General features: G+C 71.6%; 53 protein-coding genes (2 of these 53 running past the window's edge). 29 read left to right on the top strand and 24 right to left on the bottom strand.

Annotation, left to right across the window (positions count from 1 at the left end):
* The 5 genes in view from ABD332_RS40660 to ABD332_RS40640 are tightly spaced (at most 14 nt apart) and all read left to right on the top strand, a layout consistent with a single transcriptional unit that may run on beyond the window.
* Window positions 1–537, top strand: the 3' portion of a protein-coding gene (locus ABD332_RS40660; protein WP_344508924.1) for a carbohydrate ABC transporter permease. 414 nt of this gene lie to the left of the window's left edge; 537 of the gene's 951 nt are visible here — the last part of the coding sequence; its start codon lies off the left edge, out of view; the stop codon is at window positions 535–537.
* On the top strand, window positions 538–1,434 hold the full coding sequence (locus ABD332_RS40655) for a carbohydrate ABC transporter permease (RefSeq protein WP_344508923.1): 897 nt from the start codon (window positions 538–540) through the stop codon (window positions 1,432–1,434).
* Window positions 1,431–2,366: an N-acetylglucosamine kinase gene (locus ABD332_RS40650; RefSeq protein ID WP_344508921.1), complete on the top strand. Its 936-nt coding sequence runs from the start codon at window positions 1,431–1,433 to the stop codon at window positions 2,364–2,366. The genes ABD332_RS40655 and ABD332_RS40650 overlap by 4 nt, the downstream gene beginning before the upstream one ends.
* Window positions 2,367–2,380: 14 nt before the next feature.
* Entirely contained in the window at window positions 2,381–3,604 is a 1,224-nt protein-coding gene (locus ABD332_RS40645) for a hypothetical protein (RefSeq protein WP_344508919.1), read from the top strand.
* The gene (locus tag ABD332_RS40640) at window positions 3,597–4,346 is read left to right on the top strand and encodes a sugar isomerase domain-containing protein (protein ID WP_344508917.1); all 750 of its coding nucleotides are present in this window, start codon (window positions 3,597–3,599) and stop codon (window positions 4,344–4,346) included. Before ABD332_RS40645 ends, ABD332_RS40640 begins: the two co-directional genes overlap by 8 nt.
* A gap of 158 nt (window positions 4,347–4,504) precedes the next feature.
* Here the strand turns inward: ABD332_RS40640 and ABD332_RS40635 are convergent, their stop codons facing one another.
* Together ABD332_RS40635 and shbA are read right to left on the bottom strand one after the other, a co-directional pair.
* Window positions 4,505–5,266, bottom strand: coding sequence for an anti-sigma-D factor RsdA (locus tag ABD332_RS40635; protein WP_344508915.1), 762 nt, complete (start codon window positions 5,264–5,266; stop codon window positions 4,505–4,507).
* A gap of 46 nt (window positions 5,267–5,312) precedes the next feature.
* On the bottom strand, window positions 5,313–5,891 hold the full coding sequence (shbA, locus tag ABD332_RS40630) for an RNA polymerase sigma factor ShbA (protein ID WP_344508913.1): 579 nt from the start codon (window positions 5,889–5,891) through the stop codon (window positions 5,313–5,315).
* A 165-nt stretch (window positions 5,892–6,056) separates the two neighbouring features.
* Here shbA and ABD332_RS40625 point away from each other — a divergent pair, with 165 nt between their 5' ends.
* The 17 genes from ABD332_RS40625 to ABD332_RS40545 all read left to right on the top strand — a co-directional run bounded on the left by ABD332_RS40625 (window position 6,057) and on the right by ABD332_RS40545 (window position 25,048).
* Window positions 6,057–7,010 (top strand): ABC transporter ATP-binding protein, encoded by a 954-nt coding sequence (locus tag ABD332_RS40625; RefSeq protein ID WP_344508911.1) that lies wholly within the window; start codon window positions 6,057–6,059, stop codon window positions 7,008–7,010.
* On the top strand, window positions 7,007–7,768 hold the full coding sequence (locus tag ABD332_RS40620; protein WP_344508909.1) for an MlaE family ABC transporter permease: 762 nt from the start codon (window positions 7,007–7,009) through the stop codon (window positions 7,766–7,768). Before ABD332_RS40625 ends, ABD332_RS40620 begins: the two co-directional genes overlap by 4 nt.
* 1 nt (window position 7,769) lies before the next feature.
* Window positions 7,770–8,573, top strand: coding sequence for an MlaE family ABC transporter permease (locus ABD332_RS40615; RefSeq protein ID WP_344508907.1), 804 nt, complete (start codon window positions 7,770–7,772; stop codon window positions 8,571–8,573).
* A complete protein-coding gene (locus tag ABD332_RS40610; protein ID WP_344508905.1) occupies window positions 8,570–9,862 on the top strand; it encodes an MCE family protein in 1,293 nt (430 codons plus the stop codon). The genes ABD332_RS40615 and ABD332_RS40610 overlap by 4 nt, the downstream gene beginning before the upstream one ends.
* Before the next feature lie 80 nt (window positions 9,863–9,942).
* Complete coding sequence (locus tag ABD332_RS40605) at window positions 9,943–10,980, top strand: MCE family protein (protein ID WP_344508904.1); 1,038 nt, start codon at window positions 9,943–9,945, stop codon at window positions 10,978–10,980.
* Entirely contained in the window at window positions 10,977–11,966 is a 990-nt protein-coding gene (locus ABD332_RS40600; RefSeq protein WP_344508903.1) for an MCE family protein, read from the top strand. Before ABD332_RS40605 ends, ABD332_RS40600 begins: the two co-directional genes overlap by 4 nt.
* Window position 11,967: 1 nt before the next feature.
* On the top strand, window positions 11,968–13,200 hold the full coding sequence (locus ABD332_RS40595; RefSeq protein ID WP_344508902.1) for an MCE family protein: 1,233 nt from the start codon (window positions 11,968–11,970) through the stop codon (window positions 13,198–13,200).
* Entirely contained in the window at window positions 13,197–14,609 is a 1,413-nt protein-coding gene (locus ABD332_RS40590) for an MCE family protein (protein WP_344508901.1), read from the top strand. The genes ABD332_RS40595 and ABD332_RS40590 overlap by 4 nt, the downstream gene beginning before the upstream one ends.
* Window positions 14,606–15,835: an MCE family protein gene (locus ABD332_RS40585; protein WP_344508900.1), complete on the top strand. Its 1,230-nt coding sequence runs from the start codon at window positions 14,606–14,608 to the stop codon at window positions 15,833–15,835. The genes ABD332_RS40590 and ABD332_RS40585 overlap by 4 nt, the downstream gene beginning before the upstream one ends.
* Window positions 15,836–15,858: 23 nt before the next feature.
* Entirely contained in the window at window positions 15,859–16,668 is an 810-nt protein-coding gene (locus ABD332_RS40580; protein ID WP_344508898.1) for a hypothetical protein, read from the top strand.
* A 15-nt stretch (window positions 16,669–16,683) separates the two neighbouring features.
* Window positions 16,684–17,175, top strand: a complete 492-nt coding sequence (locus tag ABD332_RS40575; protein ID WP_344508896.1) for a hypothetical protein — start codon at window positions 16,684–16,686, stop codon at window positions 17,173–17,175.
* A gap of 215 nt (window positions 17,176–17,390) precedes the next feature.
* Window positions 17,391–18,908, top strand: coding sequence for a hypothetical protein (locus ABD332_RS40570; RefSeq protein WP_344508894.1), 1,518 nt, complete (start codon window positions 17,391–17,393; stop codon window positions 18,906–18,908).
* 18 nt (window positions 18,909–18,926) lie between these two features.
* A complete protein-coding gene (locus ABD332_RS40565) occupies window positions 18,927–19,364 on the top strand; it encodes a hypothetical protein (protein ID WP_344508892.1) in 438 nt (145 codons plus the stop codon).
* Window positions 19,365–19,384: 20 nt separating this feature from the next.
* Complete coding sequence (locus ABD332_RS40560) at window positions 19,385–20,389, top strand: FHA domain-containing protein (RefSeq protein WP_344508890.1); 1,005 nt, start codon at window positions 19,385–19,387, stop codon at window positions 20,387–20,389.
* A 14-nt stretch (window positions 20,390–20,403) separates the two neighbouring features.
* A complete protein-coding gene (locus ABD332_RS40555; RefSeq protein WP_344508889.1) occupies window positions 20,404–21,225 on the top strand; it encodes a protein kinase domain-containing protein in 822 nt (273 codons plus the stop codon).
* A complete protein-coding gene (locus ABD332_RS40550; RefSeq protein WP_344508888.1) occupies window positions 21,222–23,222 on the top strand; it encodes a cation:proton antiporter in 2,001 nt (666 codons plus the stop codon). Before ABD332_RS40555 ends, ABD332_RS40550 begins: the two co-directional genes overlap by 4 nt.
* A gap of 98 nt (window positions 23,223–23,320) precedes the next feature.
* Window positions 23,321–25,048, top strand: coding sequence for a serine/threonine protein kinase (locus tag ABD332_RS40545; protein ID WP_425552372.1), 1,728 nt, complete (start codon window positions 23,321–23,323; stop codon window positions 25,046–25,048).
* 143 nt (window positions 25,049–25,191) lie between these two features.
* Here ABD332_RS40545 and ABD332_RS40540 read toward each other — a convergent pair whose 3' ends face one another.
* The 11 genes from ABD332_RS40540 to ABD332_RS40490 all read right to left on the bottom strand — a co-directional run bounded on the left by ABD332_RS40540 (window position 25,192) and on the right by ABD332_RS40490 (window position 38,800).
* Window positions 25,192–27,741, bottom strand: coding sequence for an ATP-binding protein (locus ABD332_RS40540; protein WP_344508884.1), 2,550 nt, complete (start codon window positions 27,739–27,741; stop codon window positions 25,192–25,194).
* A 400-nt stretch (window positions 27,742–28,141) separates the two neighbouring features.
* A complete protein-coding gene (locus ABD332_RS40535; protein ID WP_344508882.1) occupies window positions 28,142–28,870 on the bottom strand; it encodes a GntR family transcriptional regulator in 729 nt (242 codons plus the stop codon).
* A 44-nt stretch (window positions 28,871–28,914) separates the two neighbouring features.
* The gene (locus tag ABD332_RS40530) at window positions 28,915–30,117 is read right to left on the bottom strand and encodes a dipeptidase (RefSeq protein ID WP_344508880.1); all 1,203 of its coding nucleotides are present in this window, start codon (window positions 30,115–30,117) and stop codon (window positions 28,915–28,917) included.
* 12 nt (window positions 30,118–30,129) lie between these two features.
* Window positions 30,130–31,122, bottom strand: coding sequence for an ABC transporter ATP-binding protein (locus ABD332_RS40525; protein ID WP_344508878.1), 993 nt, complete (start codon window positions 31,120–31,122; stop codon window positions 30,130–30,132).
* A complete protein-coding gene (locus ABD332_RS40520) occupies window positions 31,106–32,092 on the bottom strand; it encodes an ABC transporter ATP-binding protein (protein ID WP_344508876.1) in 987 nt (328 codons plus the stop codon). The genes ABD332_RS40525 and ABD332_RS40520 overlap by 17 nt, the downstream gene beginning before the upstream one ends.
* The gene (locus ABD332_RS40515) at window positions 32,092–32,943 is read right to left on the bottom strand and encodes an alpha/beta fold hydrolase (RefSeq protein WP_344508875.1); all 852 of its coding nucleotides are present in this window, start codon (window positions 32,941–32,943) and stop codon (window positions 32,092–32,094) included. Before ABD332_RS40515 ends, ABD332_RS40520 begins: the two co-directional genes overlap by 1 nt.
* Window positions 32,940–34,118, bottom strand: coding sequence for a M24 family metallopeptidase (locus ABD332_RS40510; RefSeq protein ID WP_344508873.1), 1,179 nt, complete (start codon window positions 34,116–34,118; stop codon window positions 32,940–32,942). Before ABD332_RS40510 ends, ABD332_RS40515 begins: the two co-directional genes overlap by 4 nt.
* 3 nt (window positions 34,119–34,121) lie before the next feature.
* Entirely contained in the window at window positions 34,122–34,997 is an 876-nt protein-coding gene (locus ABD332_RS40505; protein ID WP_344508871.1) for an ABC transporter permease, read from the bottom strand.
* Entirely contained in the window at window positions 34,994–35,947 is a 954-nt protein-coding gene (locus ABD332_RS40500; RefSeq protein ID WP_344508870.1) for an ABC transporter permease, read from the bottom strand. The genes ABD332_RS40505 and ABD332_RS40500 overlap by 4 nt, the downstream gene beginning before the upstream one ends.
* A 37-nt stretch (window positions 35,948–35,984) precedes the next feature.
* Window positions 35,985–37,601 (bottom strand): ABC transporter substrate-binding protein, encoded by a 1,617-nt coding sequence (locus tag ABD332_RS40495; protein WP_344508868.1) that lies wholly within the window; start codon window positions 37,599–37,601, stop codon window positions 35,985–35,987.
* A complete protein-coding gene (locus ABD332_RS40490; protein ID WP_344508866.1) occupies window positions 37,598–38,800 on the bottom strand; it encodes a dipeptidase in 1,203 nt (400 codons plus the stop codon). The genes ABD332_RS40495 and ABD332_RS40490 overlap by 4 nt, the downstream gene beginning before the upstream one ends.
* A 258-nt stretch (window positions 38,801–39,058) precedes the next feature.
* Here ABD332_RS40490 and ABD332_RS40485 point away from each other — a divergent pair, with 258 nt between their 5' ends.
* The 3 genes from ABD332_RS40485 to ABD332_RS40475 all read left to right on the top strand — a co-directional run bounded on the left by ABD332_RS40485 (window position 39,059) and on the right by ABD332_RS40475 (window position 42,901).
* A complete protein-coding gene (locus tag ABD332_RS40485; protein ID WP_344508865.1) occupies window positions 39,059–41,020 on the top strand; it encodes an ATP-binding protein in 1,962 nt (653 codons plus the stop codon).
* 83 nt (window positions 41,021–41,103) lie between these two features.
* Complete coding sequence (locus tag ABD332_RS40480; RefSeq protein WP_344508863.1) at window positions 41,104–41,760, top strand: peroxiredoxin; 657 nt, start codon at window positions 41,104–41,106, stop codon at window positions 41,758–41,760.
* 4 nt (window positions 41,761–41,764) lie between these two features.
* Window positions 41,765–42,901 carry an NAD(P)/FAD-dependent oxidoreductase gene (locus ABD332_RS40475; protein WP_344508862.1) on the top strand — a complete coding sequence of 379 codons (1,137 nt, stop codon included), beginning with the start codon at window positions 41,765–41,767 and terminating at the stop codon, window positions 42,899–42,901.
* Between the two features lie 673 nt (window positions 42,902–43,574).
* Here ABD332_RS40475 and ABD332_RS40470 read toward each other — a convergent pair.
* Window positions 43,575–43,925, bottom strand: coding sequence for an SMI1/KNR4 family protein (locus ABD332_RS40470; protein WP_344508953.1), 351 nt, complete (start codon window positions 43,923–43,925; stop codon window positions 43,575–43,577).
* Between ABD332_RS40470 and ABD332_RS40465 the strand changes: the two genes are divergently transcribed.
* Together ABD332_RS40465 and ABD332_RS40460 are read left to right on the top strand one after the other, a co-directional pair.
* Complete coding sequence (locus ABD332_RS40465; protein ID WP_344508860.1) at window positions 43,806–44,306, top strand: RNA polymerase sigma factor; 501 nt, start codon at window positions 43,806–43,808, stop codon at window positions 44,304–44,306. The two genes, ABD332_RS40470 and ABD332_RS40465, sit on opposite strands and share 120 nt — an antisense overlap.
* Before the next feature lie 16 nt (window positions 44,307–44,322).
* Window positions 44,323–45,063 (top strand): hypothetical protein, encoded by a 741-nt coding sequence (locus tag ABD332_RS40460; protein ID WP_344508858.1) that lies wholly within the window; start codon window positions 44,323–44,325, stop codon window positions 45,061–45,063.
* 175 nt (window positions 45,064–45,238) lie between these two features.
* On the opposite strand, the gene ABD332_RS40455 is transcribed toward ABD332_RS40460, so the two are convergent.
* Window positions 45,239–45,454 carry a hypothetical protein gene (locus ABD332_RS40455; RefSeq protein ID WP_344508856.1) on the bottom strand — a complete coding sequence of 72 codons (216 nt, stop codon included), beginning with the start codon at window positions 45,452–45,454 and terminating at the stop codon, window positions 45,239–45,241.
* A 21-nt stretch (window positions 45,455–45,475) separates the two neighbouring features.
* On the opposite strand from ABD332_RS40455, the gene ABD332_RS40450 reads away from it, so the two are divergent.
* Complete coding sequence (locus tag ABD332_RS40450; protein ID WP_344508854.1) at window positions 45,476–45,748, top strand: hypothetical protein; 273 nt, start codon at window positions 45,476–45,478, stop codon at window positions 45,746–45,748.
* A gap of 62 nt (window positions 45,749–45,810) precedes the next feature.
* On the opposite strand, the gene ABD332_RS40445 is transcribed toward ABD332_RS40450, so the two are convergent.
* The 7 genes from ABD332_RS40445 to ABD332_RS40415 form a co-directional block, all read right to left on the bottom strand.
* Window positions 45,811–47,943 (bottom strand): xanthine dehydrogenase family protein molybdopterin-binding subunit, encoded by a 2,133-nt coding sequence (locus ABD332_RS40445; RefSeq protein WP_344508852.1) that lies wholly within the window; start codon window positions 47,941–47,943, stop codon window positions 45,811–45,813.
* On the bottom strand, window positions 47,940–48,935 hold the full coding sequence (locus tag ABD332_RS40440; protein ID WP_344508850.1) for an FAD binding domain-containing protein: 996 nt from the start codon (window positions 48,933–48,935) through the stop codon (window positions 47,940–47,942). Before ABD332_RS40440 ends, ABD332_RS40445 begins: the two co-directional genes overlap by 4 nt.
* A complete protein-coding gene (locus ABD332_RS40435; protein ID WP_425552371.1) occupies window positions 48,932–49,471 on the bottom strand; it encodes a (2Fe-2S)-binding protein in 540 nt (179 codons plus the stop codon). Before ABD332_RS40435 ends, ABD332_RS40440 begins: the two co-directional genes overlap by 4 nt.
* Window positions 49,472–49,569: 98 nt before the next feature.
* Window positions 49,570–50,820: a low temperature requirement protein A gene (locus ABD332_RS40430; protein ID WP_344508848.1), complete on the bottom strand. Its 1,251-nt coding sequence runs from the start codon at window positions 50,818–50,820 to the stop codon at window positions 49,570–49,572.
* 28 nt (window positions 50,821–50,848) lie between these two features.
* Window positions 50,849–51,472 carry a class I SAM-dependent methyltransferase gene (locus ABD332_RS40425; protein WP_344508847.1) on the bottom strand — a complete coding sequence of 208 codons (624 nt, stop codon included), beginning with the start codon at window positions 51,470–51,472 and terminating at the stop codon, window positions 50,849–50,851.
* Window positions 51,469–52,473: an alpha/beta hydrolase gene (locus ABD332_RS40420; protein ID WP_344508845.1), complete on the bottom strand. Its 1,005-nt coding sequence runs from the start codon at window positions 52,471–52,473 to the stop codon at window positions 51,469–51,471. The genes ABD332_RS40425 and ABD332_RS40420 overlap by 4 nt, the downstream gene beginning before the upstream one ends.
* Before the next feature lie 54 nt (window positions 52,474–52,527).
* Window positions 52,528–52,833 carry a putative quinol monooxygenase gene (locus ABD332_RS40415; RefSeq protein ID WP_344508844.1) on the bottom strand — a complete coding sequence of 102 codons (306 nt, stop codon included), beginning with the start codon at window positions 52,831–52,833 and terminating at the stop codon, window positions 52,528–52,530.
* 298 nt (window positions 52,834–53,131) lie between these two features.
* Between ABD332_RS40415 and ABD332_RS40410 the strand changes: the two genes are divergently transcribed.
* Entirely contained in the window at window positions 53,132–53,734 is a 603-nt protein-coding gene (locus ABD332_RS40410) for a ferritin-like domain-containing protein (protein WP_344508842.1), read from the top strand.
* Here the strand turns inward: ABD332_RS40410 and ABD332_RS40405 are convergent.
* Together ABD332_RS40405 and ABD332_RS40400 are read right to left on the bottom strand one after the other, a co-directional pair.
* On the bottom strand, window positions 53,670–56,450 hold the full coding sequence (locus tag ABD332_RS40405) for an AAA family ATPase (protein WP_344508840.1): 2,781 nt from the start codon (window positions 56,448–56,450) through the stop codon (window positions 53,670–53,672). The genes ABD332_RS40410 and ABD332_RS40405 overlap by 65 nt on opposite strands.
* Window positions 56,451–56,599: 149 nt before the next feature.
* Window positions 56,600–57,064, bottom strand: the 3' portion of a protein-coding gene (locus ABD332_RS40400; RefSeq protein WP_344508838.1) for an AraC family transcriptional regulator. Its footprint extends 450 nt past the window's final position; only the last 465 of its 915 coding nucleotides appear in the window; its start codon lies off the right edge, out of view; the stop codon is at window positions 56,600–56,602.

Genomic DNA, 57,064 nt, shown 5'->3' with positions numbered 1-57,064 from the left:
GGGTACATCTGGTCGTTGCTGCTGAGCCCCACCTTCGGCCCGGTCAACTTCGCGCTGAGGGCGATCGGCCTGGACGCCTGGGCGCGCCCCTGGCTCGGCGAGCCGGACCTCGCCCTGCCCGTACTGATCCTGGTCAACGCCTGGCAGTGGATCGGCGGACCGATGCTCATCTTCGGCGCCGCCCTGGCCGGTATCCCCCAGGAGTTGGAGGAGGCGGCCGCGATGGACGGCGCGTCATCGGCCCGGACGTTCTGGAGCATCCGCTTCCCGCTCCTGATGCCGGCGGTCGGCGTGATCACCGTGCTGACCTTCATCGGATGCTTCAACATCTTCGACCTCGTCTACGCGCTCGGCGGTTCCGACGGCGGACCCGGCGGCGCCATGGACGTCCTGGGCCTGCTCTACTACCGGACCGCGTTCCGGGGCGGCAGTAACGCGATCGGAGAGTCCTCGGCGTTGGCCATGCTGATCTTCGTGCTCATCTTCGGCGTCTCCCTCGCCCTGGAGCGGGCGCTGCGCCGCCGGGAGGTCCACTAGATGAGCGTCGTTCGCACCGCCCCCCGCGCGGCACGGCAGGCCGGGGACGACCACCCACCCGCGCGCGGCACCCGCCGGCGTTCGCCGCTGCACGTCGCCGGCAGCCAGGTGCTCCTGTGGGCCTACGCCGCGATCGCCTTCGGCCCGCTGCTGCTGGTGCTGATCGGATCGCTGCGACCCAACGCGGAGATCCTCCGGACACCGGTCGGCCTGCCCCGCTCGTTCGACCTGACCAACTACGCCCGCGCCTGGCAGACCGCGTCGATCTCGACGTACTTCGTCAACTCCCTGATCGTCACCTGCGCCTCGGTGGCGCTGTGCGTCACCGTGTCGGCGATGGCGGCCTACGCCCTGTCCAGGTGGAAGTTCCGGGGCCGCGCCCTGCTGGCGGCGTTCTTCCTGTCCGGGTTGATGATTCCGGCGAAACTCGGCCTGCTGCCGGTGTTCTACATGTTCCAGTCGATGGGTCTGATCGACAGCCGGATCGGGTTGGTGCTGCTCTACGCGGCGAGCGGAATCCCGTTCTCGGTCTTCGTGATCATGGGCTTCATGCGGGGATTCCCCGGTGAACTGGAGGAGGCCGCGCGGATCGACGGCGCGCACGAGGGCCGGCTGTTCGTGTCGATCGTCCTGCCCCTGATGCGGCCGGCGCTCGCGGTCGCCACGGTCTTCCAGTTCGCGCCGACCTGGAACGACTTCTTCTACCCGTTGGTGCTGCTGCGCACTGTGGACAAGTACACCGTGCCGGTCGGGCTGACCCGGTTCTTCGGCGAGTTCGCCACCGACCGCGGCACCCTGTTCGCCGGACTCGTGATCGCCGTGGTACCGCTGGCCGTGGTGTTCGCGCTCGCGACCAAGCAGATTGTCGCAGGGCTGACCGCAGGGATGTCGCGATGACAACGACGATCACCATCGACGGCGGCAAGTCGGAACTTCGGCTGCTGCTGCGTACCCCGGCGGGCCGCGCGATCGGCATCGGCCCGGGCTTCTCCTACCGTCCGGACGAGGACGGCGTCGACCGGATACTGGCCGCCGTTCGTGGCGCCGCGGCGACGATCTCCCTACCCACACAGGTGGCCGGCGTGGTCGCCGGCCTGACCGGGGTACCGGGGGAGCGCGCCGAGCGCCGGCGTCTCGCCCTCGCCCTCGAGCGGCAGTTCGGCGGCCCGGCCGTCGTCGTGGAGGACAGTGTCCTCGCGCACGCCGGCGCTCTCGGTGGTCCCGGCGTGCTGCTGTGCGTCGGCACCGGGACGACCGTGCTCGCGGTGGACTCCGACGGCGACCACGTACGGCTCGACGGATGGGGTCCGCACCTCGGTGACCGCGGCAGCGCGTACGCCATCGGGCTGGCCGGAATGCGCGCCGCGACCGCGTCGCATGACCAGGTCGGACCGACAACCGTACTGACCGACCGCCTCGTCACGGCACTCGGCGGCATCGACCTGACGTCACTCCAGCGCTACTACCGGGACCCCGCCATGATCTCCCGCACCGCGGCCTTCGCCCGCGACGTGCTCGACGCGGCCGCCCAGGCCGACTCGGTGGCTGGCCTGATCTGCGCCCACGCGGCGACCGATCTCGCCGACGCGGCGCAGGCGGCAGCCGTCCGGCTCGATCTCAGCCGGGCGGCCCAGCAGGTGTCCTTCAGCGGACGGCTGCTGACCCCGGGAAACGCTCTCCACCAGGCGCTGGCGGCTGAACTTGAGACCAGGGGGCTGCCCCTGGTCAGCCCCAGAGCGGAGCCGCTTGATGGTGGTCCGGCGCTGCTGAGCGGTGTCGACCCCTACGCACGCCTGCTCGCGAGCCAGGGAACCGGTGGCGACGCATGAGGGTCGGACACGGGGTGGCGCGGCTCGAGGTCGTGTCCGGAGAACCCATGGGAGGTTATGCCGACCGATCCGACGGTGTCCAGAATGTGCTCGACCCGCTGGAGGTCCACGTCGTCACGTTCGCCGACGACGGCCACCGGTTCGCGCTGGTGGTCGCGGATCTGATCTGCGTCAATGGCGACGTCGTCGAGCGGATCCGGACCGCCGTGCGGGACATCGGCGTGCAGTCCTGCTGGGTCGCCGCCACCCACACCCACGCGAGCCCCGAGGCGGGCTGCAGCCCCGGCGGCGAGGCCACCCCACGGCACGTCGCCGACCGGCTTGAAGCCGCATCGCTCGCGGCCGCGCGGTCCGCCCTGGCGTCCGAACGCGCCGCCCGTCTCGGCTCCGCCCGCACACTGGTTCCCAAGCTGGCGAGTCGCCGTAACGTCGCCGACTCGGGCCCACTGGACATCCCCGTCGACACCATCGCGGTCACCGCGGGTACCGACGTGGTGGGGCTGGTCGTGATCTCTCCGGTCCACCCGACCATCCTTCCCGCCGACAACAACCATGTGAGCGCGGACCTGAACGGCGGCATCCGCCGGGCGCTGTCTGCACCAGGCAGGTGGGTGGTCGTCGCCACCGGCGCCGCCGGCGACATCAGTACTCGACACACCCGCCTGGGGCGGGGCCTGGATGAGGTGAATCGACTCGGCGCCTGGCTGGCCGGCCGGGTCGAACCGGTGCTGCCGCACGTCGGCGGGGACACCCCGACGCCGGTACGGCCACCGATCTCGCGAACCGTCACACTCGCCCCCAAGGAGCCTGCGGAACTCGACGTCGCCCTGCAACAGACGCCGCCGGGGGTCGAGGACGAACGCATCCGCTGGGTTCTGCAACAGGGGCGGCGGATCGCGGAGGAACAGGCCGCCCGCCGGCGCACCGAACCGTACGTCATCGAGGTGGAGGCGGTGGACCTCGACGGGGTTACGGTCGTGGCCGTTCCCGGCGAGCTGTTCTTGGAGCTGGGCGAAACGATCCGTTCGGCAGCGCCCGACCAGGTGGGGGACATCGTGGTCCTCGGCTATGCGAACGGTTACGTCGGCTACCTACCCGCCCGCGACACGCAACCCTGCTACGAAACCCATGTCAGTCCGGTTACCTCGGGCAGCGGCGAGATCGTCGTAGAGGCTGCCGTTGAAGCTGCCGTCGAAGCCGCCCGCGACCGTGAACATTCCAGGAGGACCAGTGCCTGAGCCTGCCTACGCCATCATCGCCCGGAACGCATTCGAACAGGTTCTGGCCGAGGAACTCGACGCTATCGAGGCCGCGGCCGGGTTGGTCACCGACGCCATCGCTGCCGGTGGCGTCCTACAGGCGTTCGGGACCGGCCACTCGCGGATCGTCACCCTCGAACTCGCGGGGCGCGCCGGTGGGCTCGCCGCCGTCAGCATGCTGGCGGTCAAGGATCTCGTGATGTTCGGCGGCGCCGACCCGGGGCCGATTCTCGACCCGACGTACGAGCGCGAATCCGGCCTTGCCGAGCGGATCTACCACCTCGCCGCACCGTCCGAGCACGACGCCTTCCTGATCGTCTCCAACTCCGGCCTCAACGCCGCCATCACCGAGATGGCGGCGCTGGCCCGCGAGCGCGCGCATCCGATCGTCGCGGTCACCTCACTCGCCCACACCCGCTCGGCCGGTGCACGGTCGACCCAGGGACCGCATCTTGCTGACCTGGCAGATGTGGTGATCGACAACCACGCACCGGCCGGCGACGCGGCACTGGAGATCATTCCTGGAGTACGGATCGGGGCGGTCTCGTCCCTCACCGGAGTCCTCATCGCGCAGTTGCTCACCGAACTGGTCTGCCGCAAGCTGCTGGATCGCGGCGTCGAGCTGCCGGTCCACGTGTCCGCGAATCTCGCTCAGGGCGATGCGCACAACCGCGCCCTTTACGAGCGCTACCGCGATCAGGTCCGCCCGATCGAACCCTGATCGCCCTGACGAAGGCTTCCAGGCGACGGGAGAGAAGGTGACCACCTCCCGTCGGCTCTTCGTCCTCCGGGTATGCGGCACCACAAGAGGTACCAGCATCCCCACAGACCGGCTGGTCCCTGAAAGGCTCGAGTTCATGCGGGGTGTTTGGAGTCGGTTCAGCCGGGGAGTCCGGGCAGCAACGACGACGGCAGCGGTGGCAGCGGCAGACTCGGCCCGGGCAGCGGCGGCACCTGCGGTGTCGGCAGGTCGGGGATGAGGGGACCGGGACCGGTCGTGGGGTCCCCGCCGCCCGATCCGGGGGTGTGGCCCGGCGTGGTGACGCCCGGCGACGGCGCCGGGGTCGAGGGGGTGACCGGCGTGGGCGGCGTGCTGGCGGGTGCGGCCGGGCCGGTCGCCGTCGGCAGGGAGCGGCGGATCTCCTCGATCCGGTCTCGCAGCCGCTGCCGCGTCGCCGGGTCTTCGATCCGTTCCACGTCCGTCGCGGCGACGTCGAGCAGGCGGCGGGCGTCGTCGTAGTGTCCGGCCGCCGCCGCGTCGCCGGCCAGTGCGATCGTGTGCTCCACCGCCAGGGCTTGGGCCTGCTGCGGGTACAGCACCCGGGTGAGCGGCCAGAGTGGATTGTCCGGTCCCGAATGACGGGCGCCGAGCGCCACGCCACCGAGGAGCACAGCGGCCGCCACGGCACCGGCGAGCATCCTCCGGACGCCGGTGCGGCGGCGGGCGGGCAGCGGCACCGGGATGCCGGACGGGAGGTCCGCGGGTAGGTCGGTGCCGAGGTCTGCCCTCCAGCCCGCCAGGAGGCCGGCGAACTCGTCGTCGTCCGGTGCCGGTTCGCCGCGGCCGAGGGCGTCGAGCAGCGCGTCGTCGGCCTGGATCTCGGCCAGGTCGACGGGCGGCTCGCCACTGCGCTCCGTCACCACGTCACCTCGCTCCGCTCGACGGCGCGGTCACGCGCCGGCCCGTTCACGCCGCCACCTCGCCCAACGTGTCGCCTGCCAGCGTACGCAGGCGGGCCAGCGCGCGGGACTGCGCGACCCGTACCGCGGGCGCGGACATGCCGACGATCGCGCCGACCTCGTCGGCCGGCAGCCCCACCGCCACCCGCAGGACGACGATCTCCCGCTGCGGCTCGGGCAGCTGGGCCAGCAGTCCGGACAGGCGCCGTGCCAGGTCGGTGCTGAGCGCCCGCTGCTCCGGGCCCGGTGCCGCGTCGGGCCGGTCAGCGAGCGTGTCGACCGGGGCCGTCCCGGCGTCGCGGACGGCGGCGCGCTGCGCGTCGGCGACCTTGTGTGCCGCGATCCCGTAGACGAAGGCGGTGAACGGCCGCCCCTGGTCACGGTACTTGGGCATCGCCCGCAGCAGCGCGAGGCACACCTCCTGCGCGATGTCGTCGGCGGTCGTGTACGCGCCGCCCACCCGCCCGAGCCTGGCCCGGCAGTAGCGGACGATGCCGGGCCGCAGCTCGGCGAGCAGCGCCGCCGTGGCGTCCGGATCGGCCCGCAGGGCGCGGTCCACGAGCTCTGGTTCGATCGTTGCCGTCATCGCGTTGGGTGCGCACCTTCGTTACCGGGGGGTTTCCGCACGGTAACCGGCGGCGGCCGATCCCACCAGCCGGACGGGTGGTCGCGAAAAAATTCCGGCCCGCGGTGTTACGCCGGGCGCCCGTGCCGCGATGTCACAGGCAACGGGTTCAGGCAGGAGGGCCGGATGGGCGTCGAGGTGCGTGTCGAGGCACTGGCGAAGTCCTTCGGTGCCCAGCCGGTGTGGGCCGACGTGAGCCTCACCCTGCCCGCCGGCGAGATCTCGGTTTTGCTCGGCCCGTCCGGTACCGGCAAATCGGTGTTCCTCAAGACGCTGGTCGGCCTGCTCAAGCCGGACCGGGGCGCGATCCGGATCGGTGAGCACGACCTGACCCGCCTCGGCGAGCGGGAGCTGTACGAGGTGCGGAAGCTGTTCGGCGTGCTGTTCCAGGACGGCGCGCTGTTCGGCTCGATGAACATCTACGACAACGTCGCGTTTCCGCTGCGGGAGCACACCCGCAAGCCGGAGCGGGAGATCCGGGCGATCGTCGCGGAGAAGCTGGAGATGGTCGGCCTCGTCGGCGCGGAGCGGAAGCTGCCCGGGGAGATCTCCGGCGGGATGCGCAAGCGCGCCGGCCTGGCCCGGGCGCTGGTCCTCGATCCGGAGATCGTCCTGTTCGACGAGCCGGACTCGGGTCTTGACCCGGTGCGCACCGCCTACCTGAACCAGCTGATCATCGACCTCAACCAGCAGATCGACGCGACGTTCCTGATCGTCACGCACGACATCAACACGGCCCGTACGGTGCCCGACAACATCGGGCTCATCTACCACGGCCAACTGGCGATGTTCGGCCCGCGCGAGATGCTGCTGTCGAGCACCGAGCCGGTGGTTCGGCAGTTCCTCAACGCGCAGCGGGTCGGGCCGATCGGCATGGCCGAGGAGAAGGACGCCGACGAGCTCAAGGCCGAGGCCGACGCCGGTGTCGAGCTTCCGCCCCTGCCGCCGATCCCGCTGCAACTGCAGCCGTCGGACGGCCTGCCGCGCCGGGCGGAGCGACCGCCCGGCGAATGGTGCTTCGAGCACGGCGTCACCCCGCCGCCGGGGTCCTTCCACACCGAACCGGGGCGGGTCCGATGACCGCGCCGCTGCGCCAGTCCGGGCTGTTCTTCGCGTTCTGCCTCGACGCGCTGCGGGGGCTCGGCCGACGGCCGTTCCAGGTGCGCGAGTTCCTGCAGCAGGCCTGGTTCGTCAGTTCCGTGTCGATCCTGCCGGCGGCACTCGTCTCGGTCCCGTTCGGCGCGGTGATCGCGCTGCAGCTCGGCTCCCTGGTCCGCCAGCTCGGCGCGCAGTCGTTCACGGGCGCGGCGTCGGTGCTCGCGGTGGTTCGCGAGGCCGGCCCGATCGTCACCGCGCTCATCATCGCCGGCGCGGGCGGCTCGGCGATCTGCGCCGACCTCGGGGCGCGGAAGATCCGCGAGGAGCTGGACGCGATGGAGGTGCTGGGCATCGACCCGCTGCACCGCCTCGTCGCGCCCCGGATCGCGGCCACGATGCTGGTCGCGGTCCTGCTCAACGGCCTGGTCAGCGTGGTGGGCGTGTCCGGCGGCTACTTCTTCAACGTCGTCATGCAGGGCGGCACGCCGGGCGCCTACCTGGCCAGCTTCCAGGCGCTGGGGCAGCTGCCGGACCTGGTCGTCGGCGAGATCAAGGCGCTGTGCTTCGGCGCGGTCGCCGCGCTCGTCGCCTCGTACAAGGGCATGACGGCACGCGGCGGGCCGAAGGGCGTCGGGGACGCGGTCAACCACAGCGTGGTCATCACGTTCATGTTGCTGTTCGCGCTGAACTTCGTCATCACCGCCGTGTACTTCCAGATCGTGCCGCAGAAGGGGAGCTGACATGCCGGTCCTGCGACACCTCGACAACCTCGGCGGGCAGCTGGCGTTCTACCTGCGGGCGTTCGCCTGGACGCCGCGGACGATCCGGCGGTACAAGCGGGAGGTCCTTCGCCTGCTCGCCGAGGTGAGCTTCGGCACCGGAGCGCTCGCCGTCGCCGGTGGCACGGTCGGCGTCATCTGCTTCCTCACCTTCTTCACCGGCACGGAGGTCGGGCTGCAGGGATACCAGGCCCTCGACCAGATCGGCAGCAGCGCCTTCACCGGGTTCATCTCCGCGTACTTCAACACCCGGGAGATCTCGCCGCTCGTCGCGGCGCTGGCCCTGTCGGCGACCGTCGGCTGCGGCTTCACCGCGCAGCTCGGCGCGATGCGCATCTCCGAAGAGGTGGACGCCCTCGAGGTGATGGCCGTGCCGTCGCTGCCGTTCCTGGTCACCACCCGGATGATCGCCGGTTTCATCGCGGTGATCCCGCTGTACGTGCTGGGCCTGCTCTCCAGCTACCTCGCCACCCGGACGATGGCGATCGTCTACTTCGGACAGTCGGCCGGCACGTACGACTACTACTTCCACCTGTTCCTCCCGCCGGAGGACGTGCTGTGGTCCTTCGGCAAGGTGCTGGTGTTCAGCGTCATCGTCGTGCTGGTGCACTGCTACTACGGCTACACCGCCAGTGGCGGCCCGGCCGGGGTGGGCGTGGCGGTCGGTCGTGCGGTACGCCTGGCGATCGTCTCGGTGAACGTCGTGGACTTCTTCCTGTCGCTGGCCATCTGGGGCGCGACCACCACGGTGCGGATCGCCGGATGAACGCGCGGCACAGATTCCTGGGCCTCGCCTTCGTGGCGCTGCTCGGCGCGGCGCTGAGCCTCGCGGTCCTGCAGTATCACAAGGCGTTCGACGACGTGACCTGGGTGACGCTGCAGGCGAGCCGCACCGGCATGCAGCTGAGCCCCGGCGCGGAGGTCAAGCTCTACGGCGTCGTCGTCGGCGAGGTGCGCACCGTCTCCAGCGACGGCGGCGGCGCCCGGCTGCGGCTCGCGCTCGACCCGGCGCTGGTGCCGCAGATCCCCGCCGACGTCAACGCCCGGCTGCTGCCCAAGACGCTGTTCGGTGAGCGGTACGTCGCGCTGGTGCCCCCCGCGCAGCAGACCAGCCGCCCGATCCGCGACGGGGACGTGATCCCGCAGGACCGCAGCGCGAGCGGCGTCGAGCTGGAGCGCGTGCTCGACGACGCGTTGCCGCTGCTGCAGTCGATCCAGCCGGACAAGCTCGCGGCGACCCTGGGCGCGATCGCCACGGCCCTCGACGGCAAGGGCGACCGGCTCGGCGAGCAGCTGGTTTCCCTGGACGGCTACCTCGCCGCGCTGAACAAGGACATGCCGCTGATCGCCGAGGACGTGCGCAGGCTCGCCAACGTCCTGGACGTCTACGACGGCGCGATGCCGGACCTGCTTGCCATCCTGCGCGACGCGTCGGTGACCGCCAGGACCGTCACGGACCAGCGTACCCAGCTCGCCGCGTTCCTTGCCGACAGCACGGAGGCCGCCGACGTGACCCGGTTCTTCCTCGAACGCCACGGCGACCAGCTCATCCAGGTCGGTGACGTGAGCCGGCCGGTCCTGGAGCTGCTGGCCGCGTACGCGCCGGAGTACCCCTGCCTGATGCGTGGCCTGGTCGCGCTGCAGCCGCGGGTGGAGCAGGTGTTCGCCTCCGGGCGGATGCGCATCACGCTGGAGATCACCCGCGACAACGGCAGGTTCGTGCCGGGCAGGGACGAGCCGGTGTACGGCGCGAGGAACGGCCCCGACTGCCGGGGCCTGCCGGACCCGCACGTCCCCGCGCCGTCGACCCCGATCAACGACGGGTACGACTACGGTGCCGCCCGGCCCGGACCGTCGAAGCTGCCCGTCGGGCTGATCCCGGGCGCGGTCCCCGCGGTGCCGCTGCCCACCGCCGACGCCGGCACCGCCGAGGAGCGCAAGCTGCTGGAGCCGTTGCTGGGCGCGACGATGGGCGTGCCGCCCGCCGAGGTGCCGGACATCGCGGTGCTGCTGTGGGGCCCGCTGCTGCGCGGAGCGGTGGTGAACGCGCCATGAGCGGTCCGGAGCGCAGCGGAGGGGCCGCTCATCAGGGGCTCAGCTTGAAGTTCGGGCGGCCGGAGCGAAGCGGAGGGCGCATGAACCGGACTGTGCTCGCACCGCTGGTGAAGCTGACCGTCTTCGCGGCCGTGACCGTGCTGCTGACCGCCCTGCTCGCACAGACGCTGGGCGCGTTCTCGACGGGCGGCACCCGCTACCGGGCCCACTTCACCGACGTCACCGGGCTCCTCGTCGGCGACGACGTGCGCATCTCCGGCGTGAAGGTGGGCGAGGTCCGCGACATCAAGGTCGCCGGCAACACCGTCGCGGAGATCGCCTTCACCGTGGCCGACGACATCCCGCTGACGACGAGCGTCCGGGCGAAGATCCGGTACCGCAACCTGGTCGGCCAGCGGTACGTGGCGCTGAGCGAGGGACCGGGCGACGGCGTGCCGTTGCGGCCGTCCCAGGTCATCCCCGAGTCGCAGACGACCCCGGCGCTGGACCTGACGGTGCTGTTCAACGGCTTCCGGCCGCTGTTCACCGCGCTGACCCCGCAGGCAGTCAACCAGCTCGCCTTCGAGATCATCCAGGTCCTGCAGGGCGAGGGCGGCACGATGGCGAGCCTGCTGCGGCGGACCGCATCGCTGACCAACACGCTCGCCGACCGCGACGCGGTGATCGGCCGGGTCGTCACCAACCTCAACGCGGTACTGTCCACACTGGACGACCACAGCGGCGACCTCGACGTGACGATCAGCCAGCTGCAGCAGTTCGTGTCGGGGCTCGCGGCCGACCGGCTGGCGATCGGCGATGCCCTGGTGAACCTCGGCCAGCTGACCGGGGCGACCGCCTCGCTGCTCGGTGACGCGCGGCCGACGATCGCCGCCGACGTGAACGCGCTCGGCACGCTGTCGGGCACGCTCAACGACAACGCCGCGGTCATCGACCGGACGCTCGGCGGGCTGCCGCAGCGGTACACCGCATTGACCCGCGTCGCGTCCTACGGCTCGTGGTTCAACTTCTTCCTCTGCGACTTCGACGGCAACGTGAGCGTGGCCGGGGGCGGCGACCTCAACCCCGCCACCTTCAGCTCCCAGGCGGCGCGGTGCCGGCAACCGGGAGGTGGCGCGTGAAACCGTTCCGGGAACGCAATCCGGTCGTGGTCGGCGCGGTCAGCCTGGCCGTCCTGGCGGCGCTGATGCTCGGCGCGTTCCAGCTCGACGCGCTCGCCGCGCTGACCGCTCAGGGTTCGTACCGCGCGGCGTTCCGCGACGCCAGCGGGCTGGTCCCCGGCAACGAGGTCCGCGTCGCCGGGGTCCGCGTCGGCAAGGTCACCGGCGTCGACCTGGCGCAGGGCAACACCGGACCGTACGTGCGTGTGCGGTTCCGGTTGGAGGACCACGACGTGCGGCTGGGCACCCGCACCGGCGCGACGATCCGGATCAAGACCGTGCTGGGCCAGAAGTACCTGGCGCTCGCGCCCGACGGGCCGGGCCGGCTCGCCGACGACGCCGAGATCCCGCTGGAGCGCACCGCCGGGCCGTTCGACGTGGTCCAGGCGGTGACCGGCCTGGCCGACACGCTCGACTCGATCGACACCACCCAGCTGGCGAACGCGTTCACCACGCTGGCGCAGACATTCGCCGACACCCCGGCGAGTGTGCAGCTGTCGCTGGACGGGCTGTCGCGGCTGTCCAAGACGGTCGGCGACCGCGACGCCGAGCTGCGCGAGCTGCTCGCCCGCGCGCACAACGTCACCGGGGTGCTCGCCGCGCGCGACGAGGAGTTCCGCGAGCTCGTCACCGACGGCAACGCGTTGCTGGCCGAGGTCAGCCGCCGCAAGGACGCCATCCACGACCTGCTGGTCGGCACCAACGCGCTCGCGACGCAGCTGTCCGGCCTGATCGCCGACAACCGGCAGCAGCTGGAGCCGGCCCTGCGGCAGCTGCGCGGCGTGGTGGCCACGTTGCAACGCAACCGCGACAACCTCGAGCAGACCATCCAGAGGATGGGGCCGTTCGTCGACGCGTTCGCGAACGTGGTCGGCAACGGCCGCTGGTTCGACTCGTACGTCAGCGGGCTGCTCCAGCCGTACCAGCCGACGACGGGAGGGCGCTGAGATGCGCAGGCGTCGTCTCATCGCGGCGGGTGTGGTGCTCGCCGTCGCCGCGGCAGCAGCCGTCGTGTTCCTGGGCGGGCGGCCGCAACGGCGTCTCGTCGCGCATTTCAGCCGCACTGTCGGCATCCACGAGGGCTCGTCGGTCCGGGTGCTCGGGGTGGACATCGGCGAGGTGGTCTCGGTGACTCCCCAGGGTCGCACCGTCCGCGTGGAGATGCGGTACGACGCCGACCGGCGGATCCCGGCCGGCGCCCAGGCGCTGATCATCCCGCCCAGCGTCGTCAGCGACCGGTACGTGCAGCTCACCCCCGCGTACAACGGTGGCGCGGCCCTGGGCGACGGCGCCGACGTGCCGGTGGAGCGCACGGCCGCGCCGATGGAGATCGACGACATCTACCGCGCGCTCGACGACTTCAACCGGGCGCTCGGGCCGGGCGGCGCCAACGCCGACGGCGCGCTCAAGGACCTCGTCGCCGCCGGGCGGGCGAATCTCGAGGGCAACGGCGACAACCTGCACGCCACGCTCGACGGGCTCGGCCGCGCACTGTCCACTGTGGCCGACGGGCGGCAGGACCTCTTCGGCACGGTCGTCAACCTCCAGCTGTTCACCACCGCACTCGCTGAGAGCGACCAGCAGGTGCGGGCGTTCAACCAGCAGCTCGCCGCGGTGGCCGGGCAGCTCGCCGGCGAGCGCGACGAGCTGGCCGCCGCCCTGCGCAGCCTCGCGACGGCGCTCGGCGACGTCACCACGTTCATCCGGGAGAACCGCGACGCGCTGAAGTCCGATGTGGACGCCCTGGCCGACGTGACGGGCATCCTGGTACGGCAGCAGAAGGCGATCATCGAGATCCTCGACGTCACCCCGCTGGCCTTGTCGAACCTCAACCTGGCCTACAACGCCACGTCGGGGACGCTCGACACGCGGGACAACGCGCTCGGGCCCTACGACCCGGCGAGCTACGTGTGCTCGGTCATGGTCGACCTCGTGCCGACGGAACAGATCCCCAAGGAGTGCTTCGCGCTCGCCCAGACCCTCAACGCCCGGGGGCTGCCGCTGACCGACCAGCTGCGCAAGCTTCTCGGGCTGCCGGCCGCCGCGCCGCCCGCCGCGAACGGCGCCGCGGCGCCCGCCCAGCCGGCCGCGTCCGGACTGCCGGCACCACCTGGACTGCCCGAGCTGCCCGGTGTCACGCGGGATCTCACCGTCGGTGGCATCCTGGGAGGCACGCCGTGAAGCGCGCCGGACGGCACCTGGCCGCGATGCTCGCCGGCACGCTCCTCGTGGGTGGCTGCGGGCTGCCCGACGTCGCCGGGCTCCCGCTGCCGGGCGGGGCGCCCAGCGGCGACGGGTACCACGTGACGGCCGAGTTCGCCGACGTCCTCGACCTGGTGCCGCAGGCCGCGGTGAAGGTCGACGACGTGACCGTCGGCAGCGTGGAGAAGATCTCGCTGTCCGGCTGGACGGCCCGCGTCCGGCTGCGGATCGCCCGGGACGTGCGGCTGCCCGCGAACGCGACCGCGGCCGTGCGCCAGACCAGCCTGCTCGGCGAGAAGTACGTGGCGCTCGACCCGCCGGCGACCGAGCCGCCGCGCGGCCGGTTGACCGACGGCGCGGTCGTGCCGCTGGCCCGGACCCGGCGGGCGGCCGAGGTCGAGGAGGTGCTCGTCGCGCTGGGCATGCTGCTCAACGGCGGCGGCCTGGCGCAGCTCAAGACGATCAACGAGGAACTGGCCAAGGCTCTCGACGGGCGCGAGCCGGAGGCGAAGGACGCGCTGCACCAGCTCGACACCTTCGTCGGCGGCCTGGACCAGCAGAAGGCCGACATCGTGCGCGCGGTCGACTCGCTCGACCGCCTGACCGGGCAGCTGTCCCGGCAGCGGGACGTCATCGGCACGGCGCTGGGCTCCCTCGCCCCGGGCCTGACCGTCCTCGAGGACCAGCGGGAGCAGCTCACCCTCGCGCTGACCGCCCTGGGTGAGCTGGGCCGGGTCGGCACCCAGGTGGTCGACCAGAGCCGCGACGACACGCTGGCGTCCCTGCGCGCGGTCCAGCCGATCCTCGAACAGCTGGTGAAGGCGGGCGACGCGCTGCCGAAGTCCCTGGACTTCATGCTGACGTTCCCCTTCCCGCCCAACATCACCGGCGCGATCGTCGGGGACTTCGTCAACCTCGGCGCGACCGCGGACCTCGACGCCCCGACGATCCTTTCGAACCTGCTCGTCGCGACCGCGCCGGCCGGTCCGGCGCCCGCGGCGACCGGCGGCGCACAACCGGGGAAGTCCAACCCGGGGACGGGTGGGAAGAGCCCGACGAAGCCGCCCGTCACCACGCCGCCGCTGCCCGGCGTGCTGCCGCTGCCGTGCCTGCCGGTCGGCGGGGTGCTGCCGCCCGGTTGGCAGCCCCCGTCCGGCTGCGACCTGCCGAAGGGCTGCACCCTGCTGCCGCCCGGCAGCGTCGCACCGCCCGGCAGCCTGCTCCCGCCCGGCGGCATCGTGCCGCCCGGCACCGTCTTCCCGCCCGGAACGGTGCTGCCGCCCGGCACCGCACTGTCGCCCGGCTGCCTGCTGCCACCCGCGACCGGCGCCGTCACCGGGCGGCAGGGCGGGCTGCCCGACGTTCTCGGAGGAGGGCTGCTGCCATGATCCGACGCTCCGCCAAGCTGCAGGTCCTGGCGTTTCTCGTGGTCGGGCTGGTCGGCGTCGGCTATGTCGGCGTCACGTATGTCGGGCTCGGCGACCGGCTCCTCGGCCGCGGGTACGTCGTCCACGCCGACTTCGCCGAGGCGGGCGGCCTCTTCGCCAACGCGCCGGTCACCTACCGCGGTGTGCCGGTCGGCAGGGTCGAGGCCGTCACGCTGCACGACGGTGGCGCCCGGGCACGGCTGCGGCTGGACGACGGCGTCCGGGTCGCGAGCGACACCCGGGCCGTCGTCGGACAGCGCTCCGCCGTCGGCGAGCAGTTCCTGGACCTGCGCCCGGACACCGACGCCGGCCCGTACCTCCGGGACGGCTCGGTCATCCCGCGCAGCCGCACCGGCGCCCCACTGGCCCCCGAGACGCTGCTGGCCAACCTCGACGCGCTCGTGCGCTCCGTCGACCCGGCCGCCCTGTCCGTCGTCATCGACGAGCTCGGCACCGCCTTCGAGGGCAACGAGCAGGCGCTGCGCCGCATCCTCGACGCCGGCGACCTGATCCTGCGAGAGGCGTCGGCGAACCTGCCGCAGACGCTCACCCTGCTGCGCGACGGCCGCACCGTGCTCACCACCCAGGAGGAGTCCTCGGCGGCGATCCGGCAATGGGCGAGCGGACTGGCGCAGATCGCCGCGACACTGCGCTCGTCCGACCCCGACCTGCGGCGGCTCATCACCGACGCGCCACCCGCCGCCCGAGAACTCGTGACGCTGCTGGACGCGCTCGACCCCACGATCGGCACGCTGCTGGGCAACCTCGTGTCGGTCAACGGCGTCGCGGCGCGCCGCCTGCCCGGCATCGAGCAGATCCTCGTCGTGTACCCGATGACGGTCGCCGGCGGCTTCACCGTCACGCCCGGGGACGGCACCGCCCACCTCGGCCTGGTGCTCAACGTCGACGACCCACCGCCCTGCAGATACGGGCAGGGCACCCGCTGCGGCGCCGCCGACCAGGCCCGGGGCTCGAGCGTCCGGGGCACGAACAACGTACCGCGCCCGGGCGGCAGCGACCCGCCACCGCCCGGCCCGTCGGACGAGACCGGCGGGTACGACCCGGCGTCCGGGGTGGCGTTGGGCACGGACGGCCACCCGCTGCTGTTCGGCACGACCGGCGGGCAGTACGGACTCGCCGGGGACCAGTCCTGGAAACAGCTCCTGCTCGCCGGGCTCGCCCCGTAGCGCACCTTCGGATGGAGGCAGTTGTGTCCGCACCTGAGCACCGAACGCTGAAGCTTGTGCAGGGCGGCGCGGCCGGGACCGAGCTCCCGCCGCGCAGTGTCCGGCGCCGCACGGCCACCCGCCGCACGCGGCGGCAGCGTGACCCGATCACCGCGGTCCTGCGACAGCTCGGCGAGGAGCCCGTCCTGCCCGACGACGCCCCGGCCCCACCGGACGCGACCGAGGCCACGACCGAGTCCACGACGGAGCAGAAGCGCGCGCCGGAACCGGGTAAGCGGGTCAGGCCGCGACCGCACCGCCGCACGGTGCAGCGTCGCGAGCCGGCCCCGCGCAGCCGGCTCCGGTTCTCCCGGCCCGCGCTCAGCACCGTCGTCTTGGTGGTCGTCATGTGCGTGGCCCTCACCGGGGCGGGCGTCTTCGGCAGCCGCTGGTACGGCGACCGGATGCTCGACCGCGCCCACCAGCAGGCACTCGCCGCGGCGAAACAGACGACCGTCAACTTCGTCTCGGTCAGCGCCGCCAGCGTCGACCGCGACCTGCAGCGGATCGTCACCGGCGCCACCGGCGACTTCCGCGACGAGTTCACCCGCGGTCAGACGCAGGTGCGGGCCGCGATCGTGGAGAACAACGTCGAGTCGCGCGGGACGGTGCTGCGCGCGGCCCTGGTCTCCGGCGACCGCAGCGCGGCCGTCGTGCTGGTCGCCGTCGACGCGACCGTTCGCAACGCCAAGTCGCCGGAAGGGCGCGCCTCGCACTTCCGCATCCAGGTCGACGTCGCCCACGACCGCGGATCGGGCCGCTGGCTCGTGTCCCGGCTGCAGTTCGTCGGCTGAAGCAGGAGGTCCGTCATGCCGAGGTTTCCGAAGGGGTACCGCAAGGGCGTCGTCGCGCTCGCCCTTGCCATCGCGCTGGGTCTGGGTTTCGCCGGCGTGGGCTGGTACGAGCACCAGCAGGCGCACCAGCGGGACGTGGCGGTCCGCCAGTCGCTCACCGCCGCAACCGCCGCCGCGCAGGCGATCTTCTCGTACGACTACCGCAGCTTCGACACCAGCGTCGCGAACGCGCGGACGTTTGTGACCGGCCAATTCGCCGACGAGTACGGCCGGACGACCGCCGCACTCAAACCCAACGCGGTGTCGGAACAGGCAATCGTCCGCGCGGCCGTGTCCGCCTCCGGCGTCGTCAGCGCCGGCCCGGAACGCGTCGAGTTGTTGCTCTACCTCAACCAGTACCGTCGCAACACGAACATCACGGGTGAGAAGGTCGACCAGAACCGCGTGGTGCTCACCATGGTGCCCGTCGACGGGGCATGGAAGGTCTCGAACGCCGTCGCCATCTGAGCGCCCAGCGCAGATCGTCGATGTTGTCCTCCACAACCACGTAGCGGTCGCCGGACGGGACAGCTGCCACGACCCGCCGCCCTAAGATCATCGATGTGCACCGCCGCGGCGCGGGCAGCGGTGCGCCGGGCATCGCGGGCGGAAGGCTCCAACCGGGAAGAGGGGCCGCAGCGTTTGTGTCCGTGTGCTATCCGTATGTGCACACGGATCGGGGGATGCGAATGCAAGCTGGCGAGCTGACGTCTGCGCTGCTGGGTGCCGCCACATGGTCGGATGCCATGGTGGAGGCCGCGGGCATACCGGTTGTCGACGTGCCGTTCGTCTCCGTCGGTGGGGGCATCGGGTCGTTCGTGACCGTCGACTATCTGCGGGTCGCGGGGGTGCCGGTGTCGGATATCCGCGTCCTGTCCAACATCGACCATCCCTGGCAGACCTACCAGTACCTGACCCGGGTGTCACAGATCCCGGAGCGGGAGCGGATCCGGTCCGACTCGTCGTCGCGGCCCGACAACATCTGGGGTTTCCCGTCGTACGCGCTGAGCGAGGCCTGGCGGGACCGCACGCTGCGGCCGCTGGTGCACGTCCTCGGTGAGCCGCTGTTCGCGGACTACTGGACCCCGCGGGCCGGGGACGTGTTTGCCGGAATGCGGCGGGAGTCGGCGCGGATCGGGTACGAGCAGATGCGCGTCACCGGAGTCGTCCGGCTGGTCCGGCGGCGCGACCAGGGCGGCTACTTCACGATCCTCACCCCGCCGGCGGGCAGCGGACCCACGAAGCGGGTCGCCTACCGGTCCCGGTTCGTGCATCTCGCCGTCGGGTATCCGGGGCTGCGGTTCCTGCCGGACCTGCAGGCGTACCGGGAGCAGCACAACGACTTCGAGCGCGTCGTCAACGCGTACGAGCCGCACGAGCACGTGTACGAGTTCCTCAAGACCCGGCCGGGCACGGTCCTCGTGCGCGGCGGCGGGATCGTCGCGTCGCGGGTGCTGCAGCGGCTGATGGACGACCGGGAGCGGCACGGGCTGCAGACCACGGTCGTGCACCTGTTCCGCACGTTCGTGACCGGCGCACACGGCCCGCACCTGTGGGCGCGCCGCAAGGGCGGCGACGGCTTCGCGTACCAGGGATTCAACTATCCGAAGTCGGTGTGGGGCGGGCAGCTGAAGGCGCGGATGCGGCGTCTCGACGGGGAGGAACGCGCCGCGCTGTACCGCGAGATGGGCGGCACGAACACGCCGAAACGCCGCCGCTGGCAGCAGCAGATGCGCAAGGGCCGGGTCGAGGGCTGGTACCGCGCGTCGCAGGGCACGGTCCAGAAGGTGTGGCCGGACACCGACGGCACGCTCGTCAGTCTGGTCGACGGCGACGCCGGCAGCCGCGAGATCCGCGCCGACTACATCATCGACTGCACCGGCCTGGAGGCCGACATCGCCGAGCACCGGGTCCTCGCCGACCTGCTGGAGCACGGCGGCGCCGGCCGTAACCCGCTCGGCCGCCTCGAGGTCGAGCGGCACTTCGAGGTGAAGGGCACCGCGAGCGGCGACGGCGCGCTGTACGCGTCCGGCGCGACCACGCTCGGCGGCTACTTCCCCGGCGTGGACACGTTCCTGGGCCTGCAGGTCGCCGCCCAGGAGATCGCCGACGACCTGGCCCGCCGCGGCTGGTGCCGGCGGATCGGCCCGGTCCGCTCGACGGCGCAATGGGTGCGCTGGGTGCTCGGACGACCGGTCTGAAGGGGACGGAGACAGCTGATGGTGCCGATTCTGCTGGGTCGTATCCAGACCCGGATCTTCCTGCTCGCGATCGTGGGTTCGGCGGTGACCGCCCTGCTCACCCCGGTGCTGCCGGGCGACGGCGCACTCGCGGACCGCTACCGCACGACGTTCATCGTGCTCGCCGCCGTCGCCGTCCTCGGCATCGGCTGGGAACTGCTCTATCACCTGATCATGCAGTTCCGCTGGGAGAAGGACTGGCCGTCGTTGTTCGGCCTGTTGTCGGGTGTACCGGAGGCGATCGTGCTCTGGCTGCTGCTGGACGCGGAGCTGGTCCCCGGGATCGCGGCGGTGCCTCCGCTCGCGGCGTTCGTCGTGCATTTCACCGTGGTCTGGGTCGCCGTGTGGCTGGCCGCGAACGGGCCGATGCGGGTGCCGTTCCTGCGCTGGCGCTTCCGCGGTGGGCGGCTCACGTGAGCGCGCCGATGGTGCAACCGTTGCCGGGCAACGGTCTGGTGGCCAGGGCCGGTGACCTGTTCGTCGTGTGTGAGCCGGCCGGCTGCGAGGAACTGCTGGCACTGCTCGACCGGGTGGCGGCCGACGGCGGCGACGGCGCCGACCTGGCCCGGCACACCGCGGAGCTGCTGCCGGCCGGCGAGCTCAGCTGCGCCGCGGGCGGGATGACCGGCGACGGCGGTGTCGCGGTGTTCGTCTGCGGGCACGGCGTGGCCGAGCTGGCCGGCCCGCACGAGGAGGTCCGGCTGTCCGGTCCCGCGCCGCAGCAGCGGCAGGTCGCCGGTCCGGTCTCGCGGCTGCGCCTGGCGCTACCCGGTGCGGGTGCCGCGCATCCGTACGCCCGCCTCGGCGCCGGCGTGGTCACCGGTGCGGGTCTCACGGCCCGGTTCGCGCGGCCGCAACCGGCTCCGCCGCCGGCCCGAGCTGAGGACAAGGGTGCGCCGTTCCAGTCGGTACTGCTGCTGCCCGGGCAACCCGTGCCGCCGCCAGACGACGTGCCGGTGGTCGACACCGTCGCCCTGATCGAGGGCGTGGACTGCAAGAACGGCCACTTCAACGATCCCGGGCTGCGGTTCTGCCAGCGGTGCGGGATCGGGATGCTGCAGGTGACGCACGTGACCCGGCTCGGGCCGCGGCCGCCGCTGGGCGTGCTGCTGCTGGATAACGGGATGACGCTGCGGGTCGACACCGACTACGTCGTCGGCCGCGAACCCGCGCAGGACCCCGACGTGCTCGCCCGGCGGGCGCGCCCGCTGCGCATCGCCGACTCGCACGGCGGCATCTCCCGCCGGCACCTGCGGGTCAAGCTCGCCGGCTGGGAGGTGCGGGTCGTCGACCTCGGCTCCGCCAACGGCACCTACCTGCAGGCACCCGGCGAGGCGGAGGCGCACCGCGTGCCACCCGGCGACTCGACGGTGCTGCGGCCCGGCTCAAAGGTCCTCTTCGGACGCCGCTGGCTGCGGTACGAGTCGCACCGCAATCCGTGAAGCCCGTGAAACCCATGACCTGGAAGCCAGAGGGGAGCGCCGCGCAGATGCACGGCATAGCCGACTACGAGTTCGTCCGGCCGTTGGGCTCCGGCAACAACGGGCGGTTCTTCCTTGCCCGGCGCCCGCAGCGGCTGCCGGTCGACGTCGAGTATGTCGCCGTCAAGGTGCTGTCGGCCGAGTCCACCGACACCGCGTTCCGGCGCGCGGTACGGGAGCTGACCGCGTTCAGCACCGTGCAGTCCCCGCACCTGGTCGCGCCGTTCGACGCCGGCCAGCAGGACGGCAGCTTCTACTATTCGATGGAGTACTTCCCGGCCGGTTCGCTGGCCGCGCCCGCGCAGCCGGTGACGACCGCCGAGGCGCTGCGGGCCGTCGCCGACGCCGCCCGGGCGGCCGCCGCCCTGCACGCGGCCGGCATCGTGCACCGCGACCTGAAACCCGGCAACGTGCTGCTGCACCCGCAGGGCGGCAAGCTGTCCGACCTCGGGCTGGCGCAGGTCTTCGCCGAGGGCGTCACCATCACCGGGATGGGGCCGCTCGACTCGGTCGAGTACATCGACCCGGCCGTCCTGATGGGCGGTCGCAGCGTGCCGGCCACCGACGTGTGGTCGCTCGGCGTCATGCTGCACCGGGTCGTGGCCGGCACCGGTGTGCACGGCGACCTGCCCGCCGGCGACGGCCTGCTCGCGCTGCGGCGGGTCCTGTCGGTGCCGCCGCAGCTCAGCGACCGGCTCCCCGGGCCCGTCGCCGCCCTCGTCCGCGACTGCCTCGCCCCGGCGGGGGAGCGTCCGTCCGCGGCCACGGTCGCCACCCGGATCGACGGGCTGGCATGACCGCGCACGCTGTCGGGCAGCTGTTGCTGGGGCTCGCCGCCATCATTCTGCTTGCTCGTCTCCTCGGGTTGATCGCCCGCAAGCTGGGGCAGCCGGCCGTGATCGGCGAGATCCTCGCCGGGGTGCTGATCGGGCCGTCCCTGTTCGGCACCACCGTCAGCGACCTGCTGTTCCCGATGGACATCCGCGGCGCCCTGGCCGGGCTCGCCAACGTCGGCCTGGTGCTGTTCATGTTCATCGTCGGCTATGAGGTCGACCTCGCCGCGGTCCGCGGCCGCCGGCGGGCCGCCGTGTCGGTGTCCATCGGCTCGGTCGTGCTGCCGCTCGGCATGGGCATCCTGCTGGCGCTATGGCTGGCCGGCCACCACGGCGTCACGGACGTGGCGCCCTTCGCCCTGTTCATCGGCGCGGCGATGTCGGTGACCGCGTTCCCGGTGCTGGCCCGCATCCTCACCGACCGGGACATGCTGCGCACCGAGGTCGGCGGGCTCGCCCTCGCCAGCGGCGCGGTCGACGACATCATTGCCTGGACACTGCTGGCCGGCGTCGTCGCGTTCGGCGCCGGCGGCGGTGACGTGCCGTGGCAGATCCTGCTCGCCGTGCCGTATGCGCTGGTGATGTTCCTCGTCGTCCGGCCGTTGCTGCGCCGGCTGCTGACCGCCCGCGACCGGGCCGGCCGGCTCACCCCGGACATCCTCGGCATCATGCTCGCCGGCCTGCTGCTGTCGTGCTGGGCCACCGAGGCGATCGGCGTGCACGCCATCTTCGGCGCGTTCGTGTTCGGTGCGGTCATGCCCCGCGCCGGTGGCGAGCAGTTGCGGCACGAGACCCTCGAACGGCTCGAACAGGTCAGCGTCCTGCTTCTGCTGCCGGTCTTCTTCGTCATCGCCGGGCTGCGCGTCGATTTGTCCACTGTGGGCGCGACCGGCCTGACCGACCTCGCGCTGATCCTGGCCGTGGCGATCACCGGGAAGTTCGCCGGCGCGTACCTCGGCGCCCGGCTGAACCGGATCGCGCCCCGCCGGGCCGGGGCGCTGGCAACGTTGATGAACACCCGCGGCCTCACCGAGATCGTCATCCTCACGGTCGGGCTGCAGCTGGGCATTCTCGACGAGTCGCTGTTCTCGCTGATGGTCGTGATGGCTCTGGTCACGACCGCGATGGCCGGTCCGCTGCTCGCGGTCATCTACCCGAAGACGGCCGTGGAACGCGACGCCGCGGAGCTGCAGCGGGCCGCGCTCGGCGGCGCCGGCGCCTACCGCGTGCTCGCGCTCGTGCCCGCGGGCGCGGCGGCGGCACCGCTGGTCTCGCTCGCCACCGACATCGCCGCCCGCCGTGACCCGGCCGAGGTCGTCCTGAGCCGGGTCCTGCCGTACGCGCAGGCCCGGGTCGAGGTCGGCACAGGCCTGTCCGGTGATCTGCTCGCGATGACGTCGTCCATGGCCGAGCTCGCCGATCTGGCCGCACCGGTGCGGCAGCGGGGACCGGCGGCGCCCGTGCTCGCCCGGTTCAGTGCCGACCCGGCCGCGGAGATCCTCACCCAGGTCGGTACCGCCGAGCCCGACGTCCTGGTCGTCGACGCCGGCCAGGACGGTTACCAGGCGCTGCTTGACGCCGTCGGACCGACCCTGGTCACCGTGGTGACGGAGCCGCCGCAGTCGTGGAGCGCGGTGCTCGTGCGGGCCGGTGGCGGTTCCGGTGGTTCCGGCGTTTCCGACGGCGAGGCGGCTCTGCGCGTCGGCGCCGAGCTCGCCGCCGCGCACGGCGTCGAGCTGATCGCGGACACCGGGGGCAAGCCGTCCCGCCGCATCGCGGCCGTCATCGAGGAGCTCGGCGCCCGCACCGCGCCGATGCCGGACCCGGCATCGGCGCTGGTCATCACCGCTGGTGATACGGGGACGGCGCATCTGCGGGTACAGGGTCGCCGGGAGCCCTCCGCAAAGCGCAGAATCACGTCGACCACAACGCCGACACCCGCGGGAGCACCACAGCAATGACGGGCAACCAGGCACCACCACCGGGATCGCCGCTCCGTCCGGGCGATCCCCGGCAACTGGGCAGGTACGCGGTGATCGGCCGCCTCGGCGAGGGCGGCATGGGCACCGTATACCTCGCCCAGGCACCCGACGGCCTCCTGGTCGCGATCAAGGTGGTCCGTACCGACCTCGCCGACGACGAGGAGTTCCGCCGCAGGTTCCGCAGCGAGGTCGACCGCGCCCGGCAGGTGCCGCCGTTCTGCACCGCCGAGGTCCTCGACGCCGACCCCGACCACGAGATGCCGTACTTCGTCGTCGAGTACGTCGACGGGCCGAGCCTCGCCACCGTCGTACGGGACAAGGGCCCGCTGTCCCAGTCGAACCTGCACGGACTCGCGATCGGGGTCGCGACCGCGCTCACCGCGATCCACGGCGCGGGCGTCATCCACCGCGACCTCAAGCCCAACAACGTGCTGCTCGCCGCCGGCAGCCCGAAGGTCATCGACTTCGGTATCGCGCACTCGGTCCAGGGCACCAGCGGGCACACCCGCACCGACCAGATCGTCGGCACCATCTCCTACATGGCGCCGGAGCGGTTCGGGTCGGCGGGGGCCGGCAGCGCGCCCGTCACCCCGGCGGCGGACATCTTCTCGTGGGGCGCCGTCATCGCGTACGCGGGCACGGGCCGGACCCCGTTCGGCTCGGACGCCGCACCGGTGGTCGCCGCGCGCATCCTCACCTCGCCGCCCGACCTCACCGGGCTGTCCGGGATGCTGCGCGGGCTGGTCGAGCAGGCCCTGGCCAAGGACCCGGCCGATCGGCCGACGGCCCGCGAGCTGCTGGAGCAGCTGCTCGGCCCGGGACCGGCACGCTCACCCGACCTGGCAGCGGCGCTGGCCCGCCAGCCGGACCTGCTCGTCGCCGCCGAGGAGGCCCAGGCAACCGGCCGGACCGCCGCCGTCGTCCTCGGCGCGAACGAAACCACGCGGATCGCGCCGCCGCCCGGTCCGCAGAAGGCCGACGTTGCGATTTCGGCGTCGCCGGTACCGGCAACGTCGGCGCCTGCGATATCGGCACCTGCGACATCGGCGCTTTTGACGTCGGCGCCGCCGAACCGGGGCCGCCGGTGGGGCCGGGCCGCGCTCGTCGTGGTCGCGGTCGCCGCGCTGGTCACGTCGCTCACCATCGTCGGCATCGCGTCCGGGGCGATCGACCTGCCCAGCAGTTCCGCCGGCCGGTCGCCGGCACCGAGCACGGTGGCCCAGACCGCGTCTCCCACCGCCGACCCCCTCGGCCCGGTGGTCATCGCCGACCCGCTCAGCGTCGAGAAACTGTGGCACCCCAAGGACGACAAGCCCAACAACGCCTCCTGCACCTTCGCGGGCGCGCTCATCGTCACCCGGAGCACCGGCGGCTCCTACCGCTGCCTCGGCCCCCAGGACGTCATCGCCGACTTCACCGCCACCGTCGACGTGAAGCTCCGCGACGAGGGCAGCTGCGCCGCGGTCTGGTTCCGCTTCGACGGCTCCGGCTACGCGCTGCGCATCTGCGCCGACGCGTACTCGCTGGTGGCCCACGGCGCCACGGGCGCGGCCGCGATCAAGGAGCTCGGCCGGTTTCCGCTCACCACCCCGATCGCCTACGGCAAGGCGACCACGGTCGGCATCGCCGCCGCCGGGACGAACCTCACCTTCACCCGGGACGGCCAGCCCGTCGGCGGCCTGACCGACAACATGTTCAACAAGGGCCGCGTCGTCCTCGGCATCTTCCAGGAGTCAAAGCCCGAAACCCCGCCGCCGTACTCCGTGCTGTTCTCCAACATCGAGATCCGCAAGCCGGCCGGCTGACCCTGCACGACGTGGCCTTCGGGTCCCGGCCGGTGTGCATGCCAGGTTGTGATCCTCATGGGACGGACCGAGTGCCGAGGTTCCGTTGGCCGGTGACTACGCCCTCGAGCCGCTGGCGATCAACCTGAGCAGAAGAGGGTCCGTCAATCGTGTTGGTCGTGGCCGGTGTCAGGTGACGCGTCGAGGGCGATGAGGCGGGCACCTACGTCGTCGGCATCCGGGGAGCCGAGGCGGGTGTGCAGGGCCAGAGCGTGTTCATAGTGGTGCCGGGCGCGGACGAGGTCGCCGAGCATGTGGTGGGCGCGGCCGGCACCGGTGTGGGCGCGGGCCTGCTGATCGGGGATGACGCTGGTGCTCAGGGCGGTGGTGTGGTGGGTCAGCGCCTCGGCAGGGCGGCCGGCGGCGAGGGCGGCTTCGCCCAGGCCGTTGAGCGCTCGGATTTCGCCGCCGCGCTCACCTGACTCCCGGAAGAGGGTGAGGGCCCGCCTGTGGAGCGCGATGGCCTGGTCAGGCCGGCCGAGGTGGGTCTGGACACTGCCGAGGCCGAACAGCGCCCAGGCTTCCCCGCGCGGGTAGCCGGCCTGCCGGTACAGGACCAGCGCCTGCTCCTGGCGGTCGGCGGCTTCCTGGTAGCGGCCCAACCCCATCTCGGCGAGGCCGAGGTTGTGCAGCGCCATGGCTTCGCCGATGGTGTCAGAGGTCTGTCGGTGCAGGGCCAGTGCCTGCTCGAGGTGGTCGGCAGCGGCCCGATGGCGGCCCAGGTGGTCCTCTGCAACACCGAGGTTGTGCAACGCTATGGCTTCCCCGCGCGGGTAGCCGGCCTGCCGGTACAGGACCAGCGCCTGCTCCTGGCGGTCGGCGGCGGCCTGGTAGAAGCCTCGATGGTCCTCGACGACGCCGAGGTTCGTCAGCACGCGGGCCTGGCCGACCAGGTCGCCGGCCTGCTGGAACAGCACTGACGCCTGGACGAGATGCTCCGTGGCCAGCTCCAGCCGGCCGAGGCGGATGTTTATGCCGCCGAGGCCGAGCTGGGTGTGGGCCTGCCCGGCCAGATCACCGGTCTGCCGGGCGGCGTCGCGGGCGTGTGTGTGGATGGTGAGCGCGTCGATGTAGTGACCGCTCTCGAGGTAGCGGTACAGGGTCATCGACAACTGCACGGCGTGGGCGGGCCAGCCGTGGGTGGCAGTGTGCACGGCAGCAGCCACCAGGCAGGGCCGTTCGGTGTCCAGCCACCGCCGGGCGGTGCCGGGGCCGGCCAGGTCCGGGGTCGGGGTGGTGGCCGGCGCGGCGGTGCCGGGCCGGCTGTGGGCATCGACGAGGCGCAACTGTTGCGTGGCGGCCGCGGCGGTGACCAGGTAGTAGTCGAACAGTCGGGTCGACGCCGAGCGGCGGTCGGCGGCGGCGTCGTGCGCGGCGGTGAGGGTGGTGGCGTAGGCGCGGAGCAGGTCGTGCATGCCGTACCTGGCCGGGCCGGTGGGGTGCACGAGGTGGGCCCGGGCGAGCCGGTCGAGGGCGAGACGGGCCTGCGACAGGCTGGTGTCGGTGAGCGCAGCGGTGGCGTAGGCATCGATGTCGGGGCCGGGGTGCAGCCCCAGCAGCCGGAAGGTGCGGGCGGCGTCGGCCGGTAGGTGGCGCATCGACCAGGAGAACACTGCCGTGACGGCGGCGCGGGAGTCGCCGTCGGCGTCGAGCAGGTCCAGGCGGTGCTGCTGGTCGGCCAGTTCCATGACCAGTTCGGCCAGGGGGGTGGTGGGGCGGGCGACGGCGAGTTCGGCGGCGATCCGTAGCGCCAACGGGAGATGGGCGCATTGGGTGGCGAGGGTGGCGGCGGCGTCGGGGTCGGCGTCGACGCGGTGGCCGATGAGCCGGCGCAGCAGCGTGATCGCGTCGGCCGGGGGGAGCAGGTCGAGGTCGAGGCGGTGGGCGCCGTTGACGGCGACGAGTCCGGCGAGGCTGTCGCGGCTGGTCACCAGGACCATGCAGGAACCGGTTCCGGGTAGCAGGGGCCGGACCTGGTCGACGGTGGCGGCGTTGTCGAGCGCGATGAGCATGCGTCGGCCGGTGAGCTCGGTGCGGTAGCGGGCGGCGCGTTCGTCGAGGTCGGCGGGGATGTCGGTGCCGGGCACCCCGAGGGCGGTGAGGAACTGGGCCAGCACCTCTGCGGGGGTGGCGGGCTGGTCGGGGTCATAGCCGCGCAGGTTGACGTACAGCTGCCCGTCGGGGAACCGGTCGAGGGTCTGGTGTGCCCAGTGCACCGCGAGGGCGGTCTTGCCCACGCCTGCCGTGCCGGCGATCGCGGAGATCACCACCGCGGCCGGCCGGTCATGGTCGTCGAGCAGCTCGGTGAGCTGTCGCAGCTGGCCGGTACGGCCGACGAAGCCGGCCACGTCGGCGGGCAGTTGCGCCGGAACGGGTCGTCCATGCGCCGGGGGAGTGCCGGCGGCGCTCGTCGGAGCCTTGTCTGCGGGCAGCTGGTCGGTGCCGTCGAGCGCGGACCGGCAGAACCGGTCCCGTTCGTCGCCGGCCAGCTCGAAGGCGTCAGCCAGCAGTCGCACCGTTGCAGGCCGGGCGCGACCGGTCTGGCCGGCTTCGAGGTTACGGATGGCGCGCACGCTCACGCCCGTTGTGGCTGCCAGGTCTTCCTGCGTCATACCCAGCCGCCGGCGGTGGGCCCGTACCTGCGCGCTGAACATCCGATCCTTTCCGTACAGGCCCCGGCACCGGCTGGGCCAGGACCGGCGCATCGGCCCCGACCGGTGCGTGCCCATGATGCCAACGGGCGAAGTTGCCGGTCAACTGCCGCCCATTGACCTGGCGGTCACCACCGCGTCCGGCGATCGTAAGGGACGTCCGGCGAAGGTGCCGGTGCCAGGTATCGGCACTTCGCCAAGGAAGACGCGCGCCAGGGTGATGGGCCGGCAAACGGGGGCGGCCCATCACCCTGGGGGAGGCGACGCCGGTTCGACCGGCGCATCCGGTCACGCCACCACCGTCGCCGGGCGGTTCTGTGCGGCGGGGGCGAGGTCGTCCAGGTGCACGCCACTGCGATTCACGCGGGCCGAACGACGCCCAGCCGCCCAGAACCGCCGGCGGTCAGCCGGCGCGGGTGATCCGCAGCGTCAGGATGTCGGTGCGCACCGTGATGTGGCCGTGGAAGAGGGCCAGCTCTTCGGCCGTGTAGCCGATCTGGGTGGCGCTCACCAGCGGGTGCCCGAGCGGCACTCCGAGGCGGTCGACGGCCTCCTCGTCGGCCAGGACCGCGGCGAAGTCGATCTCGGCGCGGCGGACCGGCATGCCGGTGGCGCCGGCCAGGAACTCGAACATGTCGTGGTCGATGCTGAGCAGGCCCGACGGGTCGAGGTCCCGGCCGCCGACGGCGAGCGGGAGGTGGTCGCGGATCCAGGCCGCAGCCACCCCGTCGACGGCGAAGAGGCGGTCGACGCGCCACACCGGGTCACCGGGCGCCAGGCCGAGGACCTTGGCGCAGTCGTCCGGGCAGGCGGTGCGGCTCACCGACGCGTCCTGGAGGGCCGGGCTGTGGCCCGAGGCGGTGATGCGGTCGCGCAGCGCGGTGACGTCGCTGATCGAGACCGGGACCCGCTCGGCCGGCTCCCGGACGAACGTGCCGACACCCCAGGTGCGGGTCAGGAGGCCCTCGGCGGCGAGCTGGCCGAGCACCTCGCGCACGGTGGCGCGGCTGACCGTCAACCGGTCCGCGAGCTCCCGTTCGTTGGGTAGCCTGTCACCGCTCAGGAACTCGCTGCCGATCAACTCGCGCAGCTGCATCTGCGCGGCCTGGAGCGCGGTTTCGCGCCGAGCCATTCAGTCCCACCTCTCCGCCGTCCAGAGTGTAATAGCGCCAGCCGCTACCAGACCTGTTCGAGCACGCGCAGGGTGTTGCCCCCGATGACCTTGGCGATCTCGTCGTCCGAATAGTCGTGTTTGACCAGCCAGCCGACGATGTTGCCGAACGCCTCGCCCGGGTTCTCCAGGCCGGCGACGTACTCCACCCGGGGGTGCGACGGCTTCTTCCCGCTGTCGTGGGCGTAGTTGCCCGCGTACGTGTTGTGCACCCCGACGTGGTCACCGAACATCGTGTCCGGGCCGAACGTGACATGGTCGATGCCGACCAGGTCGACGCAGTACGTGAAGTGGTCCATCACCGACTCGATCGAGTGCTCCAGGTGCTGCTCCGACAGCGTGGTGTGCGGCGCCGCCTCGATGCCGATGACGCCGCCCCGCTCGGCGCACGCGCGGATCACCTCGTCCGGCTTCATCCGCGCGGTGTCCCACACCGACCGTGCGCCGGCGTGGGTGATGAACACCGGCACCCGGCTGGCCTCGATCACGTCCAGGCAGGTCTGGTCGCCGCTGTGCGAGATGTCGATGGCGATGCCGAGCTTGTTCATCCGGTCGACGGCGCGCCGGCCGAAGTGGGTCAGCCCGCCGTCGCGCGGCTCGGAGAGCCCGCCGCCGAGCATGTTCGCCTGGCTGTACGCGACACCGAGCTGCCGGACGCCGAAGCCGTACAGGATGTCGATGCGGTCCAGCTCGTTCTCGATCGGGGTGCAGCACTCCAGCCCGGCGACCAGGGCGAGCCGGCCGTCGCGCTTGGCGGCCCGGATGTCGTCGACCGACGTGGCCAGCCGTACGTGGTCCTGCTTGTACAGGTCGCTCATCCGCATCCCGAGCGCGTAGATCAGGTCGTTCCACTTCCAGCCGTTCTCGCTGGTCACGCAGGAAGCGCCGGCCATGAAGTTGTCGAAGACCGCGGTCAGGCCGGAGCGCGCGAGCCCCTCGTACCCGGTCCGCTGGCGCGCGGTGCGGTTGTAGGCGCGCAGCTGCCGCACGTCGGACGGGAGGACCACGGGGTGCTCGTGCAGCGAGATCGCGACGTGCTCGGCGAGGAGCCGGGTCACCCGCTGCCGCTGCGCGTCGGAGAGCCCGAGGTCGTGTTCGGGCACCCGGCCGACCTCCGAGGCCAGGTCGAATTCCCGGTAGTCGAGGTGCGGCTCAAGGTACGAGTAGGACTTGTGGCCCTGGTACCGGGTCGCGGGTTTTTGCAGCACAGCACATTCTCCTTATGCGGCGGACAGCGGATAGTGGCAGGCGACCGATCGCCCGTCGCCGGTCAGCAGCGGCTCGACGTGGGCGCAGGTTTCCGAGGCCTGCCAGCAGCGGGTCCGGAACCGGCAGCCGGACGGCGGGTCGACGGGGCTCGGCGGGTCGCCGGCGAGCAGGATCCGCTGCCGTTCGGCCCGGCCCACGGGATCCGGCACGGGGACCGCCGACAACAGCGCCTTGGTGTAGGGGTGCTGCGGCGCGTCGTACAACGGCGCCTCGGGTCCGGTCTCGACCAGCTTGCCGAGGTACATCACCGCCACCCGGTCCGAGATGTGCCGGACCACCGACAGGTCGTGGGCGATGAAGACGTACGCCACGCCGAGCTCGCGCTGCAGCCGCTCCAGCAGGTTGACCACCTGGGCCTGGACCGAAACGTCGAGCGCGGAGACCGGCTCGTCGCAGATGATGACGTCAGGCCGCAGGGCGAGCGCCCGGGCGATGCCGATCCGCTGCCGCTGACCGCCGGAGAACTGGTGCGGGTAGCGGTCCAGGTGCAGCGACGGGTCGAGACCGACCAGGTCGAGCAACTCCTTGACCCGGTCCAGCCGACGCCGGCGGTCCACCACGTCCGGGTGGATCTCGAACGGCTGGAGCAGGATGTCGCGCACGGTGCGCCGCGGGTTCAGCGAGGTGTACGGGTCCTGGAGCACGATCTGGATCCGCCGGCGCAGCTCCCGCAGCCGGCGGCCCCGCGCGGTGTGCACGACGGCGTCGCCGAAGCGCACCTCGCCGGACGTCGGGCGTTCCAGCCCGACCAGCATCCGGGCGAGCGTGCTCTTGCCGCAGCCGGACTCGCCGACGACCCCGAGGGTCTCGCCGCGCCGGAGGTCGAAGGACACCCCGTCGACGGCCCTGACCACCCCGCCGGACGTGAAGGGCAGCCGGCCCTTCACCGGGAAGTGCCGGACCAGGTTGTCGACCCGGAGCACCGGGTCATCGGTGGCTGACATGCAGCAGCTCCTCCCGGTGGTGGCAGGCGCTGGCCCGGCCGTGCGGCAACGGCGACAGCGGCGGCAGCGTGGAACGGCAGGTGTCGTCGGCACGCGGGCAGCGCGGGTGGAACGGGCAACCGGCCGGCAGCCGCGCCGGGTTCGGCGGGGCACCGGGGATCGCGTACAGCTCCTCGTCGCGCCGGTCGACCCGGGGCATCGAGGCGAGCAGCCCTTCGGTGTACGGGTGGGCCGGGCCGCCGAAGACCTGCTCCACGGTGGCCCGCTCGACGAGCCGGCCGGCGTACATCACCGCCACGTCGTCGGCGACCTCGGCGACCACGCCCAGGTCGTGCGTGATGAGCAGCAGGGCCATCCCGCTGTCCCGCTGGATCTCGGCGATCAGCCCCATCACCTGGGCCTGCACCGTGACGTCGAGCGCGGTCGTCGGCTCATCGGCGATCAGCACCGCCGGTTCGAGCGCGATGGCCAGCGCGATCATGATGCGCTGCCGCATCCCGCCGGAGAACTGGTGCGGGTAGTCGCGCACCCGGTCCCTGGCGGCCGGGATGCGCACCCGGTCGACCAGCTCGACCGCGCGCCGCCGGGCGTCCGACCGCGACAGTCCACGCCGGACCCGCAGCAGCTCGCTGAGCTGCTCACCGACCGTGTAGACCGGGTTCAGCGCGGCCATGGCGTCCTGGAAGACCATGCCGATCTCCTCGCCGCTGACCTTGTCGCGCTGCTTCGCCGGCAGCGTCAGCAGCTCCCGGCCGCGCAGCCGCACCGATCCGCTGACCTGCGCCGGGGGCGCGTCGAGAATGCCCATGACCGCTTGCGCGGTGACGCTCTTGCCCGAGCCGGACTCGCCGAGGATGGCCAGCGTCCGCCCGGGCTCCAGAGCGAGGGACACGCCGTTGACCGCCCGTACCGGCGCGCTGCCCGGCGCAGGGAAGCTGACCCGCAGGTCCTCGACCTCCAGCAGCGCCATCACACGACTCCGGCCTCGGCCAGGAAGTCCCGGACGGTCCGCTGGAACAGCTCCGGCTCCTCGAGCTGGGGGGAGTGGCCGGACTGCTCGAACACGACCAGCCGGGCGTCGGGGATCAGCTCCGCGATCGTCTCCGACGCGGCCACCGGCGTGCGCCAGTCGTGCCGGCCCACGGTGACCAGGGTCGGGCAGGTGACCGACGGGAGCTTCGGCTTCAGGTCGTACCGCGGCATGTTCTGCCCGAACGCCGCGTTGTGCGTCCGGTAGTGGAACCGGGTCGCGGCCAGCTTGGCGGCGTCCTTCGCCGGGTCGTGCTGGTGGTCGTAGAGCGGCAGGATCGCCTTCCAGTACTCGCGCAGCTGCTCGTTGCTCTCGAACCGGCCGGTGCCGATGCGGTCGATCGCCCACTGTGGAATGACGGTCCGGTCGGTGGACTTCGCCCGCTCGACGGCGAGGTGGTCGTGCGCGGTGTCGGCCGCGGTGTCCCGCAGTACGAGCGCCGAGACCCGGTCGGGGTGGGCGACGGCGTACTCCAGCGCGATGAACCCGCCGTACGATCCGCCGGCCATGACGATCCGCTCGTGGCCGAAGTACGCGCGGATCGCGTCCACGTCGGCGACCCACTGCGCGTGGGTGAACGGCTCGTGGTCGCTGGACTCGCCGGAGCCGCGGGCGTCGAAGACGATGACCCGGAACGTGTCGGCGAACGGGCCGAACGACCGCTTCGGCTCGGACCGGGAGCCCAGGCCCGGCGCGCCGTGGTGCACGATCATCGCCGGCCCGTCCTGCGGGCCGAACGCCTCGACCACCAGCTCGGCGCCGTTGACGGTCAGCCGCTCATGGAAACTCATCGGACCTCCTCGATGACGGTGGACGCCAGGTCGCGGGGGTGGCTGGTGAGCCGGCGCGGTCCGGCCGCCTCGACCAGCACCGTGTCGGAGATGCGGTAGCCGGCGTGCCCCGGCACGTACACGCCGGGTTCGCTGGACAGCAGCATCCCGGGGGCCAGGACGGTGGTGTCGCCGTCCTCGACCCACGGCGGCTCGTGGTTCTGCAACCCGATGCCGTGGCCCTGCCGGTGCCGGATGTAGTCGCCGAGACCGTGGCCCCGCAGCACGTCCAGGCAGATCTTGTTGACCTCGGCGCAGGTCCGCCCGGCCACCATCGCCTGGGTGCCGACCTCCTGCGCCTCCCGGTCGGCCTCGTAGTAGCGCTGCTGCTCCGGGGTCGGCTCGCCGATCACGAACGTCCGCTCGCTCTCCACGAACCGGCTCGCCACCGCCGCGCCGAGCGAGAGGATCAGGGTGTCGCCGGGCCGGACCCGCCGCCGCGTCGGCAGGCCGTGCGGCAGCGCCGAGTTCGGCCCGGCGTAGACCAGCCCACCGGCGAGCTTGGTGGTGTAGACGACCATGTCGTAGTCGGCGTACATCCGGTCCGTGCCGTAGCCGATGACGTGCCGGGCGATCTCGTCCTCGCGGGGCAGTTCGTCGCCCCGGCGCAGCGCGTCGGCGATCAGCTCCCGGCCCGCGGCCAGCATCTCGTCGCAGATGCGCGCCGCCGCCTCGTGGAACGGGATCTCCTCGGGCCGCTTGCGCAGCCGCAGCCTGGCCACCGCGTCGGTGGTCTCCAGGGTGGTGGTCTCGCCGAGGGCCGTCGACAGCGCGCGGAACGCCCCGACCGACACGCCGGCGCCCACCCCGATCCGGCGCGCCCCGCGGCCGGCCAGCGCCGCGGCGAGCGTCTGCTCGGCGGTGACCACGCCGGGGTACTCGAAGTAGCTGACCGTCTCGACCGTGACCCGCTGCTGGGCGGCGTACTCGTCGTCCAGACGGGGGATCACCAGCAGCGGGTCGCCGGAGCGCGGCATCCACAGGTACACCGGCCGCTCGGTGGCGATGTAGAAGAAACCGCAGAGGTACGCCACGTCGGCGGGGGAGGTGGCGAGGAAGCCGTCGAGGCCGCGTTCGCCGAGCGCCTCGGTCAGCTCGGCGCGGACGGACGAGTAGAAACTGTCGGGCAGGCGCACGGGTCAGCCTCCGTTCCGGCGGGGGTCGCGGATGTCGTTGAAGCGCATGCCGGCCACGGTGGCGGCAAGGACGAGCAGCAGGATCGCCAGCGACGGGAACAGCGTCTGCCACCAGGCGATGGCGACCACGCCGCTGCGCTGGGCGTTGAGCAGGATCCGCCCCCACGACCACGAGTCGGGGTCACCGAGGCCGAGGAAGCTCAGCCCCGCCTCGGAGATGACCGCGCGGGACGCGGTCAGCAGCACGCTCACCACGATCAGCGGGACCACCGCGGGCAGGATCTCGCGGGTGACGATCCGCCAGCCGCTCGCGCCGAGCACCCGCGCGCCGTCGATGTAGGGCATCGCCGAGACGACCAGGCCTTGCGAGCGGATCAGCCGGGCCACCTCGGGCCAGGCGAAGACGCCGATGATCACGGTGAGCGTCCAGACGCTCGGGTTGACGATCGCGGCCAGCATGATCATCAGGGGGAGGGTCGGCAGCGCCAGCATCACGTCGGTGACGACCGTGCCGACGGCGTCGACCGGCCGGAAATGCGCCGAGGCGAGTCCGATCGCGGTGCCGAGCACGATCGCGATGAGTGAGGCGGCCACACCGATCATCAGGCTGGTCCGGGTGCCCCAGACCACCTGGGCGAAGATGTCCTGGCCGAGGTCGTCGGTGCCGAACCAGTGCGCGCCCGAGGGTCCGACGAGCACGTCATTGCCCGTGCCGACGGGCTCGTCGGCGATCAGCGGGGCGGCGAGCGCGACCACGACCATCACCGCCAGCACCGTCGCCGCGAGCAGCCCGGAGGGCTGACGCAGGAAGGCGCGCCAGGCCGGCTTGGCGCTGGGGGCCGCTTCCGCCGCCGGCTCCGGCATGAGCGGCGCGCTCACAGCCGGATCCTCGGGTTGAGCACGGCGTAGAGCAGGTCGGTGAGCGTGTTGGCAACCACGACGGTGATCGCGAGCATGATGAACGCTCCTTGCAGGACGGGGTAGTCGCGTTGCCCGACGGCCTCGAAGATGAGCCGGCCGACCCCGGGGTAGGCGAACACGGTCTCGGTGAGCACGGCGCCGCCGACCAGCGTGCCGAGCTGGAGGCCCATCAGGGTCAGCGCGGGCAGGATCGCGTTGCGCAGGGCGTGCTTCCACAGCCGGCGGCGGCCGGAGAGGCCGCGGGCGCGGGCGGCGCGGATGTAGTCCTCGCCGAGGACGTCGACCAGGTTGGTGCGCAGCGTCAGCGCGTACGGGCCGAGTTGCACGAGGACCAGTGAGAGCACCGGCAGCACCAGGTGGTGCGCCAGGCTGAGATAGGCGGCGGCGCCCCGGCTGTCGGGGTCGATCGCCCCGCCGATCGGGAACCAGCCGAGCCGGGCGCCGACGAAGACCAGCAGCAGCATGGCCACGCTGGGCACGAAGAGCGCGTGCCCGCCGATGCCGAAGCCCTGCAGCACCTTGTCCGGCCAGCGGTCGCGATGGGCCGCCGCGAACACGCCGATCGGGATGCCGATGGCGATGGTCAGCACGAACGCCGTGCCGGCCAGCAGCAGTGTCCACGGCAGCCGGTCGAGCAGGATCTCGCTCACCGGCTGGATCTGCCGGAACGATATCCCGAAGTTGCCGTGCAGCAGCTCGCGAAGATACGCGACGTACTGCTCGAACAGCGGCTGGTCCAGGCCGTAGGTCTTGAGCAGGGCGGCCCGCATCTCAGGGGTCATGTCGCCCTCGACCATCAGGGTCGTGGGGTCCCCCGGGAGCAACCGGAGCAGGAAAAACGTCGCGGTGATCGCTATCCAGATCGTCAGTACGGCCTTCAGCGCCCGGTTGAGCACGAAGCGTGCCACGGGGGACCCCCTCCTTTCTTACGCTGGCGTCAGCCGGTCAGCCGACCGGCTTGACCTGGGCGAGCGAGTACGCGGTGACCATGCCGAGCAGGTCGGAGGGCGACGCGACGAAGCCCTGGAACTTGCTGGCGTTGTAGGCGAACTGGAAGTTCTCCACGTACAGCGGGGTCAGGTACGCCTGGTCGTGCACGACCTTGTCGATGTTCTTGATCTTCTCGACGAAGGTGGCGTGGTCGGTCGTGCCGGCGGCGTCGTTGATCAGCCGGTCCATCTCGTCCGACTTGAGCAGGTTGTAGTTGATCCCACCCGGGTTGCTGGACAGGTACGTGCTGCGCAGCTGGTCCATCGGGTTGTCGAAGACGCCCCACTGCGACGCGTCGATGTCGTACTTGCCTTCCTTGGTGCGGCTCAGGAAGGTGTTGCGCTCAACGCACTCGTTCTTCAACTTGATGCCGGCCTGCTCGGCGCTCTCCCGGAACAGCTGCACCACCCGGGTCATGTTGGCGTTCGACTGGTCGCAGGCGACGCCGAGCTCCAGCCCGTCGAAGAAGCCGTCGCCGTTGCCGTCCTTGTAGCCCGCCGCGGTGAGCTTGGCCTTCGCCCCCGCCGGGTCGAACGCGTACGGCTGGAGCTGGGTGTTGTCGTACTCGGCGAAGATCGGCGAGATGGGGCCGGCCATCTGCTGCGCGTCGCCCTGCAGCACCGAGGCGATGATGGCCTTGGTGTCGACCGCCATCGACAGCGCCTGCCGGACCTCCTGCTTGGCCAGGTCCTTGTTGTTCATGTTGTACGTCAGGTGGGCGAAGCCGAGCGCGCCGACCTTGGCCAGCTTGATCTTCGAGTCGCCCTGGAAGGTCTTCGCCGCGGACGTCGGCACCGGGGTGCCCATCAGGTCGATGTCGCCGTTGCGCAGCGCCAGCATCATCGTGTTGACGTCCGGGTAGATGCGGTACTCGACCTTGCTGACGGCCGCCTTGCCACCGGGCGCGAGCGGGTACTTGTCGTTACGCTTCATCACGTACCGCTGGCTCTTGGTGGCGCTCTCCAGCACGAACGGCCCGGCGCCGACCCAGTTGGAGTCGTTGGGGAACTTCGACAGGTCGCCGGCGGACTCGAAGACGTGCTTGGGCACGACCGACATCCAGAAGCCGACACCCTCGGCGAACGGCGCGTACGCCTGCGAGAGGTGGAACTTCACCGTCGTCGCGTCCGGCGCCTCGACCGAGGTGACCCAGGTGAGCTTGGCGGCGACGTTGCCGAGCTTGTACTTCATGATCGACTCGGCGCTGAACTTGACGTCATCGGCGACCACCGGCTTGCCGTCGGTCCACACGAAGTCGTCGCGCAGCTTGAACACCGCGGTCTTGCCGCCGTCCTCGTAGCTGTAGTCCTTCGCCAGCTCCGGCGCCTTCTTCGCGTTCTCGTCGATCCGCAGCAGGTGCGGGTACATCGCGTTGAGAATCCAGGAGTCGGTCTTGCTCAGCGACTGCAGCGGGTTGAAGTTGGAGACGTCGGTCGTGGTGCCGATCCGCAGCACCGCGTCGCCGCCGCCGCTGCCCTTCGACGAGTCGTTGTCCTCGTTGAGCCCGCAGCCGGACAGGGTCAGGGCGACCGCCGCGCCGAGCGCGACGGCGGCCTTGCTCAGGTTCCTCACCAAACCTCCTGAAGTACGCGAATGATGTTGCCGCCGATGACCTTGGCGATCTCGTCATCGGAGTAGTCGTGCTGGACCAGCCAGCCGACGATGTTGCTGAAGCACTCGGCCGGGTTCTCGAGCCCGGAGACGTACGGCACGCGCGGGTGGTCGACCGCGCCGTGCGCCCGGCCGATCGCCAGGTGCCCGACAAAGCTGTCGTGCAGGCCGACGTGGTCGCCGAAGTTGGTGTCCGGTCCGAACGCCACGTGGTCGATGCCGACCAGCTCGACGCAGTGGGTGAAGTGGTCCATCACCGACTCGATCGAGTGGTGCGGGTGCTTCGCGGACAGGGTGGTGTGCGGGGCGGCCTCGATGCCGATCACGCCGCCGCGCTCGGCGCAGGCGCGGATCACGTCGTCCGGCTTCATCCGGGGCGTGTCCCAGACCGTGCGCGAGCCGGCGTGGGTGATGAAGACCGGCACCCGGCTGGCCTCGATCACGTCGCGGGACGTCTGGTCGCCGGAGTGCGAGATGTCGATGGCGATGCCGAGCTTGTTCATCCGGTCGACGGCGCGGCGGCCGAAGTGGGTGAGGCCGCCGTCGCGGTCCTCGGAGAGCCCACTGCCGAGCATGTTGGCCTGGCTGTAGGCGATGCCCATCTGGCGCACGCCGAAGCCGTACAGGATGTCGATCCGGTCCAGTTCGTTCTCGATCATCGTGGCCGCCTCCAGCCCCGCCACCAGGGCGAGCCGGCCGTCGCGCTTGGCCGCGAAGATCTCGTCGAGGGTGGTCGCCACCACCACGTAGTCCTGCTTGGCGACATCGGCGAAGCGCAGCCCGATGTCATAGATGACGTCGTCCCACTTCCAGGCGTGCTCGCTGGTGACACAGCCGGTGCCGTTCATGAAGTTGTCGAAGACGGCGGTGAGGCCGGACCGCGCGAGCCCTTCGAATCCGAAGGCGTTGCGTCCGGTGCGGTTGTAGTCCCGCAGTTGCGTGACGTCGGCAGGAAGGATCTTGGGGTGCTCGTGCAGCGAGATCGCGGCGTGCTCGCTGAGCAGCCGGGCGACCCGTTCCCGCTGGCTGTCGGAGAGCCCGAGGTCGTGCTCGGGCACCCGGCCCAGCTGCGGGGCCAGCTCGAACACCTTGAAGTCGGTATGGGGGGCCAGGTAGTCGAACGACTTGTATCCCTCGTACCGGGCGGCGGGTTCCTGCACGCGTCCACCTCACGTTGGCATGGATTGAAGGCCTGAGGACAGAGGTCTGACCTCCGGCCACTGGCACTGTACGTGCGGCGGCACGCGCCGGGAAAGCCATCGTGACCGGACTGTTACGTGTTACAGCAGGATTTCGGCACCGCCGCCGCTGCCGTTCCGGGGCCATGACACCCGTCGTGGCGCAGTCGCAGCAATACCATCGGTCACGGGAAAGGCAGAGGTAGCCGACTGAACGGATCGGTTCGGTAGGGTGGCCGCGTGAATTTGCGCATCGACCTTTTCGGCGGTTTCCGGGTGTACGTGGAAGGTCGGGCCGTCGATCCGGGGATGTGGACCCAGCGGAAGCCCGCGGCCCTGGTCAAGATGCTTGCGCTGGCGCCGGGGCAGCGGTTGCGGCGGGAGCAGGTGACGGCGGCGCTGTGGCCGGAGTTCGAGCCGTCGGCGGCGGCCGCGAATTTGCGGAAGGTGTTGCATTCCGCCCGGCGGATTCTGCATTCCGTGGATGGCGCGGAATACATCGTTTCGGCGGGGGATCTGCTGTTTCTGCCGCCCGGTCGCCTTTCGGTCGACGTCGGCGACTACTGGTCGCTGGCGGCCGAGGCCCGGGCGAGCAGGAAGGTCGATGCGTACGCCGCCGCGATCGCCGTGTACCGGCAGGGGCTGCTGCCCGAGGATCTGTACGAGGAGTGGGCGGCGGCGCCGCGTGAGGAGCTGCACGCCGACTTCCTCGCCCTGGTCGGGGAGTACGCCGGGCTGCTGGAGGCCGGCGGTGACCTGGTCGAGGCGGCCCGCGCCGTGCAGCGGCTGGTGGCCGCCGACCAGCTCGGCGAGGCGAACCACGCGTGGCTGATGCGGCTGTACGCGTTGGCCGGGCGACGCGACGAGGCGCAGCGGCAGTACGCGCGGCTGTGCGAGGTGCTTCAGGAGGAGCTGGGGGTGGGACCGGCCGCGGAGACCCAGCGCCTCTACGAGGAGATCCGCGCCGAGCAGGTGAGCGAGCCGGCGCTGACCACCGACCTGTGGGAGCGCGTCGGCGACCTGCGGGTGCAGTCGGGGAACCCGTCCGCGGCGGTGCAGGCCTACGCGCAGGCGCTGGCCGCGGAACCGTCGGGTCGGGTGCACCGCAAGGCCGCGGGCGCGTGGCTGATGCAGCACCGGCCCGACGAGGCGGAGCCGCACCTGGCGGCCGCGGACGGGTTCGGTCCCGGCCCGGCCGAGCAGGGCCGCCTGAGCTGTCTGCGCGCCCAGCTGGCGTGGGAACGCGGCGACCTCGCGGCCGCCGGCCGGCACGCGGAGGAGGCGCACACGGCGGCGCTGGCGCACGGCGACGAGGACGACGTGGCCGCGGCGTTGGAGGCGCTGGCGTTCGTCTCGCACCTGCGTGGCGACTGGCGTCCCGGCCTGCAGCATCAGATCGAGCGGCTGACCGGTTCGGCGCTCGGCCAGCGGGTGGCCCGGTTCTGCGACTTCAACCACTGCCTCAGCCAGTACCAGCTGTACGGTGACGACTCGACCCGCGACGTGGACGAGTACGCCCGGGAGACGCTGGCGCTCGCCGAACGCCTGGACGCCGTGCCCGCCCAGGCGTTCGCCTGGTGCCTGCTCGGCGAGTCGCTGCTGCTGCGGGCGCGGTGGGACGAGGCCGCCGCCTGTCTGGAGCGCAGCTGCGACCTGTACGAGCCGCTCGGCAGCCGCACGGTCGCGCTGCCCTGGCTGCGCCGAGCCGAGCTGGCGGCGTGCGTCGGGGAGCACGCCGAGGCGACCGTGTTCCTCAAGCGGGCGACGACGATTGCGACCGTGACCCCGATGGCCCGGCACGCGTGGGCGCGGCTGCACGCCACGGCCGCGTTCGCGGCGGTGGAGCGCGGCGAGCCCGAGGCGGCGGTTCGCTCGGTGCGTTCGGCGCGGTCCGCGGCGGCCAGGTACGGCGAGTGCCCGACCTGCAGCGCGCTGCTGAACCCGGTCGGCGCGCAGGCCCACGTCCAGGCGGGCGCGCCGGAGGGAGCGGCGGAGCTGGCCGCGGCGGCCGCCCGGTTCGCGGGTGCGTTCGCCAGTTCCGGCTGGGCCGCGATGGCCGACCTGGCGGCGTCCTACGCGGCGGTCGCGGCCGGCGACCCGGCCCTGGCCCGGGACCGGCGGCAGGCCGCGGTGGCCGGCTTCACCCGGGCCGATCACCCGTTCTGGGTCGATCGCACCCGCGCTGAGCAGGCCTTCCAATAAGGTAACGCCCAGGGAACGCCGCCTTCCTACTGTTCTCCTCAACGCCCGGCCACGCCGGCCGGGCGAGGATGAAGGAGCACGAGATGAGCTTGACGATCGGTGACATCGCCCCCGACTTCGTGGCGGCGACCACGGACGGCCCGATCAGCTTCCACGAGTGGATCGGCGACTCCTGGGCGGTGCTGTTCTCGCACCCGAAGGACTTCACCCCGATCTGCACGACCGAGCTCGGCTACATGGCGAAGATCAAGCCGGAGTTCGACAAGCGCGGCGTCAAGCTGATGGCGCTGTCGGTGGACCCCGTCGACCGGCACGCCCAGTGGGCCGCCGACATCGAGGAGACGCAGGGCACGGCACCCAACTACCCGATGATCGGGGACGCGGACTTCGTCGTGTCCAAGGCGTACGGGATGCTCGGCGCCGACGTCAGCGGTGACGCGGCCGACCGGACCGCCGCCCAGAACCAGACGGTCCGCGGGGTCTTCGTGATCGGCCCGGACAAGAAGATCAAACTGATCCTGCTGTATCCGATGACCACCGGACGCAACTTCGACGAGATCCTGCGGGTCGTCGACTCGCTGCAGCTGACCGCCCGGCACGCGGTCGCCACGCCGGTGAACTGGCGACAGGGCGAGGACGTGGTGATCGCCGGCTCGGTCAGCAACGAGCGGGCCCGCGAGATCTTCGGCGTCTGGAAAGAGCCGAAGCCGTACATCCGCATCGTCGCGCAGCCGGCCTGACGTCGTGCGCGTCCTGGTGCTGGGTGCCGGCTTCGGCGGGCTGGAGCTGACCACCCGGCTGTCCGAGGCGTTGGGCGACGCCGCCGAGATCACCCTGGTCGACAAAGCCGACGGGTTCGTCTTCGGGTTCTCCAAGCTCGACGTCATGTTCGGCCGCACCACCGCGGCGGCGGTGCGGCACCCGTACGCGGACCTGGTCAAGCCGGGTGTCCGCGTCGTACGGGCCGAGATCCGGTCCATCGACCCGGCGGGGCGGCGGGTCGAGACCGACGAGGGCACGTACGAGGCGGACGTCCTGGTGGTCGCGCTCGGCGCCGACCTGGACCCGGGCGCGACCCCGGGCCTGGTCGAGGCCGGGCACGAGTTCTACACGGTCGACGGCGCGTTCGCGCTGCGCGAGGTCCTCGAACGGTTCGACGGCGGCCGGGTGCTCGTGGGAGTCACGTCGACCCCGTTCAAGTGTCCGCCGGCGCCGAGCGAGACCGCGCTCATGCTGCACGACCTGCTGTCCGCTCGCGGCATCCGGGACCGCTCGCGGGTCGACCTCGTGATGCCGCTGGGCGCGCCGATCCCGCCGTCGCCGGCCGCCTCCGCGGCGCTGCTGACGGCGTTCGCCGAGCGGGGCATCGGCTGGCACCCGAACCGGCTGGTGCGCGGGCTCGACCCGCGGCGCAAGGTGGCGCTGCTCGCCGACGGCGACGAGCTGCCGTTCGACCTGTTCCTCGGGGTGCCCGTGCACCGGGCGCCACAGGTGGTGCTGGACTCCGGGATGTGCGTCGACGGCTGGATCCCGGTCGACTCGCTGACCCTGCGCACGCAGTATGAGGGTGTCTACGCGGTCGGCGACGTGACCAGCGTCGGCACGCCCAAGGCCGGGGTGTTCGCCGAGGGACAGGCGGCGGTCGTCGCCGAGCAGATCATCGCGGCGCACCGCGGCGACGGTGCCGCGGCGACCTACGACGGCACCGGCATCTGCTTCGTCGAGTTCGGCGAGGAGCGCATCGGCCGCGTCCAGGTGACGTTCCGCCGGGGCGAGACGCCGTTCGGCACCTTCGACGACGCCTCCGACGTCTACCGGGCGGACAAGACCGAGTTCGGGTCGAGCCGTGTCCGGCGGTGGTTCGGCCGCGCCTGGAGCTGAACCGCGCCGGCCGGTCCCACGCACCGGCGGCCTGCAGGCCGACGCGCACGACGAAACCGGAGTCGACGGGTTCGGCCCGGATGTCGCCGCCGTGCGTGGTGATGACGGCGGCGATGGACAGGCCGAGACCGGCACCGCTGCCGACGCAGCTTCGGTCTTGGTAGCCGGTGGAGGAGGGCGGCGAGGAACGCCCGGTGGGGCGGGGTGAGGCGGGGCTAGTCGATCTGGCGCTGCAGGATGGCGAGCTGGTGGCGCAGCGTCAGGATCTCGACGTTCCTGTCCGAATCGGTCATTGGTACGAGCCGTATGGATGGGGTTTATCGGCACCCACGCCGGCGCTTGGCCGCTTCGAATCTGCTGGACCCCGGCCGGGTACGGGATTGCGGAGGTGGCTGAGCGTCTCGGCCACGATCCGGCGACGTTGATGCGCTACTACGCTCGGGTCAACGCCGACCGCCACCAGAGCGCCGACGACCTCGCGGGACTCATCGCGCCGGACTTCACTCCGATCGCCGAGGTGCTGAGCGCGGCATGAACGACAACGCCAGTTCCGGGCAATGGCCGGGCTCCGGCGGCGAGGTGATTCGTGGACCCTTTACTCGGCCAGCGAAGCCTTCGGCGGGCTGATCCGCCGCAGGTATGCGTCGACACTCTCGCCCGGCAGCAGCGAGTCCTACTCCCACTCCACCCCACCGTCGACCATCTGGTAGCTGTTGTCCAGCCACGGTGCTCCACCCAGCAGCGCGGACCGGAGCTCGCTGTAGAGCTCCTCAAGACCTGTCCATGACCCCATCGCATCCGCACCGGTCTCGGGCTCCCAGAGAAAGGTTCGACCGGTGTCCACGTCTGGGGTGTGGTCGACGACCAGGTAGCCGCCGCACCGGCCGGCAGCGAGCGGCACCCAGTGCACGTCCCATGCCTCCGGGTTGGATCCGCGAGCGGTTGCCGTCAGGCGACTGGCGTCACCCGCGACACGGGCCGCGTCGGTGAGCCAGTAGGCCGGCGCCAGCTGGAAGCCGCCCATCTGGCCGACGCACTGCTCGCCGCTTCGGCCAGGTGGGGGCGCATCTCCGGGATGCGGCAACCGGTGGCGTACGTGCGGCGCATCGTCCTCAGCACGTTCTTGTCGGACGCCCGCAAACGGCAACGGCGGCGCACCGAGGTGACTGCCGACCCGGCTGTGCTGGACCGGACCGACACGGACACATACCGCGCCGTCGAGGACCGCGAGGAGGTCCAGCGGCTCCTCGCCGGGCTGACGGCCCGGCAACGGGCCGCAGTCGTGCTGCGCTACCTGTACGACCAGACGGACGACGAGATCGCCGCAGTGCTCGGCTGTTCCACCGCCACCGTCCGCTCGCACCTGTCGCACGCACGGTCGGCGCTGCGGCTGACGGCAACTTAGGAGAAGAAGGCCTGACATGGAAGAATCTCAGCTGCGGGAGGCACTCGCGCAGCATGACCCCGACCCGGACACGGTTCTCGGGCTACTGGGCGCGCGGCGCCGGACCCGCAGCCGGCGGCGCATCACCGTCGCGGCAGCCGTGATCGTGGGCGTTCTGCTGGTGCCGATCGGCTGGTTCGCCTTGCGCGAGCAACCCCGTTCGCCGGACGACACCGCGCCGATGGCCGCCGCGGAGGCGTGCGTCCCCATGTCGCTGGGCGAGCGGATGCGGCAGGTGCTCGAGCTCGGGGCGTCGATCGTCGTGGCCAGCGGTAGGTTGACGGGGCGGATCGGTCCCGACGGTCCGTTCAACAGCGAGATGACGCTGACCGCTGTGCGTACCCTCGCCGGACCGGACATCCCGGACGGCACCATGGTGTGGATCGAAACACCGCAGCTGCCGCCGCTGAAGGGCGACGCCATCGCGCGGGGCAACCCGGGGCCGCTCTGGGGGCCGGACGGCGCCCTGTTCGGGTTCGTGTTTCCGCAGGCGGCGCGGAACTCACCCCTCGGCGTGACGGTTATCCAGTCGCCTGTCGTGGACCACCAGGTGATCTTCGGCATCTCCGGCGGTTGCTGGGACGTCCGGCCGGCCGGCGGCACACCATTCCACGGCCCGTTGACGGAGATCCCCGGTAGCGGCACTTACGAACGCGCCGCTGAGGCCGGCTTCACCGCCCTACCCCTGACCGCCGTGGAGCAGCTCCTACCCCGGTGATGCACGACGTATTGAGGGTCGTTGCGGGAGGCAGAGGTGACGGCAGCAGCTGCGGCCCGCCGTGGCGGCGCTGCAGGGCGCTGCTGCCTGTTCCCGGCGCGCATTCGCGGTCCTGGCGGGCGCCAGTAGGGCTCCGCGGTCCCGGCGTGACGCCGCGCCTGGCGGGGGCGGCGTGTCACTGGACGTTCGGCATGGAAGGCAACGCGTGCTGTTCTGGCGGTGTGTGGACGGGACCACGCGTGCTGTCGCCGGTCGCCGCTGCGGCCAGCACCGCGAGGATCGTGCCGCCGGCCAGCACCGCCAGCAGCGGCGGCAGTGCGCCGACCGGTGGCTGCCAAGCGCCCGTGAACGGGTCGAGGCGCGCGGCCGGGCCGGACCGGAAACGCGTCATCACGAACGCCAGCAGGTACGCGTGCGGTTCAACAAGGTCATCGAGGGCGCAGGCAAGGCGATCACCATCGACAGCGGTGGCATCGACCTGGCCGACTGGGCGTACGCCATGCGCGGCGTGAGCGGCGACGACGTGGTCACCATCAAGTCGAACGAGGGCACGTTCAACCAGTCGCCCGGCAACGGCACCGCCGAAGAGCTCGACCAGACCACCATCAACCTGCTCACCGCCGTCCGCACCGACCGGGTCAAGGGCTTCCTCGCCGCCCACCCCAAACTGGTCGCCGTCGGCTGACCGGCCGGGCGAGAACGACGCGGCGCCCCGCCTGGCGATGGGCGTCGATGAATGGCCAGGCCTTACGCAACACGGAGTTCGCCGGCGATGTCGACCGTGGTTGCCGGCTCCAGCACGCGGTCGAGGCGGATCGGGAGGATCCGCTGGCGGGTGCCTGTGGCATGCCACACGGCGTTGGCGATCGCCGCCGCGGTGCCGGCCGTGCCGATCTCGCCGAGACCGTTGAACCCCGACGGGTCCTGGGGCTCGTAGTCCGGGACGAAGTCGGCCTCGATGTCGGGTACGTCGGCGTGCGCGGCGATGTGGTAGCCGGCGAAGTCGCCGTTGGTCTGTCTGCCGGTCCGTGGGTCCCGCAGGCTCTCCTCGTGCAGGGCCATGGACAGCCCCATGATCATCCCGCCGATCACCTGGCTCCGGGCCAGCAGGGGGTTGATCACCCGGCCCACGGCGAACATGCCGAGCAGTCGGCGTACCCGCACCTCGCCGGTCGCTGTGTCGACGGCGACCTCCGTGAAGACGGCGCTGTAGGTCTGCCGCTCGCGGTCCGGCTGGAAATTGATCATCGCAGTGGTGTCCGCCGTCGCGGTCACCGGCCGTGCCGGGTCGCCCAGGTTGTCCCGGAGTTTCTTGGCGGCTTCGAGGATGGCGAAGGACCAGGACGTCGTTCCGCGGGAGCCGCCCGCGCCCCAAGCCATGCCGAGGTCGCTGTCGCCGATCCGGATCCGGATCCGGATCTTGTCCGTGCCGACCCCGAGCGCGTCGGCGGCGACCGCGGTCAGCGCGGTACGGGCACCCGTACCGATGTCGCTCGCGCCGATCGACACCGTGAACGTCTCGTCCTTCTCCGCGGTGATCGACGCCGACGACGGGAACACCCCGGCGCCGAACGAGGTCGTGGCCATGCCGCTGCCGATCAGCCACGGGCCCTCGCGCCGCGAGCGGGGACGCCGGTCGCGGGCCGTCCAGCCGAATCGGCGTGCACCCTCCCGCAGGCAGGAAACCAGGCGCCGGCTGCTGAACGACAGGCCCGACACGGGCGCGACCATGGGCTGGTTGCGCAGGCGCAGGTCCAGCGGGTCCATCTCCAGCCGCTCCGCCACCTCGTCGATCGCCGACTCCAGGGCGAACGAGCCGGGCGTCGCGCCGGGTCCGCGCATCGAGGCCGGTGGCAGGATGTCGAGGGGTACGGCGGTGAGCTGGGTGCGGATCGCCGGTGCCGCGTACAGGATTTTGGCCTGCTCGGTGCACCACTCGATATACTCGGCGAGCGGGGAGAGGGCGTACGCCGCCCGGTGGTGGATGACGAGAAGGCGGCCGTCGGCGTCGGCACCGACGCGGATCGACTGCTCCGTCGGGGGGCGGGACGCGGTCGCCTCGAAGACCTGTTCCCGGGTCACGGCGATCCGCACCGGACGTCCGAACCGTTCGGCGGCCATCGATGCGAGGATCACCGGCGGGCCGCAGGCGACCTTGCCGCCGAAACCGCCGCCGACATGCTCGGCGCGAATGTGGACCCGCTCACGGTCGATGGACCACAACGCGGCCAGGACCTCGGACACGCTGAACGCTCCCTGGTTGGAGTCCACGGCGTACACGTGCCCGTCCTCCCACCACACGGTTGCGGCATGGGGTTCCAGGGCGCTGTGGCTCTCCTCGGGGGTGCAGTACCGCTCGTCGACCACGACCGCGGCCGCCGCCAGTTCCGCGTCCATGTCGCCGGTGTCCGCCTCCGGGCCGAAGGCGGTCGACGCCGGACGGGCGGCAGGATGCTCCAGGTGGAAGTCCAAGTCGTGCGGCTCGACGTCGCAGGTCACCCGCAGCGCTGCCGCCGCCGCCCGTGCCTGCTCCGGTGTTTCCGCCACCACCAGCGCGATCGGCCGGCCCGCGTACGGGATCACGTCGTCCTGCAGCAGCTGCAGGCTCCCATCCGGGCCGAAGTAGTTGCCGGCCCGGGGATTGAGGCGGGGCGCGTTGCGGTGGTCGAGCACCCCCAGCACGCCCGGCATGGCCAGGGTGCCGGCGGCGTCGATGTCGCGGATGCGGCCCCGGGAGATGGTGGCGGTCACCATCCAGCCGTGGGCGAGGTCCGGCATCGGTACGTCCGAGGCGTACCGGGCCGCGCCGGTGACCTTGAGCCGGCCCTCGATCCGCGAGCGGGGGGCACCGACAGCGCCGGAAGTGGGGTCTGTGTTCATCGGTCGTTCTCCGTTCCAGCGAGTTCACCGAGCACGGCCCCGATGAGGTTCCGCGCCAACGTCACCTTGTATCCGTTGCCGGGCAACGGCTCCGCGGCGTCCAGCTCCGCCTCGGCGGCGATCCGGAACCGGTCGGTGGTGGGCCGGGTGTGGCGGAGGACGGCCTCCGCGGAGTGGGCGCGCCAGGGCCGTGACGCCACGCCGCCGAGAGCGATGCGGACGTCGCGCACCACGCCGTCACAGATGTCCAGCGCGGCGGCGACGGAGACCGTCGCGAAGGCGTACGACGCGCGCTCGCGGACCTTGCGGTACCGCGACCGAGGGTTCACCGCGGACCCCGGCAGGGCGACTGCGGTGATCAGCGCGCCGGGTGGCAACGCCGTCTCCAGGTCCGGACGCTCACCGACCGGCAGGTAGAACCGTGACAGGGGGATCTCGCCGGCGCCGTCGAGCGTCTCGTAGTGCACGACCGCGTCGAACGCGGCCAGCGCCACCGCCATGTCCGAGGGGTGGGTGGCCACACAATGCTCGGAGCGGCCGAGGACGGCGTGGTTGTGGTGGACCCCGGCGAGCGCGGAGCATCCGCTGCCCGGAACCCGTTTGTTGCACGGCTGGGAGAGGTCTGCGAAGTAGCCGCACCGTGTGCGTTGCAACAGGTTCCCGCCCACCGTGGCCATGTTCCGCAACTGGCCGGACGCGCCCGCCAGGATGGCCTGGGTCAGCGCCGGGAACCGGCGTCGCACCTCGGGATGCGCGGCAGCGTCGCTGTTCGTCGTGGTCGCACCGATCACCAGCCCCCCGTCCGGTGCGTCGCGGACACCGTCCAGCTGAAGCTGCCGAATATCCACCAGCCGGGTCGGCGCCTCGACGCCGCCCTTCATCAGATCGACGAGATTCGTGCCCCCGGCCAGATACCGGGCGCCGGCATTCTCCGCCACCGCTGTCAGCGCATCGCGGACCTGAGTCGCGCGCCGGTAAGCGAACTCCTTCACCCTGTCACCCCTTCACGAACGGCCGTCTCGAGCACCGCGCGGACGATCGACGGGTGCGCCCCGCAACGGCACAGGTTGCCGCTCATCCGCTCGCGTACCTCGGCCTCGTCCAGGTCCGGCGCCCGGTCCGGCGAGTCGCCGGCAGTGACGGCGCTAGGCCAGCCGGCCGCGTACTCGGCGAGCATCCCGACCGCCGAGCAGATCTGCCCGGGTGTGCAGAAGCCGCATTGAAAACCGTCCAAACGCAGGAACGCCTCCTGGATCGGCCGCAGTTCGCCCTCGCCGGCCAGCCCTTCGACGGTCGTGATCGCGGCACCGTCGGCGGCGACCGCGAGGGTCAGACAGGAGACCACCCGCCGGCCGTCGCGCAGCACCGTGCAGGCGCCGCACTGCCCGTGGTCGCAGCCCTTCTTCGGACCGGTGACGCCCAGGTCTTCCCGTAACGCATCGAGCAGCGTCCGGCGGTTGTCCACCGACAGCCGGTGCATCACATCGTTGACCCGCAGCGATATGTCGCTGCTCGTGTGATCGGTCATCGTCGTCCTCTCACCAGTCTGAATCGGAAGCAGGAATGACATTCGGAAAAGCCGGACAATGCACTGATGTAATCAGCTGTGCAGGTGAAACGGCTATTTCAATGCTCGCAAATGCTTGCTCGATCCTCTTCGATTTCGGTCGTTCCCGCCGGCGCCTCGATCGGCTGCGCGACGGCCCGCGGACTCCGTTCGTGCCGGACGGTCTCGACGATGATCAGAACGGTCAGGATCGTGACCAGGCCGGCGAGCGCGGCAATCGGCGCGAGGACGGCAGCCGCCGGGCAGGCGGCGACGAGCGCGCCGGCCGTCACCAGGCGGGGCGGGTTCCACGCATGGTGCATGAGGCGCTCGAACAGCAGATGCCCGATGAGGTAGAGCGCCGCACCGCCGAAGAGGGACAGCGCGGAGAAGGCCCCCAACGGCCGGCTCTCACCGGCGTGGGCGACCACACCCTCCACGCCGAGCGCGACGAGCACGATGCCGGCGATCAGGGGGAAGTGACCATAGGTGTACGCATCGACGGCCAGGCTGACCCGCGCCCGGCCGCGCACGTCGCCGAGGCGGCGTTGAGCCGCGGGCGCCACCACGTCGAAGTACAACCACCAGAGGCAGACGGCGGCGCCGACGCCGAGGACGGCGGCAACCACCAGGGGCACACCGATGGGCTGGTCGGCGGCGCCCACACCGATCGCGACGACCGACTCGCCGAGGACCAGGATGATGAACAAGCCATGTCGTTCGGCGAGGTGCACCGGGCTGTGCAGCCGCCAGTTGCCGTGCCTGGCGGTGAGGTAGATGCCGGCCCAGTCCACCAGCAGGGCGACAGCGAACAGCAGCACCTGGGCCCAGCCGCCGAGCAGCACCCCGCAGAGCAGCAGGGCCGCACCCGCCAGCAGCGGCAGCCAGGTGACCGCAATCTGGTGCCGCAGACCGGCGTCGCCGGTCGCGGCCACGGCGTACACCGTGAGGTGCACCCATCGGACGAGGACGTAGGCGCACACCAGCACCACAGGGCCGTACAGGCCGCCGGGCGTGTCGTGCCAGGCTTCGGGAATGGTCAGGGCGACCACGAACATCGCCGCCATCGCACCGACCATTCCCGCCCGCAGCAGGCCTTTGTCGGCCCGGGAATGGTTGCCCAGCCAGGTGTAGCCGGACCACGTCCCCCACAGCAGGGCGAGGATCAACAATCCCTGCAGGACACCGTACGCGCTGTGCTCGTGCGCCAGAAATCCGGTGATCTGGGTCGTCGCGAAGACGTAGACGAGGTCGAAGAACAGCTCGAACGGCGTCGCGCGATGATCCTGGCCGACCGGGCGTACGGCGGGGAGGGAACGCTGCTTTCCCATGGCCAACTCTCCTTTCCGGTAACGGTTGTCAGGCTGGCACCAGGGCGTGCGACCGCGCCGGTACCCTGGGCCGCCGGCAGAAGTAGACGAATGCCGGCGGCACGTTGGCCCACACCGTGCGGCCGGCCACGACCTCCTCGAACCGGGTGTCCAGCGACCGTCGTAGTCGCCGGGCGGGCGGAGCCCAGCGGGCGAGGGTGTAGGCGAACGTGGCGAACGCGCCGTCCGGGGCGAGGCAGTCGGTGACGGCACCCAGGAGGTCGTCCTGCTGGTCCCCGGCGAACGCCGCCCACGGCAGGCCGCTCACGATCACGTCCGCGTGGTGGTGGCCCCGTTCGGCCAGCACTTCGCGGAGGTCGCGTGCGTCGGCCACAACGACGTCGGTCTGCGGGTACCGGCCGGCCAGGAGGCCCGCGAACCGTTCGTTGACCTCGACCGCGAGGTGGTGCCCGCGGCCGGCGAGCCGGCGCTGGACGGCGGCCGTGAACGCTCCGGTGCCGGGGCCGAGTTCGACGACCAGCGGATTCCCGTTGCGGGGCACGGGCGCGGTGATCAGGTCGGCCAGCGACGCGCCGCTGGGGGCGACCGCGGCGACGGTGAACGGGTCGCGGAGGAACTCTCGCAGGAACGCTGCCCGGTGCTCAGACCTCATCGCCCGGCTCCTTGCCCGGAGACCTGCGGCCGGGCCGACCCGGCGGCCCGGGTCAGGAGACGGGTGAGCCAGTCGCTGCGGGTACGCCGCGCCACGGCCGAGAGCCGCGCGTGCGGGTACAACGCGTCGAACCCGTGGAAGCCGCCGGCCCAGATGTGCAGCTCGGCCTGGCCGCCGGCGGCCCAGATGCGGCTGGCGTAGGCGACGGCCTCGTCGCGGAAGACCTCCGCGGTGCCGGCGTCGATGTAGACGTCCGGCAGGCCGGAGAGGTCACCGGCCGTGGCGGGTGAGACGTACGCGGGCACGGTGTCGCCGGCCGTGTCGCCGAGCACCGACCGCCATCCGAACTCGTTCATCTCCCGCGTCCACACTCCGGGCGCACCGGAGTACTGACGGCTGGACGTGGTGTCGTTGCGGTGGTCGAGCATGGGGCAGATCAGCACCTGGGCGGCGATCGACGGGCCGCCGCGGTCGCGGGCCAGCAGCGCGACCCCCGCGGTGAGGCCACCGCCGGCGCTGGCACCGGCGACCACGATGCGGTCCGGATCGACGCCCAACTCGTCGGTGTGCTCCGCCACCCACAGCAGGCCGCGGTAGCAGTCCTCGACCAGGCTCGTGCCGGTGGCCTCCGGCGCCAGCCGGTAGTCCACGGAAACGACGACGGCGCCGAACAGGTCGAGCCACTCCAGCGGGATGTCGATCTGGGAGAAGCGATCGCCCATGACCATGCCGCCGCCGTGCATCCAGTAGACGCACGGCGCTGCGGTGGAGCGGTTCGGGCCCGCGGGGCTGAACACCGACAGCGGAATGCGCGTGCCGTCCGGGCCGGCGATGCCGACGTCGCGCCGGTCGATCGTGCGGCCCTCGAGCAGCGGCTCCACCGGCGCCGACGAGAACGGCCGGATCTGGGCGAGGACCTCATGGTTGAGCTCGGGCACGAGCGGCACGTCGGCAAGGAGCGTGCGCAGCTCAGGGTCGAAAGGGGGACTTGCCAGTGTCATGACGGATTCCTTCGCTGTGGGTGGTCGGGAACGGCCGGTTGTCCTTCGGCGGTCTCAGATGGCTGCCTTGCCGCCGATCGGCACTTCGTCGACGTATTCCGGCTCGCCCGCGATCAGCGGCTGGAGCTGCGCCATCAGCGTCCGCGCGGCGTCGGTGGCGAAGAACCCGTGGTGCGCCTCCTCGGTCGTCCAACCTTCGGTGACGTGGACGACGTCGGGGTTGCCGGCCGAGCGGCCGATCAGGAAGACGACGCAGTCCTCGTTCGCCAGCGACGGCGAGGTGAGCAGGAAGCCGACCAGCTCGTCGCCCTTTCCGGGCTGGGCGGTCATGGTGGCGTGGAAGCCGTAGCTGATGGTCATCGGCCAATCTCCTCGTTCGGTGCCGCCGTGATCCGGTGGCGATCGACGTGATGTGTACGAGCTCCACTGTCGATGCGGCCCGATCGGGCTTCATCAGTCATCCGACTTCGAGGATCCGGCCCGCCGGCGGCGGATGACCTAACCGGTCATGCCGGAACGGCCGGCGCGCGGGGCGGGTGTGACCGATCACAGCGACCCGGTTCTGGGCCGGTGGTGCCGCCCAGCGGCGGTACTCCGGCCGTCGGTTAGGTCGTTTGACGGATGCATGTGGTGCGGGCCGCGTTCCACCATCGATGACGTGACGCCATCAGGACGGGAAGAACCCGCATCGCCGCCCGCCGTGCTGCGTACGCGCGAGGTCCGCGACCGTGCCCTGTTCGACCTGGACGACGGGCCCGTCACGCCGTCGAACCGCGTCGATCTGGTGGCGACCACGCGTCTGCTCAACGTGCTGCTGGCCAGTTTGGTCGTGTCGTCGTTGCAGTACGAGCAGCACGCGATCGTCGTCCGCGCGCCGTCGGGCCGGCCGCTCGCGGAGTTCCTGTTCGCCTGCGCCGACGCGGACCGCGGTGGCGCACGGCTGCTCGCAGCGCGGATCCGGCAGCTCGGGTTCGCCGGCGAGTACGACCCGCAGCACCTGAGCGCCCGGTCCCGGGTCGCCTTCCGGACGTTCGGCGACGGCGACCTCGCCGGCATCGTGACGCAGAACCTCGTCGGGGTGCGGATTCTCGTTCAGACGTTGCAGGAGGCGGTGCGCTGGATCGGCAACGACGATCCCACCAGCAGGCGGCTGCTGGAGCGGCTGCTCGAGGAGAAGGAGACGCAGGCCGACGAGCTCAGCGCGCAGTCTTCTCAGCAGCAGGCGGCGACATCGCGTCCCGGAGTCCGGCCCGGGACGTGACGCCCAGCTTGGGGAAGATCCGGTACAGGTGAGCGCCGACTGTCCGGTGCGACAGATACAGGCGCTCGGCGATCTGCTTGTTCGTCATGCCGCTCGCCGCCAGCTGCGCGATCTGCAGTTCCTGCGCCGTCAACGCGCTCAGACCGCCCCGCTGCTGCGGGGCCGGCCGGTGCCCGGAGGCGCGCAGCTCCCCGTCGACCCTGGCGAGCCACGGTTCGGCCGCCATGGCGGCGAATCCGTCGCGCGCGGCGAGAAGGTGCCGGCGGGCATGCGCTGATGACCGGCTCCGACGGAGTTTCTCGCCCAGGACCAACTGCGCCCGGGACCCGTCGAACAGCCACCGTTTCGCCGCGGCACCGGCCAGCACCGCTTCCAGACGGGTCGCCGGTTCATCGCCGTCGAGGACAAGAGCCTCGGCGCCGGCCTGGAGCAGGGCCATGCGCGGCGACAGCGCCGCCACGTTCGCGGTGCGCATCGCCTCGACGTGGGCCCTGGCCTCGACCGTACGCCCGGTGCGTACGGCCGCCTCGACCAGGTCGAACATGACCCACGTGCAGTGCGGCACATGAGAGGCGAGGACACCGGGCGGGCTCATGGCGGCGGCGTACCCGAACGCGGCGTCGTAGTCACCTTGCCCCAGGGCGGCGAGCGCCCGTGGATGATGGGCGAACAGTGCGGCGGCCGCCACGCCACGGGGCAGCGCCCAGTGGGTGATCTCGTCGGCAAGCGCGTACGCCTCCTCGAAACGCCCCCGGCCGGCGGCGAGGATCGCCCGGTTGTACCGGAAATACCATGCGAAGAACGGAAAGCCGCTCGTGTCGCAGATCCGCTGCCCCTCGGCCGCGAGTTCCTCAGCCTCGTCCCACCGTCCGACCAGATAGTCGTCGAGGCACAGGTGCATCAGGGCCCCGAGGTGCCGGCGGGGTGCTCCGCCCTCCCGACCCTGCTGGACCAGGCGCCAGGACGACTCCCGGCAGTCGCCGAGGCGATCGAGATAGACCGAGGCCGTGCCGATCCGCATGATGCGGGTGGGATCCGCATCGTCGGTCAGCGTCTGCAGGATCGCGTCGACCCTCGGCAGCGCAGCCGTCCCGGTGCGTACCGGATCGGCGAAACTCTCGCTCGCCAGCGCGAGTACGTCCGGCGGCTGGGGCTGGAGCCTTCGCAAGACGGAGAAGAACGGTTTCCAGTAGTCCGGCGTGCTCCCGTACCAGCACAACAGCAGCAGCGTGTGCATGGACTCGACGAGGGCGGGATCGTCGGCGCGGTAGCCGTGGTCGCCGGTCTCGATGGCGCCGGTCAGCAGCCGGTGCGCGGTATTCACGTCGCCATCCGTGTTGATCATGAGGAAGACGGCCGCGTTGGCCGCGTGCAGCGAGCCGGCGGAGTCCGGCGAAGCTCGGCGTGCGTCGGTCAGCAGGATCTTGGCATCGTCGATGGCGCCGCTGGCCTCCGCGCCGATGTACGCCGCCTCCGCGAGCCGCCGTCCCCGGCCGGCGCTGGTGCTGCTCAGTTCAGCGGCGCGAACCAGGGCCGCGATCGCGGCGAGCGCATCCCCGCGGAGCATCACGCGATGCGCCGCGTCCTCGAGGAGTTCCGCCACCGCCTCGTCCAAGCCGGTGGCGGCCGCCGCCAGGTGCCATGCGCGGCGTTCCCGGTCTTCGACGAGGGCGCCTGCGAGGGCGATGTGCGCGCTGCGGCGTTCCTCATGAGTGGACATCGCCACGATCGCCGACCGGATCAGCGGATGCCGGAACGCCATCCGGGCGGTGGCGTCGTCCACGCGCACGAGATGCGCGCGCTCCGCGGGGGCCAGGTCGGCCAGGCTGGACCGGTCGGACAGGGCCGCGCGGAGCACCCGGACGTCGCCGGCGCCCTCGAAGGCGGCGAGCAGCAGTACCTGTCGGGTCGCTTCGGGCAGTCCGGCGAGGCGTGCCGCGAAGACCGCCTGTAGCCGGTCGCTGAGAGGGACCACCTCGGGTTGCGTCCCGGCGCGTTGAACGGAACCCAGCAGCGTGGACGGCAGCTCCAGCAACGCGAGGGGATTGCCCTGTGCGAGGTCGAGCAGGCGGCGCCGTACCGTCGCCGGCATCTGCGGGTGATGGGCGTCGACCAGCCGCCCGGCCGCCTCGTTGCCGAGCGGCTCGACGACCTGCTCCGACAGCCCGCGCAGGTCGAGGAAGCTCACCGTTTCCGTTCTGGCCGAGACCAGCAGCCCGGCCCGGCGGCCCGCCAGCCGCCGGGCGATGAATCCGAGGACGACCGCGGTCGCGCGATCGATCCAGTGCACGTCGTCGACCACCAGGACGACCGGCACGTCGGCCGCGACCTCCGCGACAAGCAGCAGCGCGGCGTTGCAGACCAGAAGGACGTCCGGAAGCGCGCCGGCGCCGAAGCCGAGCGCCACTGACAGCGCCTCGCGCGGACCGGACGGGAGACGGTCCAGGTCGGCGTGCACGGGCAGGAACAACTGGTTGAGACAGGAGTAGCTGACGTCGGCTTCGAACTCCGACCCGGACGCCCGCAGCACCCGCATCCCGGCGGAGATGGCGAGTTCCTCCGCGGCAGTCATGAGAGAAGACTTGCCGACACCCGGTTCGCCGCAGATCAGCCGGACGTCACCGCCACGTCGTACACCGTCGAGGAAGTCGGAGATCTGTGCCAGCTCAGCGTGACGCCCGAACAGCTCGATACCGGCCTCCCCGCACCTACACACCCGTTGTCTGCTTGTCGGCCATCAGCCGACCTCGTACCGACTACAGGACGACCAAGGGGTCTCTGTTCGGGCAGGCTACATCGGAAACCATCGCAGAAGCGGCCGGCCGGGCAGGCGGGCAGAATCAAGCAAGAGAAGGCGAGTTCTGATCAACCGCTGCTGGGGTTCGCCGGTGCGTTGGTTCGAGCATGAGGGTTGAGGCGGGCGGCGTCCCGGCGCGGCGGACCACCGAAGAGCCGGCGGTACTCGCGGCTGAACTGTGCCGGGCTCTCGTAGCCGACGCGGCGGCTGATCCCGGCGATGTCCCCGGGGTTCGCGGCGAGCAGCAGCCTGGCGCGTTGCAGTCGGATCTGTTTCTGGTACTGGATGGGGCTCATCGAGGTGACGGCCTGGAAGTTGCGGTGGAACGCGGAGACGCTCATGCCTGCCTGCTGTGCCACCTCCTCGACCCGGAAGCTTTGCGCGTAGTTGTCGCGGATCCACTGCACAGCGCGCGCGATGTGACTGAGGCTGCTGTCGGGCAGGCCGAACTGGCGCAGCATGCTGCTCTGTTCACCGGTGAGCAGCCGCCAGATGATCTCCTGCTTGATCAGGGGTGCGATCATGGGGATGTC

It is taken from the genome of Dactylosporangium maewongense (assembly GCF_039531485.1).
Taxonomy (GTDB): Bacteria; Actinomycetota; Actinomycetes; order Mycobacteriales; family Micromonosporaceae; genus Dactylosporangium; species Dactylosporangium maewongense.
The sequence above is the reverse complement of the archived record's forward strand: the minus strand, read 5'-3'. Positions and strand labels throughout refer to the sequence as shown.

What these genes read in the sequence shown, in the direction of transcription:
- ABD332_RS40570 (WP_344508894.1), top strand. Translation starts at nt 17,391, where the DNA reads ATGCGAATGCAAGCTGGCGAGCTGACGTCTGCGCTGCTGGGTGCCGCC.
- ABD332_RS40605 (WP_344508904.1), top strand. Translation starts at nt 9,943, where the DNA reads ATGAACCGGACTGTGCTCGCACCGCTGGTGAAGCTGACCGTCTTCGCG.
- ABD332_RS40470 (WP_344508953.1), bottom strand. Translation starts at nt 43,925, where the DNA reads ATGGGCGGCTTCCAGCTGGCGCCGGCCTACTGGCTCACCGACGCGGCC.
- ABD332_RS40650 (WP_344508921.1), top strand. Translation starts at nt 1,431, where the DNA reads ATGACAACGACGATCACCATCGACGGCGGCAAGTCGGAACTTCGGCTG.
- ABD332_RS40420 (WP_344508845.1), bottom strand. Translation starts at nt 52,473, where the DNA reads ATGACACTGGCAAGTCCCCCTTTCGACCCTGAGCTGCGCACGCTCCTT.
- ABD332_RS40445 (WP_344508852.1), bottom strand. Translation starts at nt 47,943, where the DNA reads ATGAACACAGACCCCACTTCCGGCGCTGTCGGTGCCCCCCGCTCGCGG.
- ABD332_RS40540 (WP_344508884.1), bottom strand. Translation starts at nt 27,741, where the DNA reads ATGTTCAGCGCGCAGGTACGGGCCCACCGCCGGCGGCTGGGTATGACG.
- ABD332_RS40535 (WP_344508882.1), bottom strand. Translation starts at nt 28,870, where the DNA reads ATGGCTCGGCGCGAAACCGCGCTCCAGGCCGCGCAGATGCAGCTGCGC.
- ABD332_RS40655 (WP_344508923.1), top strand. Translation starts at nt 538, where the DNA reads ATGAGCGTCGTTCGCACCGCCCCCCGCGCGGCACGGCAGGCCGGGGAC.
- ABD332_RS40615 (WP_344508907.1), top strand. Translation starts at nt 7,770, where the DNA reads ATGCCGGTCCTGCGACACCTCGACAACCTCGGCGGGCAGCTGGCGTTC.
- ABD332_RS40515 (WP_344508875.1), bottom strand. Translation starts at nt 32,943, where the DNA reads ATGAGTTTCCATGAGCGGCTGACCGTCAACGGCGCCGAGCTGGTGGTC.
- ABD332_RS40550 (WP_344508888.1), top strand. Translation starts at nt 21,222, where the DNA reads ATGACCGCGCACGCTGTCGGGCAGCTGTTGCTGGGGCTCGCCGCCATC.
- ABD332_RS40555 (WP_344508889.1), top strand. Translation starts at nt 20,404, where the DNA reads ATGACCTGGAAGCCAGAGGGGAGCGCCGCGCAGATGCACGGCATAGCC.
- ABD332_RS40620 (WP_344508909.1), top strand. Translation starts at nt 7,007, where the DNA reads ATGACCGCGCCGCTGCGCCAGTCCGGGCTGTTCTTCGCGTTCTGCCTC.
- ABD332_RS40525 (WP_344508878.1), bottom strand. Translation starts at nt 31,122, where the DNA reads ATGTCAGCCACCGATGACCCGGTGCTCCGGGTCGACAACCTGGTCCGG.
- ABD332_RS40565 (WP_344508892.1), top strand. Translation starts at nt 18,927, where the DNA reads ATGGTGCCGATTCTGCTGGGTCGTATCCAGACCCGGATCTTCCTGCTC.
- ABD332_RS40610 (WP_344508905.1), top strand. Translation starts at nt 8,570, where the DNA reads ATGAACGCGCGGCACAGATTCCTGGGCCTCGCCTTCGTGGCGCTGCTC.
- shbA (WP_344508913.1), bottom strand. Translation starts at nt 5,891, where the DNA reads ATGACGGCAACGATCGAACCAGAGCTCGTGGACCGCGCCCTGCGGGCC.
- ABD332_RS40575 (WP_344508896.1), top strand. Translation starts at nt 16,684, where the DNA reads ATGCCGAGGTTTCCGAAGGGGTACCGCAAGGGCGTCGTCGCGCTCGCC.
- ABD332_RS40435 (WP_425552371.1), bottom strand. Translation starts at nt 49,471, where the DNA reads ATGACCGATCACACGAGCAGCGACATATCGCTGCGGGTCAACGATGTG.
- ABD332_RS40430 (WP_344508848.1), bottom strand. Translation starts at nt 50,820, where the DNA reads ATGGGAAAGCAGCGTTCCCTCCCCGCCGTACGCCCGGTCGGCCAGGAT.
- ABD332_RS40455 (WP_344508856.1), bottom strand. Translation starts at nt 45,454, where the DNA reads ATGACGCGTTTCCGGTCCGGCCCGGCCGCGCGCCTCGACCCGTTCACG.
- ABD332_RS40545 (WP_425552372.1), top strand. Translation starts at nt 23,321, where the DNA reads ATGGGCACCGTATACCTCGCCCAGGCACCCGACGGCCTCCTGGTCGCG.
- ABD332_RS40425 (WP_344508847.1), bottom strand. Translation starts at nt 51,472, where the DNA reads ATGAGGTCTGAGCACCGGGCAGCGTTCCTGCGAGAGTTCCTCCGCGAC.
- ABD332_RS40625 (WP_344508911.1), top strand. Translation starts at nt 6,057, where the DNA reads ATGGGCGTCGAGGTGCGTGTCGAGGCACTGGCGAAGTCCTTCGGTGCC.
- ABD332_RS40480 (WP_344508863.1), top strand. Translation starts at nt 41,104, where the DNA reads ATGAGCTTGACGATCGGTGACATCGCCCCCGACTTCGTGGCGGCGACC.
- ABD332_RS40520 (WP_344508876.1), bottom strand. Translation starts at nt 32,092, where the DNA reads ATGGCGCTGCTGGAGGTCGAGGACCTGCGGGTCAGCTTCCCTGCGCCG.
- ABD332_RS40595 (WP_344508902.1), top strand. Translation starts at nt 11,968, where the DNA reads ATGCGCAGGCGTCGTCTCATCGCGGCGGGTGTGGTGCTCGCCGTCGCC.
- ABD332_RS40460 (WP_344508858.1), top strand. Translation starts at nt 44,323, where the DNA reads ATGGAAGAATCTCAGCTGCGGGAGGCACTCGCGCAGCATGACCCCGAC.
- ABD332_RS40415 (WP_344508844.1), bottom strand. Translation starts at nt 52,833, where the DNA reads ATGACCATCAGCTACGGCTTCCACGCCACCATGACCGCCCAGCCCGGA.
- ABD332_RS40585 (WP_344508900.1), top strand. Translation starts at nt 14,606, where the DNA reads ATGATCCGACGCTCCGCCAAGCTGCAGGTCCTGGCGTTTCTCGTGGTC.